The 57,671-nt window shown below is 70.5% G+C and carries 50 protein-coding genes (1 of these 50 running past the window's edge); 33 read left to right on the top strand and 17 right to left on the bottom strand.

What is annotated here, in order from left to right; genetic code table 11:
* The 5 genes in view from GUY60_RS01015 to GUY60_RS00995 are tightly spaced (at most 41 nt apart) and all read right to left on the bottom strand, a layout consistent with a single transcriptional unit that may run on beyond the window.
* A protein-coding gene (locus GUY60_RS01015; RefSeq protein ID WP_161692912.1) for a thiolase C-terminal domain-containing protein crosses the window boundary here: on the bottom strand, positions 1-1,003 show its 5' portion. It extends 161 nt beyond the left edge of the window; the window shows 1,003 of its 1,164 coding nt (coding positions 1-1,003); its start codon is at positions 1,001-1,003; its stop codon lies beyond the left edge, outside the window.
* Complete coding sequence (locus tag GUY60_RS01010; protein WP_161692911.1) at positions 1,000-1,428, bottom strand: hotdog family protein; 429 nt, start codon at positions 1,426-1,428, stop codon at positions 1,000-1,002. The genes GUY60_RS01015 and GUY60_RS01010 overlap by 4 nt, the downstream gene beginning before the upstream one ends.
* A 41-nt stretch (positions 1,429-1,469) precedes the next feature.
* Entirely contained in the window at positions 1,470-1,919 is a 450-nt protein-coding gene (locus tag GUY60_RS01005; protein WP_161692910.1) for an FAS1-like dehydratase domain-containing protein, read from the bottom strand.
* A 40-nt stretch (positions 1,920-1,959) separates the two neighbouring features.
* Positions 1,960-3,483, bottom strand: coding sequence for an acyl-CoA mutase large subunit family protein (locus GUY60_RS01000; RefSeq protein ID WP_187369900.1), 1,524 nt, complete (start codon positions 3,481-3,483; stop codon positions 1,960-1,962).
* A 3-nt stretch (positions 3,484-3,486) separates the two neighbouring features.
* Positions 3,487-5,046, bottom strand: coding sequence for a class I adenylate-forming enzyme family protein (locus tag GUY60_RS00995; RefSeq protein WP_161692909.1), 1,560 nt, complete (start codon positions 5,044-5,046; stop codon positions 3,487-3,489).
* 305 nt (positions 5,047-5,351) lie between these two features.
* Here GUY60_RS00995 and GUY60_RS00990 point away from each other — a divergent pair, with 305 nt between their 5' ends.
* Both GUY60_RS00990 and GUY60_RS00985 read left to right on the top strand, forming a co-directional pair.
* Positions 5,352-6,701, top strand: coding sequence for an MFS transporter (locus tag GUY60_RS00990; RefSeq protein WP_161692908.1), 1,350 nt, complete (start codon positions 5,352-5,354; stop codon positions 6,699-6,701).
* An 85-nt stretch (positions 6,702-6,786) separates the two neighbouring features.
* Positions 6,787-7,713 (top strand): alpha/beta fold hydrolase, encoded by a 927-nt coding sequence (locus GUY60_RS00985; RefSeq protein WP_161692907.1) that lies wholly within the window; start codon positions 6,787-6,789, stop codon positions 7,711-7,713.
* Between the two features lie 125 nt (positions 7,714-7,838).
* Here GUY60_RS00985 and mftG read toward each other — a convergent pair whose 3' ends face one another.
* Entirely contained in the window at positions 7,839-9,365 is a 1,527-nt protein-coding gene (gene mftG, locus GUY60_RS00980) for a mycofactocin dehydrogenase MftG (protein ID WP_312866143.1), read from the bottom strand.
* A gap of 103 nt (positions 9,366-9,468) precedes the next feature.
* A complete protein-coding gene (gene mftF, locus GUY60_RS00975; protein WP_223178641.1) occupies positions 9,469-10,926 on the bottom strand; it encodes a mycofactocin biosynthesis glycosyltransferase MftF in 1,458 nt (485 codons plus the stop codon).
* A gap of 239 nt (positions 10,927-11,165) precedes the next feature.
* Here mftF and mftA point away from each other — a divergent pair, with 239 nt between their 5' ends.
* The 5 genes from mftA (at position 11,166) to mftE (ending at position 14,934) form a co-directional block, all read left to right on the top strand.
* Positions 11,166-11,330, top strand: coding sequence for a mycofactocin precursor MftA (mftA, locus tag GUY60_RS00970; RefSeq protein WP_161692905.1), 165 nt, complete (start codon positions 11,166-11,168; stop codon positions 11,328-11,330).
* Positions 11,331-11,341: 11 nt separating this feature from the next.
* Positions 11,342-11,722 carry a mycofactocin biosynthesis chaperone MftB gene (gene mftB / locus GUY60_RS00965; RefSeq protein WP_161692904.1) on the top strand — a complete coding sequence of 127 codons (381 nt, stop codon included), beginning with the start codon at positions 11,342-11,344 and terminating at the stop codon, positions 11,720-11,722.
* A complete protein-coding gene (gene mftC, locus GUY60_RS00960) occupies positions 11,719-12,939 on the top strand; it encodes a mycofactocin radical SAM maturase (RefSeq protein ID WP_161692903.1) in 1,221 nt (406 codons plus the stop codon). Before mftB ends, mftC begins: the two co-directional genes overlap by 4 nt.
* Positions 12,940-13,006: 67 nt before the next feature.
* Positions 13,007-14,200 carry a pre-mycofactocin synthase MftD gene (gene mftD, locus GUY60_RS00955; RefSeq protein ID WP_161692902.1) on the top strand — a complete coding sequence of 398 codons (1,194 nt, stop codon included), beginning with the start codon at positions 13,007-13,009 and terminating at the stop codon, positions 14,198-14,200.
* Positions 14,200-14,934 carry a mycofactocin biosynthesis peptidyl-dipeptidase MftE gene (gene mftE / locus GUY60_RS00950; RefSeq protein ID WP_161692901.1) on the top strand — a complete coding sequence of 245 codons (735 nt, stop codon included), beginning with the start codon at positions 14,200-14,202 and terminating at the stop codon, positions 14,932-14,934. The genes mftD and mftE overlap by 1 nt, the downstream gene beginning before the upstream one ends.
* Positions 14,935-14,955: 21 nt before the next feature.
* On the opposite strand, the gene GUY60_RS00945 is transcribed toward mftE, so the two are convergent.
* Positions 14,956-16,134, bottom strand: coding sequence for an NAD(P)/FAD-dependent oxidoreductase (locus GUY60_RS00945; RefSeq protein ID WP_161692900.1), 1,179 nt, complete (start codon positions 16,132-16,134; stop codon positions 14,956-14,958).
* Between the two features lie 4 nt (positions 16,135-16,138).
* Positions 16,139-16,342, bottom strand: a complete 204-nt coding sequence (locus tag GUY60_RS00940) for a ferredoxin (RefSeq protein WP_161692899.1) — start codon at positions 16,340-16,342, stop codon at positions 16,139-16,141.
* 403 nt (positions 16,343-16,745) lie between these two features.
* Here GUY60_RS00940 and GUY60_RS00935 point away from each other — a divergent pair, with 403 nt between their 5' ends.
* From GUY60_RS00935 to GUY60_RS00905, 7 genes are all read left to right on the top strand, one after another.
* Positions 16,746-18,083, top strand: a complete 1,338-nt coding sequence (locus GUY60_RS00935; RefSeq protein ID WP_312866142.1) for an MFS transporter — start codon at positions 16,746-16,748, stop codon at positions 18,081-18,083.
* 275 nt (positions 18,084-18,358) lie between these two features.
* Positions 18,359-18,820: an acyl-CoA thioesterase gene (locus GUY60_RS00930; protein ID WP_161692897.1), complete on the top strand. Its 462-nt coding sequence runs from the start codon at positions 18,359-18,361 to the stop codon at positions 18,818-18,820.
* Between the two features lie 159 nt (positions 18,821-18,979).
* On the top strand, positions 18,980-20,197 hold the full coding sequence (locus tag GUY60_RS00925) for an acetyl-CoA C-acetyltransferase (RefSeq protein ID WP_161692896.1): 1,218 nt from the start codon (positions 18,980-18,982) through the stop codon (positions 20,195-20,197).
* A complete protein-coding gene (locus tag GUY60_RS00920) occupies positions 20,194-20,949 on the top strand; it encodes an SDR family oxidoreductase (RefSeq protein ID WP_161692895.1) in 756 nt (251 codons plus the stop codon). The genes GUY60_RS00925 and GUY60_RS00920 overlap by 4 nt, the downstream gene beginning before the upstream one ends.
* 121 nt (positions 20,950-21,070) lie before the next feature.
* Positions 21,071-21,229, top strand: coding sequence for a hypothetical protein (locus tag GUY60_RS38680; RefSeq protein ID WP_161692894.1), 159 nt, complete (start codon positions 21,071-21,073; stop codon positions 21,227-21,229).
* An 88-nt stretch (positions 21,230-21,317) separates the two neighbouring features.
* Entirely contained in the window at positions 21,318-22,349 is a 1,032-nt protein-coding gene (locus GUY60_RS00910; RefSeq protein ID WP_161692893.1) for a phosphotransferase family protein, read from the top strand.
* Positions 22,349-23,626, top strand: coding sequence for an acyl-CoA dehydrogenase family protein (locus GUY60_RS00905; RefSeq protein ID WP_161692892.1), 1,278 nt, complete (start codon positions 22,349-22,351; stop codon positions 23,624-23,626). Before GUY60_RS00910 ends, GUY60_RS00905 begins: the two co-directional genes overlap by 1 nt.
* Positions 23,627-23,704: 78 nt before the next feature.
* On the opposite strand, the gene GUY60_RS00900 is transcribed toward GUY60_RS00905, so the two are convergent.
* Positions 23,705-25,501 (bottom strand): acyl-CoA dehydrogenase, encoded by a 1,797-nt coding sequence (locus tag GUY60_RS00900; RefSeq protein ID WP_161692927.1) that lies wholly within the window; start codon positions 25,499-25,501, stop codon positions 23,705-23,707.
* A gap of 226 nt (positions 25,502-25,727) precedes the next feature.
* Here GUY60_RS00900 and GUY60_RS00895 point away from each other — a divergent pair, with 226 nt between their 5' ends.
* A complete protein-coding gene (locus GUY60_RS00895) occupies positions 25,728-27,101 on the top strand; it encodes an NAD-dependent succinate-semialdehyde dehydrogenase (RefSeq protein ID WP_161692891.1) in 1,374 nt (457 codons plus the stop codon).
* A gap of 101 nt (positions 27,102-27,202) precedes the next feature.
* Here GUY60_RS00895 and GUY60_RS00890 read toward each other — a convergent pair whose 3' ends face one another.
* Complete coding sequence (locus tag GUY60_RS00890) at positions 27,203-28,360, bottom strand: acyl-CoA dehydrogenase family protein (protein WP_161692890.1); 1,158 nt, start codon at positions 28,358-28,360, stop codon at positions 27,203-27,205.
* Between the two features lie 271 nt (positions 28,361-28,631).
* Between GUY60_RS00890 and GUY60_RS00885 the strand changes: the two genes are divergently transcribed.
* From GUY60_RS00885 to GUY60_RS00865, 5 genes are all read left to right on the top strand, one after another.
* Complete coding sequence (locus GUY60_RS00885) at positions 28,632-29,885, top strand: cytochrome P450 (RefSeq protein WP_161692889.1); 1,254 nt, start codon at positions 28,632-28,634, stop codon at positions 29,883-29,885.
* Positions 29,886-29,998: 113 nt separating this feature from the next.
* A complete protein-coding gene (locus GUY60_RS00880; protein WP_161692888.1) occupies positions 29,999-30,895 on the top strand; it encodes an NAD(P)-dependent oxidoreductase in 897 nt (298 codons plus the stop codon).
* Positions 30,896-31,125: 230 nt separating this feature from the next.
* On the top strand, positions 31,126-31,767 hold the full coding sequence (locus GUY60_RS00875) for a response regulator transcription factor (RefSeq protein WP_312866141.1): 642 nt from the start codon (positions 31,126-31,128) through the stop codon (positions 31,765-31,767).
* A 96-nt stretch (positions 31,768-31,863) separates the two neighbouring features.
* Positions 31,864-33,198 carry a flavin monoamine oxidase family protein gene (locus tag GUY60_RS00870; protein ID WP_161692886.1) on the top strand — a complete coding sequence of 445 codons (1,335 nt, stop codon included), beginning with the start codon at positions 31,864-31,866 and terminating at the stop codon, positions 33,196-33,198.
* A gap of 40 nt (positions 33,199-33,238) precedes the next feature.
* Positions 33,239-34,543, top strand: a complete 1,305-nt coding sequence (locus GUY60_RS00865) for a flavin monoamine oxidase family protein (protein ID WP_161692885.1) — start codon at positions 33,239-33,241, stop codon at positions 34,541-34,543.
* Positions 34,544-34,642: 99 nt separating this feature from the next.
* On the opposite strand, the gene GUY60_RS00860 is transcribed toward GUY60_RS00865, so the two are convergent.
* Together GUY60_RS00860 and GUY60_RS00855 are read right to left on the bottom strand one after the other, a co-directional pair.
* Positions 34,643-35,926 carry an NAD(P)/FAD-dependent oxidoreductase gene (locus GUY60_RS00860; RefSeq protein WP_161692884.1) on the bottom strand — a complete coding sequence of 428 codons (1,284 nt, stop codon included), beginning with the start codon at positions 35,924-35,926 and terminating at the stop codon, positions 34,643-34,645.
* A gap of 78 nt (positions 35,927-36,004) precedes the next feature.
* Positions 36,005-37,579, bottom strand: a complete 1,575-nt coding sequence (locus GUY60_RS00855) for an AMP-binding protein (protein WP_161692883.1) — start codon at positions 37,577-37,579, stop codon at positions 36,005-36,007.
* Positions 37,580-37,824: 245 nt separating this feature from the next.
* On the opposite strand from GUY60_RS00855, the gene GUY60_RS00850 reads away from it, so the two are divergent.
* On the top strand, positions 37,825-39,051 hold the full coding sequence (locus GUY60_RS00850; RefSeq protein WP_161692882.1) for a saccharopine dehydrogenase family protein: 1,227 nt from the start codon (positions 37,825-37,827) through the stop codon (positions 39,049-39,051).
* A 2-nt stretch (positions 39,052-39,053) separates the two neighbouring features.
* Positions 39,054-39,821 carry an SDR family NAD(P)-dependent oxidoreductase gene (locus tag GUY60_RS00845; RefSeq protein ID WP_161692881.1) on the top strand — a complete coding sequence of 256 codons (768 nt, stop codon included), beginning with the start codon at positions 39,054-39,056 and terminating at the stop codon, positions 39,819-39,821.
* Between the two features lie 88 nt (positions 39,822-39,909).
* On the opposite strand, the gene GUY60_RS00840 is transcribed toward GUY60_RS00845, so the two are convergent.
* The gene (locus GUY60_RS00840) at positions 39,910-40,752 is read right to left on the bottom strand and encodes an NAD(P)H-binding protein (protein WP_161692880.1); all 843 of its coding nucleotides are present in this window, start codon (positions 40,750-40,752) and stop codon (positions 39,910-39,912) included.
* Between the two features lie 262 nt (positions 40,753-41,014).
* On the opposite strand from GUY60_RS00840, the gene GUY60_RS00835 reads away from it, so the two are divergent.
* The 5 genes from GUY60_RS00835 to GUY60_RS00815 all read left to right on the top strand — a co-directional run bounded on the left by GUY60_RS00835 (position 41,015) and on the right by GUY60_RS00815 (position 45,810).
* Positions 41,015-41,788: an SDR family NAD(P)-dependent oxidoreductase gene (locus GUY60_RS00835; RefSeq protein WP_161692879.1), complete on the top strand. Its 774-nt coding sequence runs from the start codon at positions 41,015-41,017 to the stop codon at positions 41,786-41,788.
* Between the two features lie 23 nt (positions 41,789-41,811).
* Positions 41,812-42,798, top strand: a complete 987-nt coding sequence (locus GUY60_RS00830) for an NAD(P)-binding domain-containing protein (RefSeq protein WP_161692878.1) — start codon at positions 41,812-41,814, stop codon at positions 42,796-42,798.
* 57 nt (positions 42,799-42,855) lie between these two features.
* Positions 42,856-44,043: a saccharopine dehydrogenase family protein gene (locus GUY60_RS00825; RefSeq protein WP_161692877.1), complete on the top strand. Its 1,188-nt coding sequence runs from the start codon at positions 42,856-42,858 to the stop codon at positions 44,041-44,043.
* Between the two features lie 200 nt (positions 44,044-44,243).
* Positions 44,244-44,645, top strand: a complete 402-nt coding sequence (locus GUY60_RS00820) for a RidA family protein (RefSeq protein ID WP_161692876.1) — start codon at positions 44,244-44,246, stop codon at positions 44,643-44,645.
* A gap of 40 nt (positions 44,646-44,685) precedes the next feature.
* Entirely contained in the window at positions 44,686-45,810 is a 1,125-nt protein-coding gene (locus tag GUY60_RS00815) for an NDMA-dependent alcohol dehydrogenase (protein WP_161692875.1), read from the top strand.
* A 91-nt stretch (positions 45,811-45,901) separates the two neighbouring features.
* On the opposite strand, the gene GUY60_RS00810 is transcribed toward GUY60_RS00815, so the two are convergent.
* Positions 45,902-46,663 carry an SDR family NAD(P)-dependent oxidoreductase gene (locus tag GUY60_RS00810; protein WP_223178639.1) on the bottom strand — a complete coding sequence of 254 codons (762 nt, stop codon included), beginning with the start codon at positions 46,661-46,663 and terminating at the stop codon, positions 45,902-45,904.
* Complete coding sequence (locus tag GUY60_RS00805) at positions 46,660-47,490, bottom strand: SDR family NAD(P)-dependent oxidoreductase (protein WP_161692874.1); 831 nt, start codon at positions 47,488-47,490, stop codon at positions 46,660-46,662. Before GUY60_RS00805 ends, GUY60_RS00810 begins: the two co-directional genes overlap by 4 nt.
* Positions 47,491-47,958: 468 nt before the next feature.
* Here GUY60_RS00805 and GUY60_RS00800 point away from each other — a divergent pair, with 468 nt between their 5' ends.
* The 4 genes from GUY60_RS00800 to surE all read left to right on the top strand — a co-directional run bounded on the left by GUY60_RS00800 (position 47,959) and on the right by surE (position 54,133).
* The gene (locus GUY60_RS00800) at positions 47,959-48,936 is read left to right on the top strand and encodes an alpha/beta hydrolase (protein ID WP_161692873.1); all 978 of its coding nucleotides are present in this window, start codon (positions 47,959-47,961) and stop codon (positions 48,934-48,936) included.
* Between the two features lie 3 nt (positions 48,937-48,939).
* A complete protein-coding gene (locus tag GUY60_RS00795) occupies positions 48,940-50,526 on the top strand; it encodes a flavin-containing monooxygenase (protein WP_161692872.1) in 1,587 nt (528 codons plus the stop codon).
* A gap of 165 nt (positions 50,527-50,691) precedes the next feature.
* A complete protein-coding gene (locus GUY60_RS00790) occupies positions 50,692-53,007 on the top strand; it encodes a LuxR C-terminal-related transcriptional regulator (RefSeq protein ID WP_161692871.1) in 2,316 nt (771 codons plus the stop codon).
* A 166-nt stretch (positions 53,008-53,173) separates the two neighbouring features.
* Complete coding sequence (gene surE / locus GUY60_RS00785; RefSeq protein WP_161692870.1) at positions 53,174-54,133, top strand: 5'/3'-nucleotidase SurE; 960 nt, start codon at positions 53,174-53,176, stop codon at positions 54,131-54,133.
* 108 nt (positions 54,134-54,241) lie between these two features.
* Here surE and GUY60_RS00780 read toward each other — a convergent pair whose 3' ends face one another.
* Positions 54,242-55,237 (bottom strand): esterase/lipase family protein, encoded by a 996-nt coding sequence (locus GUY60_RS00780; RefSeq protein WP_161692869.1) that lies wholly within the window; start codon positions 55,235-55,237, stop codon positions 54,242-54,244.
* A gap of 243 nt (positions 55,238-55,480) precedes the next feature.
* Here GUY60_RS00780 and GUY60_RS00775 point away from each other — a divergent pair, with 243 nt between their 5' ends.
* Both GUY60_RS00775 and GUY60_RS00770 read left to right on the top strand, forming a co-directional pair.
* Complete coding sequence (locus GUY60_RS00775; RefSeq protein ID WP_223178638.1) at positions 55,481-56,167, top strand: TetR/AcrR family transcriptional regulator; 687 nt, start codon at positions 55,481-55,483, stop codon at positions 56,165-56,167.
* A 221-nt stretch (positions 56,168-56,388) separates the two neighbouring features.
* On the top strand, positions 56,389-57,671 hold a 1,283-nt coding region (locus tag GUY60_RS00770), incomplete at its 3' end, for a GMC family oxidoreductase N-terminal domain-containing protein (protein ID WP_161692868.1).

Below are 57,671 nucleotides of genomic sequence, written 5' to 3'. Positions count from 1 at the left end.
GGTTCAGGCCGGACAGATGGCCCTCGGAGAGCAGCCCGCCGTGTGTGTTCACCGGCAGCGACCCGCCGAGCCGGATGGCGCCGGACGCGGCGAACTTCCCGCCGCCGCCCTCGGGGGCGAAGCCGGCGGCCTCCAGTTGGTGGATGACTTCGAAGGTGAAGCAGTCGTAGACCATGGCGGCGTCCATGTCCGCGGGCGCCAGGCCGGTGCGCTCCCAGACGGCGGCCGCGGCCGGGGCGAGGCCGATGGCCAGCAGGTCCGGACGGTTGGTCAGGTCGTCGGGGGTGCGCGGGCGGCCCTCGGCGACGCCCAGGACGCGCACCGGCGGCGGCCCGTCCGCCGCTGCCCGAGCGGAGACGATGACCGCGCAGGCGCCGTCCGTCTCCAGGCAGCAGTCGAAGAGGTGGTACGGGTCGGCGATCATCCGTCCGGCCAGGTACTGCTCCATGGTCAGCTCGCGGCCGTGCGTCATCGCGCGCGGGTTGAGCTGCGCGTGCGCACGGGCCGCGAGGGCCACCGCGCCGAGCTGCTCGCGGGTCAGTTCGTGCTCGTGCAGGTAGCGGCGGCAGATCATGGCGTAGCGCTGAGCCGCGGTGTTCCAGCCGTAGGGGTGTTCCAGTTGGGTGCGGAAGTGCTGGGCCGGGAGCTGCGAGGGCCGCTCGTGGATGCGGCCCCCGGAGCAGCCGTTGCGGGCGCGCAGGATCAGGACGTGCCGGGCGGCCCCGGATTCGACGGCGAGCCGGGCGTGGCCAAGGGCGGCCACCGAGCCGGCGCCGCCCATCGCGACGGTCACGCTGTACCGCAGGGCGTGCAGCCCGAGGTTGGCGGCGACGTCCTCGGAGCTCAGCGAGTGCGGGAAGCCGACGACTCCGTCGATCTCGCGCGCGTCGATGCCCGCGTCGCGCGCGGCGGCCAGTGCGGCCCGCATGCCCAGGTGGGTGGTGGTGCGGCCGCTCCTCTTGGAGTAGTCCGTCTCCCCCACGCCACTGATGACGGCGCTCACTGCTGCTCCCCGGCGGGCAGGACGACGGTGGCGCCGCCCTTCGCGGTGACTCCGTCCGGACCGGCGACCTGCAGCGCCAACTCGGCCTCGGTGCACCCGTCCGGCAGCATGCGCACGGCGGTGACCTCGCCGGAGACGGTGAGTTCCTCATCGACGTACGCGGTGCCGGTGTTCCGGAAGTGCACCCGGCGTACCCGGCCGTGCTCGCCCGCCCAAGAGGCGGCGAGGTCGGCGAGCCAGGCGCCCTGCAGCGAGCCCTGCACGACGAGGTCCCGGTGGCCCTCGGCTCGGGCCTGCTCGCGGTGGATGTGGATGCGGTGTGCGTTCCAGGCCGCGGCGCTGTAGATGAACAGCTGGGTGGCATCGGGCTGCCGGGCGACAGCGGGGAGCTGCGTGCCGACGGATATCGGGGACGTGGTGGTCATGGGGTGGGGCCTCACTTCATGCTGGGTCACTTCAAGCTGTGTCACTTCAAGATTTGGGTGGACGTCTCACGGATCACCGGGTCGCCGGCCGCGTCCACGTACTCGGTGCGCCAGGTGGCCAGGACGAACGGGCCGCGCCGCCCGTGCTTCTCCTCCAGCGACTCAAGGCGGCGTCGGCCACGCACCTGGTCACCCACGACCAGCGGGCGCACCAGCTCGACGTCGATCCCGCCGAACATCACCCGGCCCTCGCCGACGGGCGCGCGCCGGTCCTCCGTGAGCCCGTCGGCGCTCAGTTCCGCGACCGGCGCGATCGGGCGCACCAGCGCGGTGTACAGCAACGGCTGTGCGGTGTCGGGGTGTTCGGGGACCGCGTTGCCGAGCCCGGCCTCGTACTTGCGGATGTCCTTTTCGGTGACGGTGAAGGGCGGCATGTCGAACTCCCTTCCGACCCAGCCGCGCGCCTCGTCGGTCAACAGCGGTATGTCCACGGGGTTTTCCTCCTGTGTCCTTGCTCTGTCGGTGCGCGGCTCAGAAGTTCGACGACGGCTTCCAGGTGCCGAACTCCGTGCGCAGCACGTCGACGATCTCGCCGACGGTGGCGTAGGCGCGGACCGCCTCGATGGTGGCCGGCATGACGTTCTGGCCCGCTGCGGCGGCGTCGCGCAGGGCTCCAAGGCCCCGGCGCACGGCGGCGCCGTCGCGGCGCTCGCGCAGTTCACGCACCGAGCGGGCCTGGGCGGCCTCGGCCGCGGGGTCGATGCTGAAGACCTCCAGCGGCTCAGCCTCGCTGCGGAAGGTGTTGACGCCGACGACGGTGCGCTCGCCGCTGTCAATGGACTGCGCCAACTCATAGGCGGATTCGGAGAGTTCGGAGGCGAACCAGCCGGACTCGATGCAGCGCAGTGCGCCGCCGCGGTCCTCGATCCGGCGGCTCACCTCGTCGATTTCACGTTCCGCCTCGTCGGTGAGGGCCTCCACGGCGTAGGAGCCGCCGAAGGGGTCCAGAGTGGTGGTCAGGCCCGACTCGAAGGCGACGACCTGCTGGGTGCGCAGGGCGAGGGTGGCGGCTGCCTCGGTGGGGACGCCGAGCGCCTCGTCGTACGCGGAGACGTGCATGGTCTGTACCCCGGCCAGGGCGGCGGCGGTGGCCTCCAGGGAGGCGCGGACCACGTTGTTGAGCGGCTGTTGCGCGGTGAGCGAGGAGCCCGCGGTGAAGGCGAAGATCTTCAGCTGCTGGGAGCGGGCGTCCTCGGCGCCGTAGGTGTCGCGCATCAGCTTGGCCCACACCCGGCGCGCGGCGCGGAACTTGGCGACCTCGGGGAGGAAGTCCGTGGTGATGGCGAGGAAGGTCATCAGGGACGGGGCGATCTCATCGATGGTCACCCCTCGACCCAGGCACTCGTCCAGGTACGCACGGGCGTTGGCGAAGGTGTAGGCGATCTCCTGAGCGGCCGAGGCGCCGGATTCACGGATGTGGTAGCCGCTCATGGTCAGCGGCACCCAGCGCGGCACGTGACGGACGCAGTGCTCGATGACGTCGGCGGCGAGCCTGAGCGACGGCTCGGGCGGGAAGATCTGGGTGCCGCGGGCGATGAACTCCTTGAGGACGTCGTTCTGGATGGTCAGGCCGAAGGTGTCCGGGTCGACGCCCTGCTTCTCGGCCAGGACCAGGAACATCGCGGCCCAGACGTAGCCGATGGAGTTCGCGGTGGTGCGGACCTGGGTGACCTCACCGAGCGGGATGTCCCGCATGAGGATCTCGATGTCGGCGAGCGAGTCGATGGCCACGCCCACCCGGCCGACCTCGCCGGCCGCGCGCGGGTCGTCGGAGTCGATGCCCATCTGGGTCGGCAGGTCCATGGCGACGGAGAAACCGGTCACCCCGGCGTCCAGGAGCTTGCGGAAGCGGGCGTTGGACTCCTCGGGGGTGCCGAAACCGGCGTACTGGCCCATGATCCACGGCTGGGGATCGGAAGAGATACCGCGAGTGAAGGGGTACTGGCCCGCGCGTTCGGCACCGGCCGGTGCGTAGTCGGTACGCAGCTGCGGCACGACTCACACCCCGCTTCCGGGCCGGCCGGGACGCCCGGCCCGCTCAAGGCGTTCGCGCAGGACCCGCTTGGCGATCTTCCCGTTGGAGTTGACCGGGAACTCGTCGACGAGCAGCACCTGTTTGGGCTTCTTGTACGAGGCCAGGTGCGCGCGGCAGTGGTCCAGAACCGCCTGCTCGGTGAGGTCCGCCCCGGTCTGCCGCGTCGCCACGGCCACCACCCGCTGGCCCCAGTCGTCGTCGGAAAGGCCGAGCACCGCGACCTCGGCGACGCCGGGCACCTGGGCGACGACCTCCTCCACCTCACGCGGGTAGATGTTGTAGCCGCCCGAGATGATCATGTCGCCCTTGCGGTCGGCGAGCCAGAGGTAGCCGTCCTCGTCGAGGCGTCCGATGTCGCCGGTGTGCAGCCGGCCGTCGACCACCGACTTGGCCAGGTCGGCTCGGCCCGACGCGTTCCAGTAGGCGCTCATCACGTGGTCGCCGCGGGTGACCACCTCGCCGAGCTCGCCCGGCGCGACCGGCTGCCCGCTGTCGTCGACCACCGCGAGCTCGACGCCGAGCGCGGCACGACCCGCACTGCGCAGCAGCTCCGGGCTGCCGTCGAGGGCGCGCGCGTGGTCGGCCGCGTCAAGGAGCGTGACCGGCGGGATCGCCTCGACAAGGCCGTAGTACTGGACCAGATGGGGCGTCAACTTCTCGTAGGCCTGGCGCAGTTGCTCGGCGGGCATGGGGGCGCCCGCGTACCCGAGCATCTTCAGGCCGCTCAGCGCCTGCCGGTCGGCGCCCGGTGCGGCAAGGAGTCGGGCAACCATGGTGGGCACCATCGCGCTGTGCGTGCCGCCACGCTCGGCGACCGCCTCCAGGAAGTCCTGCGGGTCCCAGGAGGGCAGCACGATCTGGCGGGCTCCGGCGACCAGGAACGGCAGCAGGAACAGGCCGCTGGTGTGGGTGATCGGCCCGGCGTGCACATACGCGTCGACTGCGGCCGGCGGGCCGCCAAGGACGTCGTGCGTCATGTTCACCACGGACGCGAACCAGTTGCGGTGGGTGCGCTGCGCGCCCTTCGGGTGCCCGGTGGTGCCGCTGGAGTAGTGCAACCCGCAGAGCGAGTCCGGCACTACAGGAGGCAGCGGGGCGGATGAGGAACGGTCGATCAACTGCTCGTAGGGGGTGCCCGGACCGTCCCCGATCACCACGGTGTGCGGCAGGCCCGTGCGCAGGGACTCGGTCTGCTCCGTCCAGCGGGCGTCGTAGAGCAGCGCTCGGGCTCCGGAGTCCGCGGCTATGCGCTCCCAGTCGGCCACGTGCAGGCGATGGTTGAGCGCCACCCGGACCAGGCCGGCGGCGCGGATCGCCAGGTCCGTCTCCACGTACGTGTTGCTGTTGCCCTGCAGGTCGAGGACCCGGTCACCCGGTTCGAGACCCAGGGCGAGCAGCCCGTTCGCCAGCCTGAGCACCCGGTCACCGAGGTCGGCGAAGGTGAGCGTGCCCTGCGGTCCGTCGACAGCCGTCCGGTCCGCGAAGCGGCGGGCGGCTCGTGTCACCAGCGATCCAACATCCATGTGCGGTCATCCCTTGGTCACCTGCCACGGCGTGTGCGCCGACGTGGAACCCGCCATGCGAGGTCCGTGCACAGGGGTTTACAGACATTCTTCGTCCGAATAGCTTGAGCGCTCTCGGGACCAAGAGCAACCCCTCCTGGACGATTCACTCCACACAGCCTCCGCCGCCCATGGCACCCCATCGCGCACGGCCAGGCCGTTCGAACCAGTGCACCCGTCGACGGTGCGCGGCTGCCCCTCACCCCCTCCTCCTCGGGGACGGACGGCTGCCCCTTACCCCCCTTCTCGGGGCCGGAAGGACAGAGATGACGTCACACGAACTCACCACGCCCACCGCGCCACCCGCGGGCGAGCCCACGCATGCCGGCAAGCGCGCCTGGGGGATCACATTCACGATCGTCCTGCTCTACGTGGTCAACTACGCGGACAAGGCCGTACTCGGCATCGCCGCCCAGCCGCTGTCGGAGGAACTGGGCCTCACCCACTCCCAGATCGGCCTGATCGGCAGCGCCTTCTTCCTCACCTTCACCATCGGCGGCCTGCTCTCCGGGCCGCTGCACCGCCTGGTGTCCATGCGCTGGCTTCTTGTACTGCTCGCCGCGGCCTGGGCGGCCTGCATGCTGCCCACCGTGATCGCGGCGAGCTTCACCGTCCTGCTGGTCAGCCGGCTGCTCCTGGGACTCTTCGAAGGACCGACCCTCGCCCTGGTGCACACCGCCATCTACGCCTGGCACCCCAAGGAGAAGCGCGCACTGCCCAGCGCCTGCATCACCGGCAGCGCCGCCGTCGCCAAGATCCTCGCAGCCCCGGCGCTGGCGGCCATCGCCGCAACCTGGGGCTGGCGCACCGCCTTCCTCACCCTGGCCGGGGTCGGAGCCGCATGGGTCCTGCTGTGGCTGCCCGTCTGGCGGGAGGGGCCGTACGGCGCGGCCGCGACCTCCGGCAAGAGGCATGGCGACGCATCCCCCGAGGCCGAGGCGGCGGACGGCGGCACGGTCACCGCCGGGGAACCGGCGAAGGTGCCATGGCTCCGCATCTTCCGCACGCCCACCTTCCTGGCGAGCACGGCTGCCGTCTTCTCCGCGTACGGCCTCTCGGCCACCGTCCTCACCTGGCTGCCGTCCTACTTCGAACAGGGCCTCGGCTACAGCCAGTTGCAGGCGGGCAGCATGTTCGCCATCCCCAGCGTGGCCGGGCTCGTCTTCATCTTCGGCTCGACCTTCATCAGCGACCGCCTGATGTCCCGGGGCGCCAGCGGACGGGTGCTGCGCGGAGTCGTGCCCGGGGCAGCACTTCTCGTGACCTTCGTGAGCCTGGTCGTCCTGCCGCATCTCGGCACCCCGGCGCTCGCGGTGGCCACGGTGTCGCTCGGCTACGGCATCAGCACCATGACCTACCCGCTGTTCACCTCGGGAATCTCGCAGCTGTGCCCGCCGAGCCAACTCGCCGGAACCCTGGGCGTGTTCACCGCCATCATGTCGATCGGGGGCCTGATCTCCCCGTATCTCACCGGCGCCATCGTGGACGCGGCACAGACCACGGCCGACGGGTACGCCCTCTCCTTCCAGGTCTACGGGGCCGCCGCCGGCATCGCCGGTCTGCTCGCCCTGCTCGCCGTCAACCCCGAGCGGGACGCACGTCGCCTGCTGGGCTGACGGGCGAGCTCGGCACCACTCCGCCCACCAGACTGCGGAGTCGGCGCAAGGGCCTGCTCTCACCGATCGAGCCGAGAGGATCGCGATGACCGTCACCGACCCGCACCAGACCCAACAAGACAGCCGCGCAACGCCGTTCGCGCCTGCCTGGTTCACGTCGGCACTTGCCGCACCCGTCGACATCGCCACGGTCACTGTCGCCGGCGCGCACATCAGCTATCGGGCGTACGGCCCAAGCAGCCGACCGGGGGTCGTCCTCGTGCACGGCGGCGCCGCCCACGCGCGATGGTGGGACCACATCGCCCCGCTACTGGCGTCGGACCGGCGCATCGCCGCGATCGACCTGTCCGGGCATGGCGACAGCGACTGGCGAAGCGAGTACACCCTTGAGGTCTGGGCCGAGGAGGTGATGGCCGTCGCCGCCGATGCCGGGATCGACGGCCCTCCCGTCGTCGTGGGGCACAGCATGGGCGGCTTCGTGACCTGGACGGTGGCCGAACGGCACGGAGCGTCGCTGGCAGGCGCGATCACCATCGACTCCCCCGTCCACGACCTCACCCCCGAGCAGAAGGCCGCGCGGGAACGGAGGGCCTTCGGCCCTGCCAAGGTGTACCCCAGCAGGGAGGCGGCGATGGCGCGGTTCCGGCCGGTCCCGGCCCAGGACACGACCCTCCCCTACGTGCGCGAGCACCTCGCCGGAACGTCGATCCGACGGTCATCCACCGGCTGGAGCTGGAAGTTCGACCGGCGGATCTTCGCCAGCCCGCGGATGTCGAGGACCGTACTGAAACCGTTGGAGTGCCGAACAGCCCTGGTCCGCAGCGGGGACGGGTTGGTCCCCGCGTCGATGGGCGACATGATCCACAGCAGGCTGGGGTGTGCCACTCCCCTGATCGAGATCCCCGATGCGGGCCATCACGTCATGCTCGACCGGCCTTTGTGTCTGGTGACTGCCCTACGGGCCGTTCTCGCGGAGTGGGGCGACCGGGCCGATGGGCCAACCCGGACGTGATGGTTGCGCTGGTCCGCCGGGACGGGGATCACTGTCCGGATGTCGCGCTGTGTTCTGATCTCGGCAGACCCACAAGCCGATGGTCTTCAACTGCCCCAGGAGCCCGGGCTCTTGTCGGACGGCCGTCAGGTCAGTTCATGGCGCATGGCCTGGGCCACGAACTCTCCGATGAGCACGGCCGTCGCCGCCGGGCCGCGCAGCGGGGCCGTGGGCAGCACCGAGGTGTCCGCGACTCGGAGCGCGTGCACACCATGAACCCTCCCGTACTGGTCGACTGCCGTCTCCTTGGGTTCCCGACCCATGGGTGCGCTGCCGCACGTGTGGTGGGCGGTGCCGATGTTGTGACCGATCCACTCGTCCAGCGCTCGGTCGTTGTCCAGCACGTCCGGCCCGGGTTGGAGCAGCCCTCGGGAGATGTCCGCGAAGGGCGGCGTGACGGTCAACTCCGCGGTGGCGCGTACGACTTCGCGCAGACGTCGGCGGTCCTGGGGTTCGGCGAGGTAGCCGTACTGGATGCGTGGCGGTGACGCGGGATCGGCGGACTGGAGGGACAGCCGGCCGGACGGGACAGGTGACTGGACCGAGGCCAGGAAGGCCAGGGGCTCGCCGGGCACCGTCACGGCACCGCCGACGAGTCCGGCCATCGGCACCAGGGACTGCAGGATCTCCAGGTCGCCGGGGTGCGTCAGGTCCGACGAGGACATGTGCAGGCAGCCGCCGAGCCAGGACTCGACGGGTTCACCCAAGTCCTGTAACGGGGCCCATTCGAGGACGAGTTGGGGATGGTCACTGAAGCGGGCGCCCACGGCGGGAGCGTCCGTCACGACGGGGACTCCGAGCCGCTTCAAGTCCGCTCGCGGTCCGATGCCGGACAGCTGCAGCAGCTGCGGGGTCACGAAGGCACCGGCACAGAGGACGACCTCCCCGGCGGGCAGGACGTGCTGTCGTCCCTGACGTCGTACGACGACCCCGACGGCGCGCCCCTTGCGGATGACCACGCGGAGGACGCGGCAGTCGCCGACCACCGTGAGGTTGGGGCGGTGCAGAGCCGTCGACACATGGCTGAGGCCGGTGTTGAGCCGGATGCCGTCGACGACGTTGCACGGCACCGGGCCGAAGCCCGGCGGGGCCTGGTCGTTCTTGTCGGGTTCGAGGGGATGCCCGAGTTGCTTCGCCGCGGCACGGAAGGCCGCAGCGGCGGGATGGGCGAGCGATCCCCGGCGTACCTGCACCGGGCCGCTGCCGCCGTGCAGATCGGTCGCACCGTGGTCGAGGTCGGTCTCAAGACTGCGGAGGAGGGGTAGTACGCGGTCGTACGCCCAGGCCGGGTTGCCGGCCGCCGACCAGCGGTCGAAGTCCGCGCGCCGGGCGCGGACGAAGTAGCCGCCGTTGACGGTGGTCGAGCCGCCGAGGTATCTCCCGCGAACCACCGTGTAGGGCCGCTCGGGCGTCAGGTGCGCGGCGTAGCTCTGGACTGCGGGATGGCCGGGCCGCGCGCCCGGGACAAGGCGTGCGTCGAGCAACTCGGCCGGGAACTCCGCCGGATGGCTCGGAACCGGACCGGCTTCGAGGAGCAGCACGGTGCGCCCGGCGTCCTCACTCAGACGCGCCGCCAGCGTGGACCCCGCGGCCCCGGCTCCCACCACGATCACATCCGCTCCGTCGGGTCCGGCGGGTCCGGCGGGTCCGAGGGGCGGCCTCACGCGCATGGCCTCGGCCTTCGCATTCGTACCGACGGCCTCATCGCCTCGGCCTTCACCCTCGTACCGACGGCGGGCGCGTGATGCCGTCGGCGGAGCGCCACCACAGGGCCGGCCGGAGCGGCTCGGTGGTGCGGTGCCGGACACAGCCCTGCCAGACGCCGAGGCTGTACGCGACGTCGTCGGCGAGGCGGATCGCCGTCCAGGGCACGACCGGAGTGGTGGGACGGACTCGCCGGTACTCGATGAGCGGAGCGGTCACGGTGGCGGCGGCGAGAGGCAGCCTCAAGCGTGGCACAGCCAACGCCAACGGGAGGGCCACAGGCCACCACGCCCTGCTCAGGGTGCGGCCCAGATGTTCGCCCGCGCGCAGGGTGCCGTCCGCGCTCAGCCGGACCGCTGTGCGCCATGGAGTGTCGGACCAGGACGACAGTTTCCGGGCCAACAGCGCGGTCGTCCCGGCGGTGACCAGGGCGCCGGCGACGGGCCTCCGAGCCAGGGCGAGCGCCCACGCGGCGGCGCTCCAACCGGCCATCGACGCGGCCGGCAGAACTCCCGGGTGCCTGGCCGCGAGCGGCGCGGCCGATGTGCCGTACTGGACGCGCTGGGCCAGCCACTGGCGGGGGCGGGTCCGATGCTGGTGCGCCACAGCCACCGAAGGGTCGTAGCGGATGTGGTGACCGGCTGCCCCAAGGCGCCACACCAGATCGACGTCCTCCCCGACCCGCATGCTTGCGTCGAACCCCCCGCCCACCGCGGAGCGGCGCACGATCAACGCGGCACTGGGCACGTAGGGCACCGTCGAGCCGGGGCGGACGATCGCTTCCCCGGGGCCCATGTCGAGGGCTGAACAGTCCGCCTCGTACGTCGCGAGGAGTCCTGCTCCTGGCGTGGCAGGCTGCCCCGTTCCGGGCCTGTGCGCCACGATGCGCGGTGCCACCGCGGCCACTGCGGGGTCTGCGAAGTGCGGCAGCAGGGGCTCGACCCAGCCGGGGCGGGGCAGGCAGTCGGAGTCCACGAAAGCGACCAACTCCGTTGTCGCGTGGGCGAGTCCCGTGTTCCGCGCTGCCGCGGGGCCGCCGTTGGCGGGGCGGCGCACGAGCCGTGCCCCGGCCTGCCGGGCGATGTCCGCCACCGCGCCGGGATCGGCGGAGCCGTCGTCCACGACGATCACCTCCGGCCCGCCCCTCAAGCCGGTCAGGCAGCGTGCGAGCTGGTCGGCCCGGTCCCGGACCGGCACCACGAACGTCACCGACGGGCGCGGCGCGTGAGGTGGCGGCACCGGATGCATCATCCCGGCCTCGACCAGGCGTCGGGCCAGGAGCCCGGCCGCTCCCCGGTCCCCGACGGGCTTGCCGTCGAGCCAGGAACCGATGACCGGCACGGCGTTCGCCGTCAGCCGCACCAGTCGGTACGGCGTGCCGCCGAGAAGGGTTCGCCCGTCCCGCAGGACAGCCAGGCCGGGGTCCGGGCGCAGCCGAAAGGCCGCGGGAAGCGGTGGAACGTCGATCACCAGGTGTCCTCAGGCTGCTTCGCAGGGGCCCGACCCGACGAAGGCCGGCACGGTCGGCCGGAAGGCATCGCCGAAGGCGCGCCCGAGGCCGTCCGTCCAGCATTCACGCGGTCGTCCCGGTCGGTCGATCCCCCAGGTGGGCAGCAACCGCGGCGGCCAGGCCGTCATCCGGGGGCGGCGTCCTTAACGTCGCCCCTCGACGCGACGAACGCCGTGTCCGCATGACAAGGGGACCTCCCATGAGCAACGAGCCGCAGCCGCAGCCGCCCAAACCGACTGAAACCACCTCGACCGCCTGCGCGGGCCCTTCGCCCGCTGAGGACGACCGACTGGACGACCGACTGATCGAAGAGGACCTGCTCGTCGAGGAAGTCTCCATCGACGGCATGTGCGGCGTGTACTGAAAGGGCCCGCCATGACCCTGCGCACCCCTGTGGACGCCCCTCCTTTGGACGCCCCTGCCGTCGCCGCCGCCCGGCAGTTCGACCTGGACGCGGCCTGGACCTTACATTCCCAGGTCGCCGTTCGCCCCGAGCCCTTCGGCGCTTTGCTGTACCACTTCGGCACCCGGCGGCTGTCGTTCCTCAAGGACCGCAGACTGCTCACCGTCGTACAGGCACTGGCCGATCACCCGAGCGCCTCGGAAGCGTGCCTGGTGGCGGGCGTCACGCCCGCCGAACTGGGGCGCTACGAAGGCGCGTTGGCGAACCTGGCGAAGTCTCAGATGATCACTGAACGGTCCGACTGCCCAGCTCGACGTGGTGACACTCAGCGAGAGGAAGAGGGACCGGAATGACGCTGCCCAACCAGGCATCAGCAGGACCGGGCCGCTTGGTGGACCAATTCCAGTACGGCCTCGACGCACCGATCTGCCTGACCTGGGAGCTGACCTACGCCTGCAACCTGGCCTGTGTGCACTGCCTGTCCAGCTCCGGGCGGCGCGACCCGCGCGAGTTGACCACCGCCGAGTGCAAGGCGGTCATCGACGAACTGGAGCGCATGCAGGTCTTCTACGTGAACATCGGGGGCGGTGAGCCCACCGTACGGCCGGACTTCTGGGAGCTCGTCGACTACGCCACGGCCCATCGTGTGGGCGTGAAGTTCTCGACGAACGGCGTCCGGATCACCCCGGACGTCGCGCGACGCCTCGCGGCCAGTGACTATGTGGACGTCCAGCTCTCCCTTGACGGAGCGACCGCCGAGGTGAACGACGCCGTGCGCGGCGGCGGTTCGTACGACACCGTGCTGCGGGCCATGGAGAACCTCGCCGCGGCAGGGTTCGCCGGGTTCAAGATCTCGGTGGTGGCCACGCGCCAGAACATCGGGCAGCTGGACGAGTTCAAGGCCCTCGCCGACCGGTACGGGGCGCAGTTGCGGCTCACCCGGCTGCGGCCATCGGGCCGCGGCGCCGACGTGTGGGACGAGCTGCATCCCACTGCGGAGCAGCAACGGCAGCTGTACGACTGGCTGGTGGCCAACGGCGAGCAGGTGCTCACCGGCGACTCGTTCTTCCATCTCTCCGCGTACGGCGAGGCGCTCCCGGGCTTGAATCTGTGCGGCGCCGGGCGCGTGGTGTGCCTGATCGACCCGGTGGGCGAGGTGTACGCCTGCCCGTTCGCCATCCACGACTCCTTCTTGGCGGGCAACGTCCGCGACGAGGGCGGCTTCGCCAAGGTGTGGCGCGAGTCGGCACTCTTCCAGGAGTTGCGGCAGCCGCAGACAGGCGGCGTGTGCACGCGGTGCTCGGCCTTCGACGCCTGCCGGGGCGGATGCATGGCCGCCAAGTTCTTCACCGGCCTGCCGTTGGACGGGCCCGATCCGGAATGCGTCCGGGGCAACGCGGAGGCGCTGCTCTCCGGTGACCGCTCCGGTGCCCCGCGCCCCGGCCAGGACCACTCGCACCGGGGGCCGGTGCGCGGTCAGCCCGTACTCCTCGGCATGCCCGCTCGCCGGGAGGTCCGACCCGATCGCAGGTGTGACGAGAGCCCACTGGCCGGACTCAACTTCTGGTGATCCGGGGCCAGTTGGCGTCACGTCACTGAGACCGAGTCCGAGAGAGCCCGAGAAAGAAGGGGGCTTCATGCCCAACGTATGGTTCGAAACCGTCGCCGAGGCTCAGCGGCGGGCCAAGCGGCGCCTGCCCTCCTCGGTCTACGGCGCCCTGCTCGCCGGATCCGAGCGGGGCACGACGTACCGGGACAACATGGCCGCCTTCGCAGAGGCCGGCTTCGCACCGCACGTGGCGGATCTGCCGGCCAAGCGGGACCAGTCCACGACCGTCCTGGGGCAGTCGGTCTCCCTGCCGGTGGTCATCTCCCCGACGGGAGTGCAGGCCGTGCACCCCGAAGGGGAGGTGGCCGTGGCTCGCGCCGCGGCGAACCGGGGTACGGCGATGGGGCTGAGTTCCTTCGCCAGCAGGCCTGTCGAGGAGGTCGTCGCGGCCAATCCGCAGACGTTCTTCCAGATGTACTGGATGGGCAGCAAGGACTCCATGCTCGCTCAGATGCAGCGGGCCCGAGCGGCCGGTGCCAAAGGTCTGATCGTGACCCTGGACTGGTCGTTCTCGCACGGCCGCGACTGGGGCAGCCCCCGCATACCGGAGCGCCTCGACCTGAAGGCTCTGGCGCGCTTCGCCCCGGAGGGGATCGCCCACCCGCGCTGGCTGCTCGCCTTCGCGCGGGCACGGCGGCTGCCCGACCTCACCACCCCCAACGTCACCGCCGCCGGCGAGCAGGCCCCGACCTTCTTCGGCGCCTACGGCGAGTGGATGCAGACGCCTCCTCCCACCTGGGACGACATCCGGTGGATGGGTGAGCAGTGGGGCGGGCCTTTCCTGGTCAAGGGCATCATCCGCGTCGATGACGCCAAGCGCGCCGTGGACGCGGGCGCCCACGCCGTCTCGGTCTCCAACCACGGCGGCAACAACCTCGACAGCACCCCTGCGACGATTCGCGCCCTGCCCGCCGTCGCCGAGGCCGTGGGGGACCAGATCGAGGTGCTCCTGGACGGTGGAATCCGGCGAGGCGGCGACGTGGTCAAGGCCCTGGCACTCGGCGCCCGCGCGGTGCTGATCGGGCGGGCCTGTCTGTGGGGCCTTGCCGCGGAAGGCCAGGCGGGTGTGGAGAACGTGCTCGACATCCTGCGCGGCGGAATCGACTCTGCCCTTCTGGGACTTGGCCGCTCCTCCGTCCACGACCTCACGCCCGACGACGTGGTGCTCCCCCAGGGCTTCACCCGCTCCCTCGGCGCACCGCGGCGGGCACGGACCCCCTGATGTCCGAGCTGGCGTCGCTGACCTGGACCGATGTCGCCGACTCCGTACGACGAGGGGCCGTGCTCGCCGTACCGGTCGGCGCCACCGAGCAGCATGGGCCGCACCTGCCGATGTCCACGGACACCGACATCGCCGTCGCCCTGGCGAGGCGGCTGGCCGAGCAGGTGCCCGGTGTCGTCGTGGCTCCGGCCGTCGCGTTCGGTTCCAGCGGGGAGCATCAGGGGTTCCCCGGCACGCTCTCCATCGGCCAGGAGGCCGTCGAGCTGGTCCTGGTCGAGCTGGTGCGGTCGGCGGCGGTGACGTTCTCCCAGGCCGTCCTGGTATCCGCGCACGGCGGAAACGCGCAGCCGGTCGTCCGGGCCGTGCGCCGGCTACGGGCCGAGGGGCACAACGTCCTTGCCTGGGGCCCGCGTTGGGGCGGTGACGCGCATGCGGGCCGGACCGAGACGTCCGTCATGCTGGCCCTTGTCCCCCAACTGGTGCGTCTGGAGGCGGCGCAGGCCGGAAACACCGCGCCCGTTCGCACACTCCTCACGCGGCTGCGGGAGAAGGGGCTGTCCGCCGTCACCCGGAACGGCGTGCTCGGCGATCCCGGCGGCGCGAACGCGGACGAGGGCCTCCTTCTGCTGCGGCGGGCCGCGGTGGAGCTGGCAGACGCCGTCGTACGACAGCGCCGGCACGAGGCGTACGCAGAGGGGCGACAGTTCGCCGCGGAGTCCATGGACCGCGCGTAGCGGGGTCGGGGCCTGGATGTGTCACCCGGTCCCGGTCACGTCCCCCCACGCGACCTGTTCCACGATGGCCTTCTGGTAACGCGCAAGGAGGCGCGGCGCGTTGACGCAGAGCGCGCCACGAATCACTCCGTCCCGGCCGAACAGGGCCACCATCGAGGTGTCGCCGGTCTGCTCCACGTGCATCGTGTCGGCCCCGCCCGCGACGCCGACGAACCGCACCTTCGCGTCGAACTGATCGGACCAGAAGTACGGAACGGCCGCGAAGGCATCAGTGTCGCCGAGCAGGCTGAGCGCCGCCCGGCCGCCCTGCTCCACCGCGTTGCGCCACTGCTCGACCCGCATGGTCTGGCCGAACAACGGGTGGTGCCAGCGGGCTACATCACCGGCGGCCACGACCCCGGGGGCGGAGGCGCGCAGGGTCGGGTCGCAGACCACGCCGTCGGCGACGTGGACACCGCTGCCGTCGAGCCAACCCGTGGCAGGGACTGCGCCGATACCGGCGACGACCACGTCCGCGGCGAGGACCGTCCCGTCCACCAGCTGGATCTTGGTGCCCCTTGAGGTCACTTCGACCTGCTCCAGGGCACTGCCGCAGCGGAGATCGACCCCGTTGGCCAGGTGGTGATCCCTGAACCAGGCACCGGCCTCGCCGCCGAGGACCCGGGTGAGCGGGACCGGCGCCGCCTCGACCACGGAGACGTCAAGGCCCATCTCCCTAGCCGTGGCGGCCACTTCGAGGCCGATGAACCCGGCGCCGATGACCACGAGATGCCGCCCCGGCACGAGTTGTTCGTGCAGCGCCGCGGTGTCCGCGACGGACCGGATCACATGGACCGGCCCGACCTCTTCCGGCCCGCCAAGCGAGCGCGCGGTTCCGCCGGTCGCGATGACGAGTCCGTCGTACGGCAGCTCGCGCCCGCCTTCGAGGACCACCTGGCGGGCACGTGTGTCGAGGCCCACCGCAGCCGTGCCGAGGCACAACTCGACCGCCTGTGTGCCGTACCAACCAGGTTCCTTCAGCAACAGTCTGTCCAGCTCGGGGCCCGCCCGCAGTGCTTCCTTCGACAGCGGCGGCCGGTCGTAGGGCAACTGCGGTTCGGCGCCGACGAGTTGGATCTCGCCCTGGTAGCCGTTTCTCCGTAACCCTTCGATGACATGGACCGCCGCCAGTGAGGCGCCCACTATCACCACACGGTTCATCGCGTCAGCCGTTCCGCACGAGAATCACACTGGCCGGGCACGAGCGTGCAGCACGCTCGGCCTCCTCGGCCCGATCGGCCGAGGGACGCTCTTCGAGCAGGATCGCCTTACCGGTCTCGTCGTCGATGTCGAAGAGTTCCGGCGCCTCCATCATGCAGCAGGCGTAGCCCTTGCAGCCTTCGAGGTCGACGGTGATCTGCAGCGCCATGGCTTCTCCCTGCGGGTGCGATCCGTACGGATGACACGCCACTCTCGCCGCGCCGGGTCGGCGACGCCGGCCCACGGAACGGAAACATGCCCAGTTGGGGGGCATGGGCTGCCCCCGAGCCCCTGGCGCCCCCTTCCTGACACCCGAGCGGCGCCTCGCCCCAGGGGCGCCCACGGGCATCCCCCAACCGGGCGCGAACAGGCCGACCGCACCAGAGTGTGTCCTGAACTCGCCGTACGTTCGCCCGACTTCGGCCGGTTGCACTGACCGTGAAGGCGGCGAACGACCATGGGAGACAGACGTGACTGAACTGAACCAGCCAGCTGTCATATCGAGAGCGGAATCCACGAGAGCCGAGCCTCGACGTGGCGCACTGATCGGCGTCGCGGTGCTCCTGGCCACCGTGACGAATGCGGTCGCTTTCATGCTGCCGCCGCTACTGCCGCTGATGCAGACACAGTTCGGCGTCGGAGTGGCGGCCTCGGCCTGGGTCTTCACGGTCCTGACGCTGGGTGGCGGGGCCGGCTTCGTCCTTATTCCGCGTCTCGCGGACATGCTCAGCGATCGCGCCACCTCGCTGTTGTCCGGCGGGTTTCTGACGGTCGGCGCGCTCGTGCCCGCCATCGGCCACTCCTACGCGGCACTCCTGATCGGCTCTGCGCTGCTCGGGTTCGGCGGTGCCGCGCAACTGCTGCCGCTGAGCTTCCTGCGCAGGCACCTGACCGGCAGTGTGGTGGGCACCGCGGTCAGCGCGCTGATCATGGCTGCGGGGGCCGGGACCGTCCTGGGGATGGTCGGAGGCGGAGTGGTGGTCAAGACCCTCTCGCTCGCGAGCTTCTTCTACATCCTGGCCGCGGTCTTCGCGGTGACGACGGTGGCTCTGATCGTCATCATCCCTTCCTCCCGGCCAGAGTCGTCGGGGAGGATCGGCATTCCGGGAACCGTGGGACTGATCGCCTGGGTCACGGCCGGACTGCTCGCCTTGACCCAGGGCCTCAGCTGGGGCGTCGCAGGGATCGTGCTGCTCGCGGCGAGCGTCGTCGGGGCCGTCCTGTGGGGACTGATGGAGCGTCGGTCCTCCGCGGCGGTCTTCGACGTGAAGGTGCTGAAGAAGCCCCTCGTCTCAGCTGCGTGCTTCGCCGCCGGCATGGTCGGCGCCATCAATGCCGCGTACCTGATCCTGGTGACCTACTACGCCCAGACTCCCCCTGAGGTCGGCTACGGCCTCGGCATCGACGCTCTGGGCACCGGCGTGCTCACGCTGCCGTTCGCGCTGATGATGCTCATCGGCGGCAAGGCCTCCGAAGCGGCCGTTCAGCGACGGCCGGCCGCGGTCCTCGTGCTCGGGGGCGTCGTCTGCGCCCTCGGGCTGGGCTGGCTCGCGTACGCCCACCAGCAGCAGTGGCAGTACCTCGTGGGCTCCGCCTTCATCGGCCTGGGCAGCGGCCTTGGTTACAACGGCGCGTTCGTGGTGCCGCAGCTGGCCGTTCCGGAGGACAGGGCCGGGATGGCCGCAGGCATGGCGGGCACCATGATGGCCATCGGCTTCTCCGTCGGATCGGCCGTGGTCACCGCGATCCTCACCGGTGGCTCGGCCCACGGAACCGGCGTGCCGCAAGAGCACCTCTACACGATGGGGTACGTGGTCAGCGCCGGGTTCTCGTTGCTGATCCTGGTGGTCACGCTCGTCTCCCGGCTGCGCCACCGCGGCGCTGTCGCGGTTGGCCCTGCGGAGTCCTGAGGGGCCGGCCTGCTCTGCGAGGCTGAGGTTGAGGCTGCACCAGCGTGCCGCGTGTTCGGAAGGGCTGTTCACAGCTCGGCCCTTCCGAACACGCGGCACGTTGCCGCTGGGCCACAAGTGGCCCTTCCATAGGAGCAGTTGAGGCCAGGCCGCGACCGGCGACAGCCGGAATTCGCCGCACACCCCCAGTCGGGCATTCCTTCGCCCGAGGGCGCACGACGAGTCCCAGAGCCACCTACGTTCCGCGGAGGACACAGAGCCAGCGGAGGTGGAAAGTGCCGATACCCGGCAGTGCAACAGAGCGTCACGACGGTGCAGTCAGCGGCTCCGAAGTATGGCGGAGCGAATTCCGTCTGCGATTCAGCGATCTCGACGGCCTCGGCCATCTCACGGCATCGGCCTACCTCGCCCTGTTCGAGGAAACCCGCGCGGCCTGGATGCTCGGAACGCTCGACGTCGCCTATCCGACCTATGTGGTGGCGACCCAGCACATCGAGTACCTGCACGAGGTCACTCCGGAGCATGGGGCCGTCTCCGTCGACCTGGCCTTGAGCGAGATACGGACCACCAGTTTCCGTGTGGTGGAACACCTGCGGACAGCGGCCTCGCTCTCCGCGCGTTCGACGGCCACGCTCGTGATGTGGGACATGGACCGCCGCCGGCCTCGACCGATCACAGCGAACGAGCGCGCGGTGTTCGCGGCATACCTCGCTGAGCCGACCGGCCCGAAGGACTGAGCCAACGCGCCCTGCTCCTCGGCAAACACGGACCTGGACGCCTACGCGCCGCCCCTCCCCCAGCCGGGCAGGGGCCCTGCCTGAACCACGGAGGCCGCCCCTTCCCGCCCTATGGTCCACCGCAGCAAAAGCAAGCGCTTAGCCAATGAGGGAGTGCCCATGTCCGAGGCCGTAATCGTCGCCACCGCCCGCTCACCGATCGGCAGGGCCGGCAAGGGGTCGCTGAAAGACATGCGCCCCGACGACCTCGCCGTGCAGATGGTGCGGGCCGCGCTCGACAAGGTGCCCGCGCTCGACCCGGCCGACATCGACGACCTCGTCCTCGGGTGCGGCCAGCCCGCCGGTGAGTCCGGCTTCAACATGGGCCGCATCGTCGCCGTACTGGCGGGACTCGACGGGGTGCCGGGCACCACGGTCAACCGCTACTGCGCGTCCAGCCTGCAGAGCACCCGCATGGCGCTGCACGCCATCAAGGCGGGCGAGGGCGACGTGTTCCTCTCCGTCGGAGTGGAGACCGTCAGCCGGTACGGCAAGGGCAACGCGGACGGCCTGCCGGACACGCAGAACACTCTGTTCGACGAGGCCCAGACCCGTACCGAGAAGTTCACCGCGGGCGGCCAGACCTGGGCGGACCCGCGGACCTTCGGCGCCCTGCCGGACGCGTACATCACGATGGGCCAGACCGCCGAGAACGTCGCGCAGTTGAAGGGCGTGACGCGGGCCGACCAGGACGCGTTCGGCGTGCGCTCGCAGAACCGGGCCGAGCAGGCCATTACGGACGGTTTCTGGGCGCGCGACATCACGTCGGTGACGTTGCCTGACGGGACGGTGGTCAGCAAGGACGACGGCCCGCGTGCCGGCGTGACCCTGGAGGCCGTCTCCGCCCTCAAGCCGGTCTTCCGGTCCGACGGAACCGTGACCGCAGGCAATTGCTGCCCGCTGAACGACGGCGCGGCGGCGCTTGTGGTCATGTCGGACGTGAAGGCGCGGCAACTCGGCCTCACCCCGCTCGCGCGGATCGTCTCCACCGGAGTCTCCGGGCTCTCGCCGGAGATCATGGGCCTCGGCCCGGTCGAGGCGTCCCGGCAGGCCCTGCAGCGCGCCGGGCTCGGCATCGGCGACATCGACCTGGTCGAGATCAACGAGGCCTTCGCCGCCCAAGTCATCCCGTCGGCACGGGAGTTGGGCATCGACGAGGACCGCCTGAACGTCAACGGCGGCGCGATCGCCGTCGGCCACCCCTTCGGCATGACCGGCGCGCGCATCACGTCCACGCTGATCAACTCGCTGCAGTGGCACGACAAGCAGTTCGGCCTGGAGACCATGTGCGTCGGCGGCGGCCAGGGCATGGCGATGGTCCTGGAGCGGCTCTCATGACCAGGCGCTTCGAAGGCAGGACAGCCATCCTGACGGGCGCCAGCCGGGGCATCGGTCTCGCCGTCGCCCAGCGGCTGGTGGCCGAGGGCGGGAAGGTCGTCGTCACCGCCCGCGAACAGGGCGCACTCGACGAAGCGGTCGGGCAGCTCGGCGGGCCGGAACACGCTGTCGGTGTGGCCGGGCACGCGGCCGACGTCGACCACCAGGCCGAGGTCGTCAAGCGGGCGATCGAGGCGTTCGGCAGCGCCGACCTGCTGGTCAACAACACCGGCATCAACCCGGTGTACGGCCCGCTGATGGACCTTGACCTCGACGTCGCCCGCAAGGTCGTCGAGGTCAACTGCCTGGCCGCGCTGTCGTGGACCCAGCAGGTGCACCGGGCGTGGATGTCCGGGCACGGCGGCGCCGTCGTCAACATCTCCTCGGTCGCCGGGATCCGCCCTGCGCCCGGAATCGGCCTGTACGGCGCCAGCAAGGCGATGCTCACCCACATCACCGAGGAGCTCGCCGTCGAACTCGGCCCGGACATCCGGGTCAACGCGGTCGCCCCGGCGGTGGTGAAGACGAAGTTCGCCACGCAGCTCTACGAAGGCCGCGAGGACGAGGCCGCCGCGGCGTACCCGCTGAAGCGGCTCGGCGTGCCGTCCGACATCGGCAGCGTCGTCGCGTTCCTGCTGTCGGACGACGCCGCGTGGATGACGGGCCAACTCCTCGTCGTCGACGGCGGCGTGACCCTCACCGGAGGGTCCTGATGCCGGTGCGCAGACAGGGCGCATTGGTCTCCGGAGCCGGACACGGCATCGGCCCGGCGCTGCCCCCGACGGCAACGGCCGCCGCACCGGCCGACCCGACCCTTCCTACGACTGGAGCGAAATGATGACCTTCACCCGTACTGCCGTCGTCACCGGCGCCGCCCGAGGCATCGGTGCCGGCGTCGCCCGGCGGCTGGCGGAGCTGGGCGAGCCGACCGCACTCGTCAACAACGCCGGCATCATCCGGGAGCTCCACGTCGCCGGAGGGCCGCAGGCATGACGATCTTCCCGCTGCATGACTTGCAACCCGGCGTCAACTGCGGGTCGTACAAGGTGAGTTGCTCCTCGGGCGCGGTGGCCTGATGCCCATGACGGAAGACGGCCTGCCGGGCCTTGATCTGGCCCGGCTCGGTAAATGGCTGGCCGAGTCGGTACCGGAAGCCGGTGAAAACCTCTCCGCCCGAGTGCTCGCCGGCGGCAGGTCCAACCTCACCTACGAGGTCACGAACGGGGCCTCCACCTGGATCGTCCGCCGACCCCCGCTGGGGCACGTACTCGCGACCGCGCACGACATGGCCCGGGAGTTCCGCGTGATGTCGGCGTTGCAGGACACCGCGGTGCCGGTGCCGAGGACGTACGCCCTGTGCACGGACGACACGGTCCTCGGCGCCCCGTTCTACGTGATGGAGCGGGTCACGGGCACCCCGTACCGGAACGCCGTCGAGCTGGAGCCGCTCGGCCCGGAGCGCACCCGGGTGATCTCGACCGGCCTCGTGGACACCCTGGCCACCCTGCACGAGGTCGACGCGGCCGCGGTGGGACTCGCCGACTTCGGTCGGCCCGAGGGCTTCCTGACCCGCCAAGTAAGCCGCTGGAAAAGGCAGTTGGACGCGTCGTACTGCCGCGACCTGCCGGCGGCGGACGAGCTGCACGCCAAACTCGCCGCACACGTGCCGCCGCAGTCCGCGGCGGGCATAGCGCACGGGGACTACCGCCTCGACAACGTACTCGTCGACGAACAGGACCGGCCGGCCGCCGTCATCGACTGGGAGATGGCCACCCTGGGCGATCCTCTGACCGACCTGGCCCTGCTGGTTCTCTACCAGCGCATCGGCACACTGCTTGGCGGGAGCAGCGCGCTCTCCCCCGACGCCTCGTCGGCGCCGGGCTTCCTCACCGAGGACGAGATCCTCCAGCGGTACGCGTCACGCAGCGATCGCGATCTGTCCCGTTTCGGCTTCTACCTGGGCCTTGCCGCATACAAGTTGGCGGCAGTCGTCGAAGGCATCCACTACCGCCATCTGCACGGGCAGACCGTCGGCTCCGGCTTCGAGCACGTCGGTGAGACCGTCCACCCGCTGCTCGACACCGGGCTCGCCGCACTGAAGGAGCACCGCTGATGGACTTCGCCCTCGACACCAGGACCAGGGAACTGCAGGCCGACCTGCTCGACTTCATGGCCGGCCACGTCTACCCGGCGGAGCCGGTCTTCGCCGAGCAACTGGGACGACTCGCGAACCGTTGGGCGTGGGACTCGGTGCCGGTGCTCGCCGAGCTGCGGGCCGAGGCCCGGCGCCGCGGCCTGTGGAACCTCTTCTTGCCAGGGGAGCATGGGGCCGCGCTGACCAATCTGCAGTACGCGCCCCTCGCCGAGATCACCGGCCGCAGCATGCACTTGGCCCCGGCCGCCCTCAACTGTGCTGCCCCGGACACCGGGAACATGGAAGTGCTGTCGATGTTCGGCACGGAGGCGCAGCGCGAGAAGTGGCTGGAGCCGCTCCTTGACGGCGAGTTCCGCTCGTCGTTCGCGATGACCGAGCCCGACGTGGCCTCCTCGGACGCCACCAACATCTCGACCCGCATCGAACGCGACGATGGGGGTACCTCCCGCTCGAGCGGAGCCGAGAGTGGGGGAGCGTACGTCCTCAATGGCCGCAAGTGGTGGATCACCGGGGCCATGAACCCCGCCGCCCGCGTCTTCATCGTCATGGGCAAGACCGACCCCACCGCGGACCGGCACCGTCAGCAGTCGATGATCCTCGTCCCGCGCGACACCCCCGGCCTCACGATCGAGCGCGGCATGGAGGTCTTCGGCTACGACGATCACGAACACGGCGGCCACGCCGAACTGTCCTTCACCGACGTCCGAGTGCCCGCCGAGAACCTGATCGGCGGTGAGGGCGACGGCTTCGCCATCGCGCAGGCCAGGCTCGGTCCGGGCCGCATCCACCACTGCATGCGCGCGATCGGTGTCGCCGAGCGGGCCGTGGAGCTGATGTGCGCCCGCGCCGACGAGCGCGTCGCGTTCGGGCGACCGCTGGCCGACCAAGGCGTCGTCCGTGACTGGATCGCCGAGTCGCGCGTACGGATCGAGCAACTGCGTCTGCTCGTACTCAAGGCCGCCTGGCTGATGGACACGGTCGGCAACAAGGGTGCGCACACCGAGATCCAGGCCATCAAGATCGCCACCCCTGCCACCGTGCAGTGGATCCTGGACAAGGCCATCCAGGTGCACGGCGCCGGCGGACTCTCCCAGGACTTTCCGCTGGCCGGTGCGTACGCCGCGATCCGCACCCTGCGTTTCGCCGACGGGCCGGACGAGGTGCACAGAAACGCGCTGGCCCGAGCCGAACTACGGCACCAGAGACAACAGCGGCAGCCGCGCCCGGTCACGTGACCAGCACGCGCCACGTCTCACCGCCGAACGCCCTCGGCCGACACGCGTCCATGTCGGCCGAGGGCGTTGTTCCGTGGATCAGAACCACTCGGGCCGGCAGTCGGCCGTGGTCGAGTCGAGGCTGTCGAGCAGGTCGAACTGCGGCCCGGTGCGCGGGAGTTCCACGCGGAAGAAGTACCGGGCCGCCTGCCGCTTGCCCTCATGGAAGTCGTCCGTCGCATTCCCCAGCGCGAGGAACTGCTCAAGCCAGATCCAGGCAAGCACCACGTGACCGACGGCTTCCAGATAGACAGAAGCGTTGGCCAGCGCGGTGGCGGGGTCTCCGGTCGACCAGAGCTTGGCGGTGGTCCGCTCGACGCGGGTCGCGGCCTGTTCCAGGCGAGTGGCCAGCTCGGCGGCTTCGGCGCCGGCCTCCGTGGCCCGAGCGCAGGTTGTCGCGAGGGTCCCGAGGAGCGCCCTCAGCCCCGCGCCGCCGTTCATGACGACCTTGCGGCCGAGCAGGTCGAGGCCCTGGATGCCGTGTGTGCCCTCGTGGATGGGGTTGAGGCGGTTGTCCCGGTAGAACTGCTCGACGTTGTACTCCTGGGTGTAGCCATAGCCCCCGTGCACCTGGATGGCGAGGTCGTTGGCGGCCAGACACCACTGCGACGGCCAGCTCTTGGCGATGGGCGTCAGGACGTCCAGGAGGAGACGGGCGCGGGCACGTTCGGGCTCGTGCTCGGCGGTGTTCTCCTCGTCGAGCAGGCGGCTGCAGTACAGGATGAGGGCGAGTGCGCCCTCGACATAACTCTTCTGCGCCAGCAACATCCGCCGTACGTCGGCATGTTCGATGATGGGGACCTGCGGCGCGTTCGCGTCCTTACCGCTCAGCGGTCGCCCCTGGGGGCGGTTGCGGGCGTAGTCGAGGGCGTGCAGATAACCGGTGTAGCCGAGTGCCGTGGCACCCTGGCCGACACCGATGCGGGCCTCGTTCATCATGTGGAACATGTACGTGAGTCCCTGGTGGGCCTCGCCCACCAGGTAGCCGACCGAACCCGGGGCGCCGCCCGGGGTGTACTTGCCCTCGCCGAAGTTGAGCAGCGTGTTGGTGGTGCCGCGGTAGCCCATCTTGTGGTTGAGGCCGGCCAGTACGACGTCGTTGCGCGCGCCCGGAGTGCCGTCCGGCTCGACCAGGTACTTGGGCACGATGAACAGCGAGATGCCCCTGACGCCCGGCGGACCACCGGGAATCTTGGCCAGCACGAGATGGACGATGTTCTCGCTCAGTTCGTGATCGCCGCCGGAGATCCACATCTTGGTGCCGGTGAGGCGGTAGGAACCGTCACCCTGCGGCTGCGCCCGGGTCGTGATGTCGGCCAACGACGATCCCGCCTGGGGCTCGGAGAGGCACATCGTCCCGAAGAAGCGGCCCTCGACCATGGGTCGCGCAAAGGTGTCGATCTGCTCCTTACTGCCGTGCGCCTGAAGCAGGTTGGCGTTGCCGATGGTGAGCAGCGGGTACGCGGTGGTGCCGATGTTGGCGGCCTGGAAGAAGGCGATGCAGGCGTTGGCCACCACGTGGGGCAGCTGCTGGCCGCCGATCTCACAGCCCATGGCGGCGCCGGTCAGGCCGGACTCGGCGAAGACCCGCAGGGCATCCTTGACCTCGGGAATGACGTGCACCCGCTCGCCGTCGAAGTGAGGCTCCTCGGCGTCGTTCTTCTTGTTGTGCGTGGCGAAGTGCCGGGTCGCGATGGCCTCGCTGAGGTCGAGGACCGCGTCGAACGTGTCCCGGTCGTGGTCGGCGTATCGAGGGCGGCGTGTCAGAGCGGAGACGCCCAACCAGTCGTGGAGCAGGAAGTCGAGATCGCGGCGCGAGAGCAGCAGGGAGTCCATGGTCATGGCGGGAGCATGCAGGCGTGCGGTGCCGGAGACCTCGCAGGTGCGAAGGACGTGCCCGGTTGGGTGATGCCGGAGGGGGAACGCCGAAGCAGGACAGCCGGGTTCACCCGGCCCCTCCCCCGGGTGGGGGCGTTTCCGTCGCCACGACCGGCCTTTCCCACCCTGGGCGGCAGGGTCCTCAAGGCCGTGTCCTGTCATCCGTCATGCCGTGGAGGCTGCCGTGAGTACGTACGCCGTCGTCGATCCCAGCACGGGGCAAACCCTCGAAGAGCATGCGTCCCTGTCGGACTCCGCACTGCGGGAGACGCTCGATCGTGCCGCCGACGCGCAACATGAGTGGGGTCGAGCCTCCTCCGTCACGGACCGCGCCGCGCTCCTGAGCCGGGTCGCTGAGCTCTATACCGAGCGTCGCCAGGAACTCGCCCGGATCATCAGCCGCGAGATGGGCAAGCCGGTCACCCAAGGACTCGGCGAAGTGGACTTCTGCGCGGCGATCTACCAGTACTACGCGGAGAACGCCGAGACCCTGCTCGCGGACGAGCCGGTCGATCTGGTCTGGGGCGAAGGCACGGCGGTGGTGCGCCGCGCGCCCCTCGGGACCCTCCTGGGGATCATGCCGTGGAACTACCCGTACTACCAGGTCGCGCGGTTCGCGGCGCCCAACCTGCTGATCGGGAACACGATTCTGCTCAAGCACGCGGCCCAGTGCCCTCAGTCCGCTGCGGCCATCGAGCAGATCTTCCTCGACGCGGGCTGCCCCGCAGGCGTCTACACGAACCTCTACGCCACGTACAGCCAGGTCGACCAGGTCATCGAGGACCCCCGTGTGAGGGGCGTGTCGGTGACCGGCTCGGAGCGGGTCGGGTCCCTGGTCGCGGCGGCCGCGGGGCGTCAACTCAAGAAGGTCGTGCTCGAACTCGGCGGCTCGGACCCATTCATCCTGCTGAGCACGGACGACCTCGACGCGACCGTGCAGGCCGCCCTTGCCGCACGGTTCCACGAGAACGCCGGCCAAATCTGCTGCGGCGCCAAGCGTTTCATCGTGATCGACGACCTCTACGACGCCTTCCTGGAGAAGCTGACCGCGGCTCTCGCGGAGACGAAGCCCGGCGACCCCGCCGCGGAGGAGACGCTCCTCGGTCCGGTGTCCTCGACGACCGCGGCCGAGCACCTGGAGGACCAGCTGAAGCGGGCTGTCGCGGAGGGCGCCACCGTCGCGCTCGGCGGCAAGCGGGACGGCGCCTTCTTCGAGCCGACCGTCCTCGTCGACATCAGCCCGGAGAACGAGGCCGCCAAGGAGGAGTTCTTCGGCCCGTTCGCCCACGTCTACCGCGTGTCGTCCGAGGACGAGGCGATCACAGTCGCCAACGACACTCCGTACGGCCTCGGTTCGTACGTCTTCACCACCGACCCGGAACAAGCACAGCGCGTCGCGGACCAGGTCGAGGCAGGCATGGTCTACGTCAACGTGGTGGGCGCGGAGGAGCCGGGGCTGCCGTTCGGCGGGGTCAAGCATTCCGGCTTCGGCCGGGAACTCGGCCGGTTCGGTGTCGACGAATTCGTGAACCGGAAGCTGATCCGCGTCGCCGGCTGAGCGCGGCTCCGACCAAGGCGCGCAAGCCTCTCAGCACTGACCCACTGGCCCGGCGCACCGTCAACGGTGCGCCGGGCCAGTGCAGTTCGGGCGCTGCCGGCTCAAACGCCCATGTCCTTCGCGATGATCATCTTCATGACCTCTGATGTGCCGCCGTAGATGCGGTTGACGCGGTTGTCGGCGTACAGGCGGGCGATCGGATACTCGTTGATGTAGCCGTATCCACCGTGGAGTTGCAGACAGCGGTCGATGACCCGGTGCGCCACCTCGGTGCAGAACAGCTTGGCACTCGCGGCCTCGGCGGCCGTCAGCTCGCCCCTGTCCAGGGACTCCAGGGCGCGGTCGGTGACAGCCTCGGCGGCGTCCACCTCGGCCTTGCAGGCGGCCAGCTCGAATCCGGTGTTCTGGAAGTCGGCCACGCGCTTGCCGAAGACAGTGCGCTGCTCGACGTACTCCTGCGTGAAACGCACCGCCGCCGCGGCCTGCGCGTAGGCGTTGTGGGCGATGCCCCAGCGCTCGGAGGCCAGGTTGCGGCCGAGGTAGCCGAAGGCCCTGTTCTCTTCTCCGAGCAGGTCCTCGGCGGGCACCTTGACATCGGCGAACGCCAACTCGGCCGTGTCGGAGGTCTTCAGGCCGAGCTTGTCCAGCTTGCGGCCCACCGAGTAGCCCTCGGACTTGGTGTCGACGGCGAACAGCGAGAGGCCGAAGCGGCGGTCGTCCTCGCGCGGTGCGGAGGTGCGGGCGCAGACAATCACGCGGTCGGCGTGCACACCGCCGGTGATGAAGGTCTTGGCGCCGTTGAGGACGTAGTGCGTGCCGTCCTCGGAGAGCTTGGCGGTGGTCTTCATGCCCGCGAGGTCGGAGCCGGTGCCCGGCTCGGTCATCGCGAGGGCCCACATCTCCTCGCCGGAGACGAACTTCGGCAGGTAGCGCTTCTTCTGCTCGTCGGTGGCCAGCATCTTGATGTACGGCAGGGACAGCAGCACGTGCGCTCCCGTGCAGCCGAACAGGACGCCTGCGCGCTCGGCCTCCTCAGAGAGCACGGCCAGGAACTTGTGCGTGTGCACGCCCGCGCCGCCGAACTCCTCGGGCACGCTCATACCGAAGACGCCCAGCTCACCGAGCTTGTAGTAGAAGTCGCGCGGCACTTGGCCGGCCGCGTACCAGTCGTCGTGGACCGGGAGCACCTCGGCCTTGATGAAAGAACGAAGGGTCTGGCGGAAGGTCTCGTGGTCCTCGTCGAACACGGTGCGGCGCATGGGTCATTCCTTCTGCAGAAGTGGTCAGGCGGGCAGCAAACCCGCACCTGCGGATCGGTCGGCCTGACCGCGCCTGATCCACGCCCGGTTGGGGGACGGGCTGGTCAGCCGCCGTTGTGCCTGGCGAGCTCGAGCACTCGGCACCGGCTCAGGCTCAGGCAGCGGCGCGTCCCCCAAGTGGGCTGTGTTCTCGGCTGAAGCGGTCGCGGCCGCTCTCCCCGCTGCTTACTTCAAGGGCTTCCGTTGTCCCAGCGGCCACTTGGAGAAGCTGATGCCCTCGCCCGACCGTCCTGACGACGGCCCGACCGTCGCCGACATGGAACTGTGGAAACAGGGACCGCCGCACGCGCGCTTCCACGAGCTGCGCTCGAAGTGCCCCGTGCACTGGTCCCCCGGGATCGCCGGTATGCCGGACGAACCCGGCTTCTGGTCACTCACCCGGGCCGAGGAGCTCGAGAAGGTCAGCCGGGACTGGAAGACCTTCTCGTCGCACCTCGGCGGAGCGGTCGACATCACCTTCGGGGACCTGCCGCCCGAGCTCCAGGAGCTCGGCAAGCTGGACATGATCAACCTGGACCCGCCCAAGCACGACCGTCTCAAGGCGCTGTTCCTCGAAGGGTTCACGCAGACGCGGATCGCCGCCCAGGAGGCGTGGATCCGCGAGGTCGTCACCACCGTCCTCGACCGGCTCGACGGCCGGGAGACCTGTGACCTCGTGGCCGACGTGTCGAAGCCGGTCGTCTCCCGGGTGATCCACGGGTACCTGGGCATTCCGGAGGAGGACGACGCCAAGTGGGCCGAGTACATGGGGCGTTACATCGGCCGGGACGATCCGGACCTCAACCCCGGCGGCCTCGCGCAGTGGGCCGACGAGTTCATCCCCATGCTGATGGAGGAGTGCATGGCGCTGATCGAACCGCGCCGTGCCAACCCGACGGACGACCTGATCAGCATCCTCGTACACGCCGAGATCGACGGCGAGCGGCTGACCGACGACGACATAGTGATGGGCATCCTGCTCCTCTTCGCGGCCGGCAACGACAGCACCATGGCCACGTACGTCAGCGCGATGAAGGCGCTGATGGACCACCCCGACCAGCGTCGACAAGTCCTCGACGACATGACGCTGGTGCCCAGCGTGGTCGAGGAAGCCCTGCGGATGTTCCCCGCGTTCTCCCTCATGCGGCGCACCGCCACCCGTGACGTCGAGCTCGGCGGCCGGCTGATCAAGGAGAACGACAAGGTCGTCCTCTGGTACCCGGCGGCGAACCGGGACGAGACGCGGTACGAGCATCCGGACCGTTTCGACGTCACGCGCAACCCCGAGCACTTCGCGTTCGGGGCAGGCGGCCGCCACTTCTGCCTCGGCAACGCCCTGGCCCGCCTGGAGCTGCGTCTGATGGTCGAGTTGACCCTGGAGCGGTACCCGCAGATGGAGATCGTGGGCGACGCCCCGTTCGCGGAGGTCTTCTTCATCAACCAGCTCAAGGCGCTGCCGGTCCGGCTCGGCCCCCGCGCCTCCTGACGGCCCCGCTCGGCACCGCTCGGCACCGCTCGGCACCGCTCGGCACCGCTCGGCACCAGAAACCCGGCGGCCATCACCCGTCCCGCCGCCCACAGCGGAAACGGAGCAGGAACTTGTCCGACAACAAAGCCGGTTCCAAGAGCTACGACATCGCAGTCATCGGCTGCGGCCTGATGGGTTCCGCGCTGGCGCGCGCCTTCGCGAGCAAAGGGTTCTCGGTCGCCGCCTGGAACCGGACTCCCGAGCGCGCGGAAGCCCTCGCCGGTGACGGAATCACCGCACTGCGGTCCATCGACGACGCGGTGCGCTCCTCACGTCTCGCCGTCGCCTGCACATCGACGTACGACGCGATGCTGGCGTCGCTCGACGCGGTCACGGACTGGTGGGGAGTCACCCTGGTCAACGTCGGCAGCGGCTCACCGGAGGGGGCTGCGAAGGCGGAACACTGGGTGAACGCACGAGGCGCCAACTACCTGGACGGCGCCGTCCTGTGTTACCCCCAACAGATCGGCACACCCGACGGGTTCATCCTCTTCTCCGGCTCGCCGAGTGTCTGGGAGGCCAACAGGCCGGCGCTCATGGCACTGGGCGACGCGTCCTGCCATGTGTCCGACCGGGTCGGGGGTGCGAACGTGCTCGACGCCGCCATCGTCGCCTCGTTCTACGTCTCCGCGCTGAGCGCCTACGTGGAAGCCGCGACCTACGCCCGGAGTCAGGGCGTGTCCGCCGAGGCACTGCGCATGGTGTCCATCTCCGCCCTCGACACCCTCCGCCAGACCACGGAGGAAGCCGCGGCGGCGATCGACTCCGGCAACCACGACACCGACCAGGCCACTCTGGAGGTCTACGCCGAGGGCGCCCGCACCGCGCTTGCCTCCATCCAGGCCGCCGGCCACCGGAGCAGGCTCCTCGAGGCTGCGGTCGAGAACCTGACGGCTGCCGAGGCCGCCGGACTCGGCAGCCTCGGCTTCTACGCCCAGACCAAGATCGTGTCCACGGAGGGCATCTGACGGGCGGCCCCGCGCAGACCACCAACACCTGTAGTTCAGCCCGCTCGGAACGGCGCGACGCGGTGCGGCCAGACATGGCCGCACCGCGTCTTCTGTCTTCGCCCACGCGTGACCCCGCTCACAAAAGCAGGTACCCGGCAGGTAGTTCTCCGGGTACCCCGGGCGGCGGCCGACCAGCACTCTCAGAGGCATAAGCGCTTGTGAAACGGAGCCGTCTCCTAGGAGGAACGATGGGCGAAGTTCTCATGGCTGTGCGGCCGGCGTCCGAGGACCGATGCCGGATGCAGCGAGTCCTCTGCGTGGACGAGAACGAGCTGGTTCAGGCCGGGTTGCGATCGATCCTGTCGGACGAGCCATGGGTGGCGTCGTGCCTCGTGGCACCGTCGATGGAAGTGGCTTGGCAGGTGGCTCGACGCCATCGTCCACAGCTGGTCCTCGTGAGCACCTCACTCGGTGGCCGCTCGGGACTCGAACTGTGTACGACCTTCAAGAAGCACATGTCCCACGTACGAGTCGTGCTGATGTCGGGCGAGGGGCGCCTGTCCGCGGCTCAGGCCCTCCACCACGGGGCGGACGCCTCACTCTCGAAGCACATGCCGCGAGCGGCCATCGCCGCCGTACTGCGGCGAGTCGCCGAGGGCGGCCGGGTCTTCCCGAAGGACGCGGGGCCGCCGGCTGTTCAACTGTCCCCGCGCGAGCTGGACATCCTGCAGCACGTGGCTTCGGGGCTGAGCAACCCCGAGGTCGCGGCGACGTTGAACCTCTCCCGGCACACCGTCAAACAGCACACGAGCGCGGTCTACCGCAAGCTCGGCGTGCGCAACCGTGCTCAGGCGGCCAGCCGCGCCCAGGAGCTCGGACTCCTCCCCTGACCGCAGCCGACTCTGCCGCGTCCGTGCATCCCCCACCCGTCCGTGACTGACCGCGCGCAGCCTCCGTGTTCCGGTCCGCCCGCTGATCCTGAGGCCATGGAATTGATCACCCGAACTCCCACGTCCACGGTGGTCGTCGGCGCCGGCCTGGCCGGCTTGACCGCCGCTCGACGCCTGGTCGACGCAGGCAGCGAGGTCACCGTCCTCGAGGCACGCGACCGACTGGGCGGGCGGGCCCACAGCGTCACCGACAGCTTCGCCGAGGGCCAGCACGGCGACCTCGGAGCAGAGCTCGTCCTCCGCCACTACGACTCCTTGATCAGGACCTGCGGCGAGCTCGGCGTCGAACTGTCCGATCCGGTCTTCTTCGAACGACCGGACACGAAGCCGGACGAGACATCCCTGGAGGGCTTCCTCGACGAGGGACGCATCATCGTCGACGGCGAACTCCTCACCGGGGAGGCGTTCCGGGAGGTCGACACCGAGATCCGCAAGGCACTCAGGAACGCACCGCTCGCCCGGCACGAGATCTTCGAGCAGTGGACAAGGCGCGCACGGTTGTCCCCGCGGGCCCGCGGGGCGCTGTCCGGCGTGCTGCGGATGGCCGTGCAGTACGACCCGTTCCAGACCGACGGCCAGCACCTGGTCGAGGGGCGGTTGGGGGCCGTCCGCCGCATCGTGGGCGGGAGCCGGCGCCTCGTGGAGGCACTGGCCCGCGGGATCGACATCCGCCTCGACACGCCTGTTCTCGCCGTACGCCAGTCCGGCGGCCGCGTCACGGTGGAGACCGAGTCGGGCGAGACGATATCGGCGGACCGCGTCATCGTCGCGGTGCCACCGTTCGTCGTACCGACGCTCGGCTTCGACCCGCCGCTCCCCGCAACCCGGATCGGCGCGCTCACCTCACTGCAGCGCGCTTCCGGCGGCAAGGTGATCGCGCAGTACGCCGAGGGCGATGCCGTACGAGCGGCCCTCACCCGCGGCGTCTTCTCCGACGGGCCGATCAACATCGCGTGGGTCGGCAACCCGTACGTGACCCAGGGGCCCGCGGTGGTCAGCGGCTTTCTCTGCGGCGCCGACCGGCAGTTCCTCGAGAGTGACGACGCGGCCGTCGCCGGACTCGACGCCGTCGTCGAGACAGCCGTCGGGTCACCCGTCACCCGTATCGCGGCCACGCGCAAGGACTGGACGCCGGACCGCTTCGCACTGGCCATGGGCACCACGCTCCCCGCCGCCCAACGCGGCAGCCTCGCGGCTCAGTTCGCCTTCCCGGACCGCCGGGTGCACTTCGCCGGGGACTACACCGTCGGCCGACTCTCCGGAACCATGGAGGCGGCCGTCCGGTCCGGCGAGCGCGCCGCCGACGAGGTGCTGCGACGGCCCGGCCGTATGCAACTGGCGGAGATCGACTCGACGTTGGTGCGCGGATGAACCGCGTCGCCGAGACCCCGAACCCGAGGATGGCCACCCCATGAGCACGATCGTGATCGGCGCCGGCCTGGCCGGGCTCGCCGCGGCCCGAAGGCTGCAGGCCTCCGGCGAGGAGGTGACCGTCCTCGAAGCGCAGCCGCACGTCGGAGGCAGAACCCGCACCGTCCGCGGGCGGTTCCTGCACGACCAACCGGCCGATCTGGGCGCCTCGTTCATCGACCTGGGGCAGGATCTCATCCTTCAGGTCTGCGCCGAGCTCGGCGTGCGGCTGACGCCACGGACGGAGCTGTTCCCCCGCGATCCGGACGGGCGGGCGACCGCCGCCTCGCCCCTGCGCAACCCTGTGGTGCTCGGCGGTCGGCTGCTCGACCCGGCCGAACGCGACCGGATCGCCGACGAGGTCCGCACCGCGCTCGACGCGTCACCGCCCCTGCCGACCGAGACGCTGCCGGCGTGGGCAGCCCGCGCCCGCCTCTCGCCCGTCGCCCGTCGGGCGTTCCTCGCGCAGACCGGAGCGAACCCCGTCGAGGAGCCCTGGGCCACGCAGATGGCCCACGTCGAGCCGCTGCACATCGGCACGGCGTGCTGGATGCTCGCCGACGGTTCCGACTCACTCGCTCTCGCGCTGGCCCGCGGCCTGGACGTCCGCCTGGAGCAGCCGGTCCGTCTGGTGCGACGCGACGGACACCGCATGACCGTCGAGACCGACAGCGACTCCTTCACGGTGGACGAGGTGATCGTCGCGACACCCGTCAAGCCGACCCTGCGCATCGGATTCGATCCGGTCCTTCCGGAGTGGAAGGTGGGCGCCCTCACGGCGACGCCGATGTCGCAGGGCGGCAAGGTGGTCGCCCAGTACGCGCGGGGACGCGAGATCAAGGAACGCCTCGGGCTCGCCGCCATGAGCGACGGTCCGATCGGTTTCCTCTGGGCCCGCCCGGTCGGGCCCGAGGACACGGTCGTCGTGCTCGGCCTCGTTCCCGACCGCGCCGACGGCGTTCTCCATGACGAGGACCGAGCCCTGAAGGCCCTGGACGACATGGTGCGCACGGTCACGGGCGTGGAGCCGCAGCGCCTCGCGGGCATCGTCCAGGACTGGCCCGGTGAGCAGTACGCCGGCGGCGTCGTCTCGTCGCTCGACGGTGACTTTCCACGCCTCGTCTCCCTGCTCGGAGCCGCGGTCGGCCCGGTGCACTTCGCCGGCGAGCACACGGCGGAGCTGTGGGCTACGAGCATGGACGGCGCGCTCCGCTCCGGTTTCCGCGTCGCCGACGAGGTGTTGCAGCGCCGTCGTACGAGGGAGGGTCGGCTTTCGCGTACCCGTCGGCTGTCGCGCACCCGATAGCAAGCACACGACGAGTGAGCAGCCCCCGGCCGGTCGGCCGGGGGCTGCTCACTGTCCTACGATGGCCCAACTCTCCGTTCTGGCACGGCTGTTGATGCCTCAGCGGTGCACGCTGCCGAGGCGGTCGGTGAGTCGGTCCGCGAGCCATCCGAGGCGCAGGGTCACCGGGTTCGCGACGCCGGGAGCGAAGCGCTGGGAGTCTCGCCAGACGGCGGAGAGGTCGTCGTGCATCCCCTTGCCCGCCACATGGTCGGCGAGCAGGGTGCCCAGGTACGGCGCCTGCGGCAGCCCGTGCCCGTTGCAGGCCAGCGAGTAGGAGATACGAGGAGTCGCCTGTCCCACGACCGCCATGTTCGACGGAGTGAGCCCGATCCACCCACCCCAGGCCCGCGCCGGGGCAATGGCCGCCAACGTGGGGAACCGCTCGCGGAAGCCCCGCACCAGGTCGTCGACCACCCGCTGGTCGGGCACCCGGTCGGCGCGCGCCCGCCGTGACGTCTGGAGTCTGCGGGAGGTGAAGACGACGGTCCCGCGGTTCGTCGGCCGGAAGCTCTGCATCACGAAGTGATTCGTCGTGATGGGAGTACGGCTGGTCCACCCGGCGGCGTCGAGCATGTCGGGCGGGACCGGCTCGGTCTCGACAGCCGTGACCCACACCGGGGTGCTGAGGCGCCGGGGCGAGACGTCGAGGCCGTTGGTGAACGCATTGGTCGTGAGGATCGCATGGCTTGCCCGGATGCGGCCGTCGGCCAGTTCGACCGTCACCGAGCCGCCGGAGTCGGCGACGCCCAGGACCGGACTCTGCTCGTACGTCCGTACAGCCGACGCGCGGACCACCTCGCGAACGCCGAGCGAGAGCTCACCAGGGTTCAGGATCCCGCCGACCTTGATGTGCAGCCCGCCGGGGAAGGCCGGCGGGATCCCGAGTTCCCGGGCATCAGCCACGACCGCCCGCTTGCCTGTCTTGACGTTCGCCGCCATGCGCCGGAAGGCAGCGGCCGTCGGCGCCGCCGCGACGTTGCCGGTCTTCCGATAGCCGCACTCGATGGCGTGACTCTCGATCAACTCCTCTGTGAAACTCACCGCGTTGTTCGCGAATCGATACAGGCCCCGGGCCCGGTCCGCGTAGAAGTGCTTCAGTATCCGGGGGTCGCTGCCGAGGGTCGGCGTGAGGTATCCGGCGTTGCGCGCGCTGGCTCCCCAGCCGCAGATGTCGGCCTCGACGAGGACGACATCCCGTCCGAGATCGGCGAGCCTCAGCGCGGCCGCCATCCCGCCGAGTCCGCCGCCGATCACCACCACGTCGCAGGAGACGTCGCCCGCGACACCCGGTTCGCAGGTCGTCGGCCGGTCCACCCACCCGCTGCCCGGCAGGTAGGTCATCGCTACGGTGCTCCGGCTGTGCATCCGAGTGCCCACCGGTTTCCTCTGGTCCTGGCTCATCCGATCGTCCCGCCCTGGTCAGCGCCGGCCGAGGGCAACGTTGCCGTCCCAGGCGGCGGCGGTGATGCCGCGCTTGCGGACCTTGCCCTTCTCGACCCGCTCCGAGGGCGTCTTGGGCAGGCTCTCGACGAACTCCACGTAGCGGGGCACGGCGAAGGCCGGCAGGTCGTCGGCGATGAACTCGATCAGCTCCTGCGGCTCGACGCCCTGGCCGGGCCTGGTGACCACGAGGACGGCGACGTCCTCCTCACCGACCTCGGACGGCACGCCGATGGCGGCGGCCTCCAGAACCTGCGGGTGCGCGACCACGGCCTGCTCGACCTCCCACGCCGACACGTTCTCGCCGCGACGACGGATCGAGTCCTTCTTACGGCCGACGTACTCGAGGTAGCCGTCCGCATGCTCACGCACCAGGTCGCCCGTGTGGAACCACAGGTTGCGCCAGGCCTCGACGGTCGCCTCCGGCTTGGTCCAGTACCCCTGCGTCATCACCGCGTGCTCGTGCGGCCGGTAGACCAGCTCGCCGATCTCTCCCGTGCTCACCGGGGCGTCGTGGTCGTCGACGACCCGGACGTCCAACTGCGGTACGGGCTTGCCGATCCGGCCGGGAACCGTACTCCCGACCGGCGCCGAGGCGATGAGCAGGCACTCGGTCATGCCGTAGGCCTCGATGATGTCGATACCGAAGCGCTGCTCGACGTCGCGCAGGATCTCCCCCGGCGTGGACGAGCACATCGCGAGCCGGGCCGGGATGTCCTTGTCGTCGGGCCGCGGGGGCTGCTTGTGCAGCATCCAGAGCATGGTGCCGATCGTGCCGAACACGGTCGCACCGTGCTCGCGGATCTCGTCCCAGAACCGCGAGGCGCTGAACCGCTGCCCCAGCGCCGCCGTACCCCTTACGTGCCAGGTCGTCGCCAGGAAGCCGCGGGCGTCTATGTGGAAAAGCGGCTGGGCGCAGTAGACGACCTCGTCGTCACCCAGCCGCATGATGTCGGCGGAGTGGGCTCCCTGAGCGGGGTAGTAGCGCTGCGGCAGCATGACGCCCTTGGAGGGCCCTGTGGTCCCGGACGTGTACATGATCGTCGCGGTGGCGTCCGCAGGCGGGGCCGCGAGGGTCTCGTCGGAGTCCCTGCCGAGGGCCATCAACTCCTCGAAGGTGAGGTGCTTGGCCCGGTCACCGAACGGTCGACCGCTGTGCTCGCCGATGCAGACCACGTACTCCGGGTCGGACGAGACCGCCTCGGCGAGGAGTGTCAGGTACTCCTCGGTGCCGATGAGCACCCGCGGGCCGGCGTCGGACACGAAGTACTCGAGCAGCCGCCCACGCGCCTCGGCGTTGAACGGCACGTCGATCGCACCGGCCGCGTTGGTGCCCAACCAGGCCCACACGGTCTCGGGCCGGTTGCCGCACATGATGCCGACACGCTCGCCCGGCTGGATGCCGAGGGCCCGGATCCCTCGCCCCGCCGTCTCGACGTGGTCGAGCGTCTGCCGGCGGGTGAACGACTGACCGGAAACACGTAGGAACTCGTGGTCGGGGCGCTCGGCGGCCGCGACACGGAGGGTGGCGAGAAGGCTGTCCTGAAACGTCATGCGCGCATCGTGCCGACTCCCTTCCGGCCGATCGGACGCGCCCACACGAACACACCCACCTGGGGGACACCCCCACCGGCCTGCGGTTCTGGGGCCACGGGCGCCCCTCCGCCGGCGGACTCCCCCACCCGGGCACGGTTGGCCGATGCCGACCGACGGTCGACGATGCCTTGACCAGGATGCGGACTCTCCGGCCGACGCCTCTTCAGATGAAGCCGACGCCTCATCAGATAAAGGAGAATCCCATGTCCCCCATGTCCACCGACAAGTCCGCTTCTCCGCGTACGGCGGTGATCGTCGGCGGTGCCGGCGCGATGGGGCGGTGGGGGGTTCGCGCGATCGCCCGCCTCGGCTCCGTCGAGCGTCTGCTCATCGCCGACATCGACATCGCCCGCGCGAAGCAGGTCGCGGCCGAGGTCGGCGGGCCGTGCACGGCCGTCGAACTCGATGCCACCGACACCGCCGCGATGCGGACCTTGTTCGCCGAGTGCGACGTGGTCCTCAACACGATGGGCCCGTTCTCGCTGTTCGCCCGGCCGATCCTGGAGGCCGCGATCGACAGTGACTGCCACTACCTCGACATCGACGACGACTGGGAGTCGACGGTGGAGGCGTTCGACCTCCACGCGCGTGCCCGGGAGCGGGGCCTCACGGTGGTCAAGGGCATCGGCGGCAGTCCGGGCTTCTCCAACCTGAGCGCCCTGGTCGCCGCGCGGCGTCTCGACGAGGTCGACACGCTGCTCACCGGCTGGTCCATGGGCGGAGCGGTCCTGGAGGAGGAGCCCGACTACCCGTCCGCCGGCGGTGCCGGAGCCGCCGTCGAGCACTGGCTGATCCAGATCAGCGGCACGATCCGCGCCTGGCGCGAAGGCGGCGTACGGGACCTCGCCCCTCTGCAGCCCGTCGAGTTCGACTACCCGGGCCTCGGGCGGGTGCGTGGCTTCACCGTCGGCCACCCTGAGGCGCTGACGCTGCCGCGCCACCTGCCGGGGCTTACCACGTCCCTGAACATCACCTCGGGGCCGGACTGGCTTTTCGACCACGCGCGTTCCGTGGCGGCGGACTTCGACGCCGGAGCGATCAACCTGGCCGAGGGCGCACAGCAGTTGGAGAACCCGCCGCGGCCCGCCGAGCGGGCGCCGCGCGACCCGCTCGGCCAGGTGTGGACGGTCGCGGTCGGCACACGGAACGGACGTCGCACCGCCGTCTCCGTCCAGCCGACGGCGATGCCTCCGGGCAGGATGGGCGGTGGTACCGGCGTCGCGCTCGCCGTCGGCCTCGAGTTGCTCTGCCGCGGCCGGATCAAGGAGTCGGGGGTCCACTCACCCGAGGCTGTGATCGACCCGGAAGACTTCTTCCCGCTGTACGCCGAGTTCGTCGAGCCCGCGACTGCCGGCGACGACCTGCTGCTCGTCCAGGAGATCGACGACCCGGCCCCTGTCTCGCTGCCTGCGCTGACGGACGAGGCCTGACGGTGGCTGCGTTCCAGACGGACGACTTCGACCTGACCGGTCGCCGAGCGCTGGTGACCGGCGCCAGCCGCGGCATCGGTCGCGCTGTGGCCGTCGCCCTCGCACGCCGGGGTGCCGACGTCCTTGCGGTGGCGCGCTCCACGGCCGGCCTTGACGAGACCGCCGCCGCGGCGGCCGGAGCGTCCGGCTCGATCCACGTACGCGCTGTGGATCTACGCCATCCCGACCACATCCGGGCGACGGTCGATCACGCCGTCGACGTGCTTGGCGGCCTCGACGTTCTGGTCAACAACGCGGCCTCCGGCCACTGGTCGCTCATCGAGGACACCGACCTGGCCACGTACCAGCAGGTCCTGGAGCTGAACCTGCAGTCGTGCTGGCTGCTCTGCCAGGCCGCATCGGGGGTGCTCGGCGACGGTGCCAGCGTCATCAACGTCGCGTCGATGCTCGGGACGGTCGGCTCCCGGAACGAGACGGCGTACGTCGCCGCCAAGCACGCCTTGGTCGGCCTGACCCGCGCACTGGCGGTGGAGTGGGGCCGTCGCGGTGTGCGGGTCAACGCTCTGGGGCCGGGGTACGTCGAGACGGCGATGACCATCGAGGGCCTCGTCGAAGAGGGCTACAGCGCGTGGGTCCGGCGCAACACGCCACTCGGCCGCTGGGCCCAGCCGGAGGAGATGACCGGACCTGTGGTCTTCCTCGCCTCGCCCGCGTCGGGCTTCATGACCGGCCAGGTCCTCGTGGTGGACGGCGGCTGGACCGCTCGCTGAGCGCTTGCGCCCGTGGGTCGACGTACGTCGCGAGTCGCGGTGTACGTCGACCTCCGCCTTGAACTGACAGAAGGCGCCGCTGACTTGGTCACGACGGCACGGGCCGGGCCCAGAAGTCCGCGTTCTCGTCGACGTACTCCTGCACGGTGCGCGGCTCGCGGCGCAGAAGTCGGCGCAGGTCGTCGTGGATCGGCGCGCAGACACCGGCGGCGGCGTCCGCCTCGAGGTCGGCGAGATACCTGACCCATGCTTGCGGAGCTCCGGAGGCGCGCAGCCGGGCGAGCGACTCGGTCAGGGTCGGGGACACGTGGCGGATCGGACGGCCCGATGCCGCTGAGATGCGGGACGCAAGCTCGGAGAGGGGCACCGACTCGCGGCCCGTGAGAGTCAGCGCGCCGAGCCCGGAGCCGGCGTTGAGTGCGGCCGCGGCGATCTCGGCGACATCGCGTGCGTCGACCAGCGAGAAGCGGGCGTCGCCGCTGGGCAGGACGATCTCTCCGGTCCTACGTACCTGCTCACCCCAGGCGCCGCCGGGACCCCAGTTCTGCAGGAACCAGGACGGACGCAGGATCGTCCAGTCCCACCGTCCGCCCTGGACGATGAGCTCCACCGCGCGCTCCGGGTCGTCGGCGGGCTTGCCCTCGCGCCCCATCTCGGAGAGCAGCACCACGTGCCGGAGGTCCCCGGCCTGCTCCAGGAGCGCGGTGATCGGCGCCACCGGGTCGACCGGCGGCTTGACCAGGTACACGGCCCGCGCCCCTGCCAGTGCGGGCGCCCAGGTGGATCGGTCGTGCCAGTCGAACGGGACCGCGTGGGACGCGGCCGGCCGACGTACCCCTACGCGATGGGGCACATCGGCCGCGTGCAGTGCATCGGTGACGTGTCGGCCGGTCTTTCCCGTCGCCCCGAGGACCAGGATCCGGTCAGCCATGCATCCACCCTTCGCCGGTCGACAACCCCTGGCCCCCTCGTCCGGAGTGCGTCCGGAGTGTCGTACGTGTCGGACCAGGCAGCCGCCCGGTCTCCACACCCTCGCGAACCCCGCCTTCCGATGGCACCCGGGGAACTACCTGTTTCGGCTACCTGCGCCCTGGGGGCTGCGCGCATGGGCAGGCACGCCAACACCCCCCATCTGGGCATCCTTTGCTCCCGGGCACCGCCGAACGCCCGCCACGTTCCGCAACCTGCGACGCATGAACACCACACCAGCGCCCAGCGCCCTCTTCGACCTCACCGGCAAGCGCGTCCTCGTGACCGGCGCCAGCCGCGGCATCGGCCAGGCCCTTGCGGTCGGCTTCGCGCAGCAGGGGGCGAACGTCATCGGCGCCGCCCGGACCGAGGAAGGCCTCAAGGAGACCGCCGCCCTCGTCGAAGGCTCGGCCGGCAGCTTCGAGCCCCACGTCGTCGACCTCCGCGCGCCCGCCGACATCGAGTCCTGCGTCCGACAGGTCGCAGAAAGGCTCGGCGGCATCGACGTCCTCGTCAACAACGCCGCGGACGACCACGAGTCCTCCATCGAGGACACCAGCCTGGAGACCTTCCAGCGTGTCGTACAGCTCAACCTCCAGTCCTGCTGGGTGCTCACCCGCGCCGCGGCGCCGTACCTCAAGGAGGGCGGCGGCAAGATCATCAACATCGCGTCGGTCCTCGGTCTGGTCGCGATCCGCGACAACAGCGCCTACGTCGCCGCGAAGCACGGCCTCGTCGGCCTGACCCGGGCCATCGCCCTGGAGTGGGCACGCAAGGGCGTCCAGATCAACGCGATCTGCCCCGGCTACGTCGAGACCGCGATGCTGCCCCAGCTGGCCGACGAAGGCGTCCCGCAGTACATCCGCCGCCAGGTCCCGATGGGCCGCTGGTCCCAGCCGGAGGAGTTCGTCGGTCCCGCGACCTTCCTGGCGTCGGCGGCCTCCGACTACATGACCGGCCAGGTGCTGGTCATCGACGGCGGCATGACCGCGCAGTGACCGCCGCAGACACGCAGGGCGCAGTGACCGCCGCAGACACGCAGGGCGCAGTGACCGCCGCAGAGACGAAGGGCGTACAGACGAGGAGTGACGCCGTGGCCGAGGTCGCCGTGGTCGGTGCCGGGCTGATGGGGGCCGCGCTGGCCCGGGCTCTCGCCGACGCGGGGCATCACGTCCGGATCTGGAACCGCACCCCCGAGCGGGCTCAGAAACTCGCCGCCGAACGGCTCCGCCCCGTCCGCACCATCCAAGAGGCGGTCTCCTCCGCCGACCTCGTGATCGCCTGCACCGCGTCGTACGACACCACCCGCGCGGCGCTCGCCCCCGTCACCGACTGGGGCGAAGCCGCGCTGGTCAACCTGGGGACGGGTACGCCGGAGGAGACCGAGGCGATGGCGGAGTGGGCCGGGGAGCGGCAACTCCCGTACCTCGACGGCTCCTTGCTCTGCTTCCCCGACTTCGTCGGATCCCCCGACACGCTCATCCTGTACGCCGGCGAGCCGGGCGTCTGGGAGCGCCACCAGTCCGTCCTGCGGGCGTTGGGGGGAGGCTCACGGTTCCTCTCCGAACAGGTGCGTGCCGCCTGCGTCGTTGAGACGGCGGTCATCGGCTCGTTCTATGTGACCGCCGTCGGCGCGTACGTCGAGGCCGCCACCTACGCGCAGTCGCAAGGGGTGTCGGCCGAGATGATGCGCGACGCCACCCGGCTCGTGCTGCGAACCCTGGGCAGATCGACCAAGGAAGCCGCCGCGGCCATCGAGAGCGGCGAGCACGCGACCGACCAGGCCACGCTGGCGACTTACGCGAACGGGGCCCGGCACTGTCTCTCCGCGCTCCGGGCCGACGGCCACCAGGCCAGGCTGCTCGCCGCTGCGGTCGAGAACCTCGAAGCCGCCCGAGCAGCCGGTCTGGGCGAACTGGGCATCTACGCCCAGACCGGCATCGTGCACGGCCCCGCGGATCCGCCCCATGCCCCCGAGCACCCGGAGTCCCCCGGGGCAGCACCGTGACCAGCGTGCACACCGTGCCCCGCCAGGCTCTCCAACCCTTCTCACAAGGATGCAGCCATGACAGACACCCCGTCCACCGCCACAGCCCCAACCGGTTCCGCACGCATCCTCGTGATCGGCGGCGCCGGGGAGATGGGCGCCTACGCCTGCCGGGCACTCGCCAAGGCGGACGAGGTCGCGCAGGTGTTCATCGCCGACCGTGACCTGCGGCGAGCCACCGAACTCGCCCACGAGCTCGGTCCCAGGGCCGTGCCGCTCGCCCTGGACATCGCCGACGCCGAGGCGCTGGCATCGTCCCTCGCCGACGTCGACATCGTGCTCAACACCGCAGGCCCCTTCTACCGGTTCGGCCGCGAGGTGCTCAGCGCGGCCATCGCCACCCGCACCCACTACCTCGACATCTGCGACGACTGGGAACCGACCCTCGAGATGCTCGAACTCGACGACTCCGCCCGCGCGGCCGGCGTCACCGCGGTGATCGGCATGGGGGCCAGCCCGGGGACCAGCAACCTGCTCGCCCTCCTGACGATGAACCAACTGGACACCGTGGAACGGGTCTTCACGGCCTGGCGTGCGGGCGCCCTCCCCTACCCGGCCGAGGGTGCGGAGCCCCAGACCAACGCCGCCCTCGAGCACTGGGTGCACAACTGCACCGAGCCGATCAAGATCTGGCGGGACGGCGGCCTGGTCGACGCGCTCGCGCTCGAGGAACTCACCGTGAGCTACCCCGGTCGCGGCGAGGGCGCGGTCTGGGTGTGCGGTCACCCCGAGCCGCTCACGCTGCCGCGGGTGCGCCCCGAGGTACGCGAATCCCTCAACCTCATGGTCTCCCGCCGCGGCCTCATGGAGGGCATGCAGCGCGTCGCCGCCCGCGTCCGCAGCGGTGAACTCGACGTCCGCAGCGCCTCGAAGCAGATCCTTCTCGAGCCCGGCACCGGCGGCGCCGCGGCAGGTCCGGCGCCGACCCTCCCCAACCTGTTCGCCGTCGCCGAGGGCACCAAGGACGGCAGGCGCCTGCGCGTCGGCGCACAGCCGATCGTCCTGCCGAACGCCAACATGGGCGAGATGACCGGCTATCCGCTCGCGGTGGCCACGCTCATGATGGCCCGCGGCCAGGTCGACCGTCCGGGCGTCCAGGGGCCGGAGGGCACCATCGACCCGGAGGCCTACTTCCAGGAGCTCTCGCTCCTCGTCGAGGACCGGCCGGACGGCCCGGTGGTCGAGCTCGTCGACGAAGAGTTCTGACCCACCTCGCCGGGACACGTCCCTCCCCAACGACGATGCTCCCGAACGACGATGAGCTCGCCCCCTCGGGCGGGCTCATCGTCGTTCTCGCCCAACGCGCGGGCCGGACCGTTCAAGGCCCGGCCGGCCCCATCCCCCAGGCGGGTGCGGGTGGGACGACGGCAGGCAGTAACAGGCCCTCGGGCCCCGATAGTTCACGCATGACGATAGAGAAGATCAACCCGGACACCATCGCTCCCCCGCACGGCCACGCCCAGGTCGTCGTCGCCACGGGCAGCAAGCTCGTCTTCGCTTCCGGCCAGGTCGGCATCGACAAGGACGAGAAGCTCGTCGGCGACGACTACCGCTCGCAGGGGCACCGTGCGGCGCTCAACGCCTACGCGGCGATCAGCGCGTCCGGGGCGACGCCCGCCGACATCGTCCGCTTGACGGTGTACGTCGTCGACCCGGCCCAGAAGAACCTCGAGGAGCTGTACGCCGGTCTCGGCGCCGCCGCCAAGGAGGCCGGCGCCAAGACGACCGCCATGTCGCTGATCGGCATCACCGGCCTCTCGATGCCGGGTGCCTTCGTCGAGATCGAGGCGACCGCGATCATCGCCTGAAGCCGACCTCGCCCCAGCCAGAGCCAGGAGACCAACAGGCATGAAGACCAAGGCTGCCGTACTGCACGGCTACAACGAGGAATGGAAGATCGAGGAAGTCGATCTCGGCGACCCCGTCGCCGGCGAGGTCCAGGTGCGCCTGGTGAGCTCCGGTCTGTGCCACTCGGACCACCACGTGCGCACCGGGCAGGACGGATCCCCCACGCCGATCATCGGCGGGCACGAGGGCGCCGGCGTCGTCACGAAGGTGGGACCGGGCGTCACCCGCCTCGCCGAGGGCGACCACGTCGTGACGGCGTTCATCCCCGCCTGCGGTGTCTGCGGCCCGTGCTCCCGCGGCCTGCAGAACCTCTGTGACGAGGGGGCGCACCTGTTCGACGGCGTGGCGATCGCGGACCAGACCCACCGGGTCACGCTCGACGGTGTCGGCGTCACCCAGATGTGCCTCCTGGGCACCTTCTCGCCGTACATCACCGTCCATGAGGCGTCCCTGGTCAAGATCGAGAAGGACATACCGCTGCAGCTCGCCGCGCTGCTCGGCTGCGGCGTCGCCACCGGATGGGGCTCGGCGGTCGAGATCGGCGGAACGAAGGCCGGCGATACGGTCGTCGTGGTCGGCATCGGCGGCGTCGGCATCAACGCGGTGCAGGGCGCCCGTGCCGCCGGAGCACGGCACGTGGTGGCGGTCGACCCGGTCCCGTTCAAGCGTGAGATGGCCGAGAAGCTCGGCGCGACCCACACCTTCGACTCCGTCGAGGCGGCGCAGCCGGTCGTCGAGCAGATCACCTGGGGCAAGCTCGCCGACACCGTCGTCCTCACCCAAGGCGTCATGAAGGGCGCGTACGTCCAGCCCGCGATGGCGATGACCGGCAAGGGCGGCCAGGTGGTCGTCACCGGCCTCGGCCCCGCCACCGACGAGACCGTGACGCTGAGCCTCTTCGAGCTCACCCTGCTGCAGAAGCGGCTCCAGGGCGCGATCTTCGGCGGCTCCGGTCCGCGCAGCCAAGTCCCCCGACTGCTCCACGAGTTCCGCGCCGGCCGCCTCAACCTGGCCGACCTCGTCACGCGCACGTACCGGCTCGAGGAGATCAACCAGGCCTACGACGACATGCTCGAGGGGCGCAACATCCGCGGCATGGTCGTCTACGACGAGAGCGACTACTGACCACCGCGCTTCAGGAGCAACGAGTGGGGCCGCTGGGGAGAACCCCGGCGGCCCCACTTCTCTTCGTAACGTCTTCGTACGACAACTCCGGCTACTGCGCGGTGTAGCCGCCGTCCACGAGATACGTCGCGCCGGTGACGAAGCTCGCGTCGTCACTGGCCAGGAAGGCCGCGACCGCCGCCACCTCCTCCGGCTCGCCGAGCCGGCCCAGCGGGTGGCGGGCGGGCAGGCCGGGGTCGGCCTCGATGTCGGCCTGGACCATGGGTGTGTTGACGAAGCCCGGGCAGACCGCGTTCACGCGGATTCCGGCCGCGGCGTGTTCGAGCGCGAGGGACCTGGTGAGCCCGTCGACGCCATGCTTGCTGACCACGTACGACGTGGCGCCGATCGTCGAGACCCTGCCCAGCATCGACGACGTGTTGACGATCGCCCCACCGGCGCCCTCGGCCATCAACGCGACGGCGGACCGGGCCATCAGGAAGGCCCCGTCGAGGTTGACCTGCAGCACGCGGCGCCAGTCGTCGTACGACGTCGCGGCGCCGAAGCTCTCGACGGCGATGCCGGCGTTGTTGAAGAGTCCGTCCAGGCGGCCGTAGCGGGCGCGCACCATGGCGTGGAGCGCGGTGACGGCGGCCTCGTCCGTGACCGACGCCCGATGGAAGGTGACGTCGTGCCCCTGACCGCGGAGCTCGGCCTCGGCCTTCTCGCCACCGTCCTCGTCGACGTCGACGAGGACCACGCGTGCGCCCTCGCCCGCGAATCTGCGCACTCCGGCGAGGCCGATTCCGGACGCGCCGCCGGTCACCACGACCACCTTGCCGTCGAACCGCCGCATCAGCGTCTCCCGCGTCATCGCTTCCCCCCGACCGGAGCGTCCTGCTTGCGCTCACCGGCCCGCCGGGCGGCCAGGGCCATCCGGATACCGGCCCTCGGAAGCAGGCCGGTGAACCTCGAAACCAGGCCGCCGGCCCACGGCACCGCCCCTACCACCCGGCGGGTGCCGAGCAGCCCGAGGCCTGCCCGGGCGACCTCGTCCGCGCTGAGCTGCCTGCGGTTGGCGAACAGGATCGCGGCGCCCTGGTCCGTCGCGCGCGCGGAGACCATCTCGGTGTCGACGACGTCCGGGCAGAGCACGTGGGCCCGGACCGGCAGCCCTGCATGGTCGAGGTCGCCCTGCAGCGCGGTCGTGAAGGCCAGGACGGCGGCCTTGGTCGCGGCGTACACGGCGAGGCCGGGCACCGGGCCGAAGGCGGCCATGGACGCGACGTTGAGGATGCTGCCGCCACCGTCGCGCATGGCCTCGACCGCGGCCCGGGACCCGGCCATGACGCCGAGCACGTTCACGTCCACGGCCGACCGGAACTCGTCGGCCTCGTGCCTCCACGCATCGCCGGCGACGAGTACACCGGCGTTGTTGACCCAGACCCGCACGGACCCGAGTCCGGCAGCCCGCTCGGCGACGGCCCGGTGGCCCTCGGGATCGCGTACGTCGTGCCTGATGCCCTCGCAGCCTCGCCCGAGGTCCGCTGCCGCGGAACGCGCGGCCGCCTCGTCGATGTCGGTGATCAGCACCCGGTGGCCGCGCGCGGCGAGGCCCCGGGCGATCGAGCGTCCGATCCCGCGTCCGGCGCCGGTGACCACCGCCACCGAGCCGCCGGACGATACGTCAGTCCCGCTCACAGCTCTCCCCTCGCTCCCGGCAGCACCTGCGGGTCGGGAATGGCGTACGCCTCGGCACTCATGCCGTCACTTCCTTCGCTTGATGTGCGCGATCCGCTGATGTGCGTGATCCGCTCGATTCGGTTGCCCGAGGGCCCATTGCGCAGTGCTCGTCGGCCGAGCCGGCCGCCCCTTCGCCCGCCCGACCGCCGGCAGTCGGTGTGCAGCGCCGTACGGGTCGAGAAAGAGCCGCCCCTCGACGGCGAGCGGAAAGAGGGGGCGGAACGTGTACGACGGCGAGCTGGAGCCTAGGCCCGGACAGGGCACGCATCGCATCCCCCAGGCGGGCACGGTTCGCCGGACCAGTGGTGACGCCGGGCGAGTGTCGGCCGAGGCTCCGAGCAGTCGGCGCAAGAGTGCGCCGACGGGCGCCATCGCGTCCCCGACTCCCCCGGCCTTGCGTCACACGACGCGAGAGGAAAAGGTGCCATGCCCCTCGAGCCGACATCCGAGGCGTTCCTCGCCGACCTCGCCGCGGCCGGAGGTCCCCCGCTGCACGAGTCGACGCCGTCGATCGCGCGCATCGGCGACCTGGTCGCAGCGGGGATGACCGGCCGCGGACCGGCTGTCTCCTCGGTCAGGAACCTCGAACTCCGCGGCCAGGGCGGCTCGTTCCGCGTTCGCGTGCTCACGCCCGAGGCCGACCCGCAGGCCGTCGTCGTCCACTTCCACGGCGGCGGCTGGGTCCTGGGCGACATCGACCTGCAGTACGACTACGTCGGGCGCGAGCTGGCCAACCTGACCCGCTCGACGGTCGTGCTCGTGAACTACCGCAAGGCACCCGAGCACCCGTTCCCCACCGCGGTCGAGGACAGCTACACCGCCCTCACCTGGGTGGCCGAGCACAAGGCCGAACTCGCCCCGGCCGACGCTCCGTTGATCGTCGCCGGTGACAGCGCCGGCGGCAACATCGCCGCCGTCATGACGCAGTGGGCGCGGGACAAGGACGGCCCGGCGATCGATCTCCAGGTGCTCGTCTACCCGGCCACCGACTGCGACCTCGACCGGCCGTCGTACCTGGCCCCCGAGAACCAACTCCTCGTCGACCGCGAGGCGATGCGCTGGTTCTGGGAGCACTACCTCCCCGACGAGTCGGCGCGCACCCACCCGGACGCCTCACCCCTGCGCGCCACGACGCTCGCCGGACTTCCGCCCGCGCTCGTGTACGTCGCCGAGTACGACCCGTTGCACGACGAGGGCGTGGCCTACGCGGACGCGCTTGCCGAGGCCGGCGTGGCGGTCGAGCTCAGCGAGGCGGCGGGCGAGATGCACGGCTTCTTCCAGATGGCCAACATCCTGCCCGGGTACGACGACGGCATCCGCCTCGTCGCGCGGCACATCGACGACTTCATCTCCTCGGCCGACATCTCATCGGCCGAGATTTCCCTGCCCGGAAAGCGAGTTTGAGCGATGCCCGATCACGACGTCATCGTCATCGGCGCCGGATTCGCCGGCCTCTACCAGTTGCACCGACTGCGTGAGTCCGGCTTCGACGTCCGCGTCATAGAGGCCGGGGACGACGTCGGCGGAACCTGGTACTGGAACCGATACCCCGGTGCCCGCTGCGACATCGAATCGATCGAGTACTCCTACTCCTTCGACGAGGACCTCCAACAGGAGTGGGTCTGGACCGAGCGGTTCGCCGCCCAGCCCGAGCTGCTTCGCTACCTCCACCACGTGGCCGACCGGTTCGACCTGCGCAAGGACATCGTCCTCGGCACCCGCGTGCTGCGGCTCGAGTGGGACGAGCCCGCGACGCAGTGGACCGTGCACACGGACGACGGCGCGACATGCACCTCGCGCTTCGTCATCGCCGCGACCGGGAACCTCTCGATGCCCGCGGAGCCCGGGTTCGCGGGGCTCGAGGACTTCGACGGCGAGCTGTACCGGACATCGAACTGGCCGCACGAGGGCGTCGACCTCACCGGCAGACGCGTCGGCGTCGTCGGCACGGGATCGTCGGGCCTCCAGACCGTCACGGCCGTCGCGCCGGTCGTGGGCGAGCTGACCGTCTTCCAGCGCACTCCGTGCTTCTCCGCGCCCGCGCACAACCGGCCGATCGCCGAGGAGCTAGCGGAGGCGAAGACCCGCTACCGGGAGATCCGCGAGGCCGCCCGCACAGCCCCGGACGGGTACGACTGCCGCGTGGGCACCGGCCTCCTGGTCGAGACCCAACCGGCCGAGGTGGAGAAGGAGTTGGACCGCCGCTGGGGCGAGGGCGGGCTCTGTCTCGGCTGGGCGTACGCGGACGTGATGACCGACCTCCGGGCCAACGAGGCCGTGGCCGAATACTTCCGCAATCGGATCCGTACGATCGTCAAGGACCCGGCGGTGGCGGAGAAGCTCTGCCCGACGACGTATCCGATCTTCAGCAAGCGGATGTGCGTCGACACCGGCTACTACGAGGTCTACAACCGGGACAACGTCTCCCTGGTCGACCTGACCGAGGAGCCGATCGAGCGGATCACCCCGAGCGGGATCGTCGCGGGAGGCCGGGAACACACGCTCGACGTCATCGTCCTCGCCACCGGATTCGACGCGATGACCGGTGCGCTGAACGCGATCGAGATCCAGAGCGGCGACCGCACCCTGCGGGAGGCCTGGGCGGACGGTCCGCGCACCTACCTCGGCCTGATGTCGGCCGGCTTCCCCAATCTGTTCACCGTCACCGGCCCGCAGAGCCCGTCGGTGCTGTCCAACATGGTGACCTCGATCGAACAGCACGTCGGCTGGATCTCCCGGGCCCTCGAACATCTCCGGGAACAGGGGCTGACCCGCATGGAGGCCGCGCCCGAGAACGAGGACGCCTGGGTGACCACCACGAACGACCTCGCGAACCTGACGCTCTTCCCGCAGGCCGCGTCGTGGTACATGGGCGCGAACGTCCCCGGCAAGGAGCGCGTCTTCATGCCCTTCGTCGGCGGCGTCGGGCTGTACAAGCAGATCGCGGACGGGGTCGAGGCCGGGTGCTACCACGGCTTCCGGTTCGGTGACTGACCCCACGTCCAGCCTGACCGTTGTTGGAAGTGGCTGAGCCGGGGCAAACCCTCGGCGAAGTCAGCCGCTGCCATTTCGCGCAGAGCCTGCATCACACTGTGCTCCTCGTGCAGGCGCAGTTAAGATCGGGACGCCTCCCCCTCCAGTCGCCTCCTGAGGGATCTCATGGCTTCTCCGTCGGCAAGGTCGACGACGAACATGCTGCCCGCCGACCTCACCACCTTCGTGGGTCGACGGCACGACGTGACCGCCGTGCGGCAGCTGTTCTCCGTATCGCGCCTTGTGACGCTGACCGGCATCGGCGGAGTCGGCAAGACCCGGCTCGGCCTGCAGGCGGCCAACGAAATGCGTCGTGCCTTCCCGGACGGCGTGTTTCTCGTCGAGCTCGCGTCGCTCACCGATCCGAACCTGCTGCCGCAGGCGGTGATCGATGCCGTCGGCATCCGCGAGCAGCCGGCACGGGAACCGGTCGCGGTCATCGGCGAGCACCTGCGCGAGCGCCAGGCGCTCCTCATCTTCGACAACTGCGAGCACCTCGTCGAGGCAGCCGGTGACCTGGCTGCCGAGATCCTGCGCAGCGCCCCGAACGTCAAGATCATGGCGACCAGCCAGCATGTGCTGCGCATTGCCGGCGAACACATCTATCCCGTGCCGCCGCTGCTCGCCCCCGACCCCGGCGACGCGCTGCAGCCGGGTGCCGCAGGGCACTATCCGTCCGTCGCACTGTTCGCGGACCGGGCCGCCGCAGCCGTTCCCGGATTCGCGATCACGCCGGACAACGAGGCCGCTGTCGTTCGGCTCTGTCACCGTCTTGAAGGCATTCCGCTGGCCATCGAGCTGGCCTCGGTGCGGCTACGCGTGTTCACCGTCGAGGAGTTGGCCGCCCGGCTCGACGACCGCTTCCAGATGCTGCGCGAGGGCAACAGAAACCTGCCGCGTCGGCATCGCACACTGCGCGCGCTGATCGACTGGAGCTACGACCTGTGCACCCCGACCGAGCAACTCCTGTGGGCTCGGGCGACCGTGTTCGCCGACGGGTTCAGTGCCGAGGCGCTCCAGGAGATCTGTGCCGACGAGACACTGCCGGGGGACGAGGTCCTCGACACCGTGGCGCGCCTGGTCGACAAGTCCGTACTGCTCCGTGAGGAGGAGGGCGGGCACGTCCGGTTCCGCATGCGCGACACGCTCCGGGACTACGGCCGTGCCCGCCTGGCCGACTGGGGCGACGAAGCCGTGACGGCTCGCCAACACCGCGACTGGTACGCGAAGCTGATCGAGACCGCCGGCAGGGAGTGGGCCGGCCCCCGCCAGGCGAAGTGGGCCGCCAGGCTGCAGATGGAGCACGCGAACCTGCGCACCGCCCTTGAGTACTGCATGTCCACGCCGGGCGAGGCGCGGGTCGGACTGCAGATGGCCGCGGTGCCCTGGTTCTGGGGGGCGATGGACCACCTCACCGAGGCCCGGCTGTGGCTCGACCGCGGCTTGGCCCAGCAGACGCCGAAGCGGGAACGTGCTTGGGCGCTGGCGACCGCTGCCTACATCGCCGCCTTCCAGGGTGATCTCGGGCGGATGCGCACGTGTGCCGAGGAGGCTCACGGCCTCGCGCTCGAGATCGGCGACCTGCGCGCACTGGCTTTCGCCAAGCACGTCCTCGGGTTCGTCGTGTCGCTGGTCGAACCCGACTCCCCCGACGCGATCACGCTCCTCACCGAAGCGCTCGCCCAGTACGACGCCGACGGCTCCATCTCCCAGCAGTACACCGACAGCCTGCTGGTCGAGCTGGCCTCGGTGTACCTGCTCATGCATGAGCACGAGCGGGCCGCTGAACTCACCGATCTCCTCTATCGGCGCTGCCGGGCGTCCGGCGAGCGTTGGAACCTGTCCTACGCACATTGGCTCCGCGGTCTGCTTGCGCTCGCCGAGGACGACCCCGACCGCGCCGATCGCGAGCTGTCGGAGGCGCTTCGCATCAAGCGTGCCTTTCACGACACCCTGGGTTTTGGCCTCACGCTCGAGGTCATCGCCTGGAGCGCCGCGCTGCGCGGCGAGGGCGAACGGGCGGGCGTGCTCCTCGGCGGCGTCGACCAGATCTGGCGCACCCTCGGCGCCCGCCAGCTGCGCGGCTTGCGGCCACGCTATGAGGCCATGGCCCGAGTCACCCTCGGCGACGCCCGGTTCGAGGCGGCGCTGGAGCGGGGTAGCCGGCTGAGTGTCGAGGAGGTGCTCGCGGTCGGCCTCCGAGAGCCCGCTACCCAGGCGTCGGTCGAGGCGGCCGGCGCTCCCGTACGGCTGACGCGGCGCGAGAGCGAGGTCGCGGAGCTGGTTGCCGCCGGCATGTCCAACAAGGAGATCGCCGCCAAGCTGGTGATCTCACTGCGTACCGCCGAGGGTCATGTCGAGCGGGCCCTGTCGAAGCTCGGCTTCAAGACCCGTGCCCAGATCGCCAGTTGGGTGACCGAGCAGCAGGCGAAGCACGACTGACGAGCTCCGTCGAGACGCGCTCCGGGAGGGCTTCGGCGGAGCGTGGACCAGGTAGCCCATCCGGGCCCCTTCCTGCACCGGAACCAAGCCCTGCGAGTCCCCGAACCTACGTTGTGCCGGGCCGGGCCGTACTGGAGGTGGCCCACCAGCGACAGACGGGACAACCATGAATCGAAGAACAGCCGTTGCGGTCGCGGTCGGCGTGCTCGCCGCCACCGCCGGCACGCCCGGGGCCGTGGCCGAGTCGTCCACGGGAGCCGTTGCCACCGCCGGGCAACAAGCGGGATGCAGCCGCCCGCTCGACATCCTGCTGAGCAACGACGACGGGTACGCCGCACCGGGCATCAACGCCGTCTACAAGGCGCTCAAGAGCGCGGGCCACCACGTGAAGATGGTCGCGCCGATGACCAACCAGACCGGTAGGGGTGGCGCGCTGGCGTACGGCGGCGCGCTCGAAGTGACCCAGCCCGTCGCGGGTGATCCCGACATCCATGCCGTGTCCGGCACCCCGGCGGACTCGGTGGCCTTCGGCCTCCAGGTCCTTTACGCCCACGACGCTCCGGACCTGGTCGTCTCCGGCAGCAACTCCGGTACGAACCTTTCGCGCACGGTCAACCACTCGGGCACCGTCGGCGCGGCAGTCACCGCCGTGGACCGGGGCATCCCGGCGATCGCCGTCAGCACGGCCCACCCCGCCGAGTTCGACCCGAAGTGGGACGGCACCGGAGGGGAGGACTTCGTCGGCACCGCAAAGCTCGTACGCACGCTGGTCGATACCGTCAAGGACACCGCGGACAGCTGCGAGCAGCTCATGCCTCCCACGCTCGGCCTCAACGTCAACTACCCCGCCCGCCCGCTCGAGGGCGTCCGCGCGGCGACCCTCGCCGTTCACGAGTCGATCCTCACGACGTACGAGAAGGCCGGACCGGGTGAGTACAAGGTCGGCTACAACCTGGACCCGATGCACGAAGCAACGGCGGATCAAACCTCCCGGACCACCGTCGACTACGAGCTGGTCGCCCGCGGCTACGCGTCGGTCACGCCGCTGGACGGGTCGCCGGCCCTGGAGACACCCGCACAGAGCCATCAGGCGTTCGTCGACAGGCTGGTCGAGAAGCTGAACTGAGCGCACCCCGCTCACGCGCCCAATCCGCCACCACTCGAGTCGGGTGACGTACGAGCAGCACAGGCCCGCGGCGGTTCGACGCGGGCCTGACGCTCGCCGAGCGGCTGGTCAACTTCCGTACGCTGCCGCGTAGTCGGGCAGCGGCGGCTCGGCGCTCACCTTGTCACCGCCGATCAACAGCCCGTCGACCAGAGCCGCGGCGATCTCGGCCACCTCGGTCGCGCTGGGCGGCACCGCACGCGGCATCAACGGGTTGAGACACAGCGACAGCTTGTCGTCGAGACGCGACGGCACTGCGGGCCCCGGGTGCTTGAGCGCGTCGAGAGCCAGGGCGTAGCCGACCGAGTCGCCGAGGATCGTGACGTGGTCGGCGACCCGTACCGGACACACGTCCTGCAGCGCCATGTTGGCCGCGCCGGGCAGCGTGCTCGCCCTGGGCTGCGGGAACACCACCTCGTCGAGGACCGTGGTGTAGACAGAGGTCACCGGGGTGTTCGTGGGCATCGGCGCCTTCTGCATGGCGCGCATGAAGTGCGAGTCCAGGCTGGCGCGCCAGGCCGCCTTGGTGCACCAGTTCGTGGCGCACAGCGTGTTGCCGAGCCCGGTGCCCTGCATGGCCCCGCCCAACGAGACGACGTCCTCGGCATGCGCGGCCACGTCGGGCCAGAACTTCGCGGCCCAGGTCACGAGCGAGCCGCCCTCACTGTGCCCGATCAGGGCGATCTTGCGCCCCGAGCGCTCGTACGCGTACCGGGCCGCGTACACCACGTACTCGGCCGAGATCACCGGGTCGATGAGCCCGCGACTGGGCAGGGCGACAGTGCAGACTCCGTACCCCTCGTCGGGCAGGGCGCGCTGGTAGTTCCAGTCCCAATAGCCCTCGGGCTGACCGCCGATGCCGTGGACCAGGAGCACAGCCTGCTTGCCGGACGACGGGGTGACGGACGGATCGCAGGACACCGCGTCGCGCAGCGCGGACTCCGGCTGGGTGAGCGGCGGCCCCTCGCCGGCGGTGTCCGCCTGGGCGGGCGGGGCGAGGGATCCGGCGAGCACGGCGCCGAGGGTCGCGACGACGGTCGCGACCCGTCTGATGGTTTTGATCACGTTATGGCTCACTTCGTCGTGGGCTGCGGCGCGCATCACCGTAAGACTGACCGACCGTACAGTCAACGCTTGCGTCACAAAGAAATTGACCGTGCGTACGGTCATGCGCAGGCCGTGAGGTCGCCTCCGGGTGACCCACCGTCGACCGAGCCGACAGCCTTGGCCGTACGGACGGCCAAGACCGCGCGATAGCCTGGGCGACCCCCGGAACGGGTGTACGGGCGGATCGAAGAGGAGCGGAACGTGGCCACGAAGCGCAGGGGCATCCCGGCTGCGGGCAAGTCGGTGCAGATCCTGGAGTCCTTCACCCGGCGGGTGGCCGAATCCGGCTACGACGGCACGAACTTCGGGGACATCGCCGAGGAGCTCGGCATCTCCAAGGGCACGATCGTGCACCACTACGGCACCAAGGACCGGCTGCTCGCCGTGCTCCACGAGTCGTACATGCAGCGCCGCCTCGCCGAGGCCCGCCGCATCCTCGAGTGCCTGTCCGCCCCTGCCGATCAACTGGCCGGTCTGCTCTACGCGTTCGTGCGCTACCAGGTGCACGACCGGCACGCCACCGTCGCCTTCCAGCGCGAGAGCGTCCGCCTGGCCGGGCAGGAGATGCACGCCGAGGGCGACCGGCTGCGCGATGAGTACTTGGAGCTCGTCCGCGGCGTCATGCGGGACGGAGCCGCGTCCGGCGTGTTCCGCGAGACGGACGTACCGATGCAGAGTTTGCTGCTGTTCGGCTCGGCGCAGTGGGCCTGGACGTGGTTCGACCCCGAGGGCGAGAAGAGCGTCGACGAGATCGGCTCCGCCTTCGTGGACTTGGTCCTCGGCAGCCTGCTGACCCGCCGCACGGCACTCGCCCGGCTCAGCGATCCCGACGGCAAGGTCGCCGAGACGGTCCGCACCTGCCTCGCGGAGGCGGCGGCCGCCTCCTGACGGTTCAGCCTTCTGGAGACCCCCGCCAGGAACCCCTCGACGCGCCCGAGCGGTCCGCGACCACGCCGCGAACCGGCCGTCGTCCACGCACTCCCCTGCCAGCGCGCGCCGCCGACCCCTTGACGAGAGTTTCGGACGAACAGAGACTGTTATTCACTCGACACTGACCGTTCGTACGGTCCGCGTCTGGGACCGACGGGCGCCACGAGCAAGGGATGGGCATGGGATCTCGTACCGGGCAAGAGCGCGAAGGCGGCTTCGACTACGACTGGGTCGTGATCGGTTCCGGCTTCGGCGGCAGCGTGGCCGCCCTGCGGCTCGCCGAGCGCGGATACCGGGTCTGCGTCCTGGAGGCCGGGCGCCGCTACCCCACCTCCGAACTCCCCGCCTCCACCTGGGACTTGCGCCGCTACTTCTGGATGCCCCGGCTCGGTCTGCGCGGCATCCTGCGGGTCAGCGCCTTCCGTGACGTGTCGATCATCAGCAGCTCCGGGGTCGGCGGCGGCAGCCTCGTCTACGCCCAGACCCTGTACCGGCGCGGCGAGACGTTCCGCGAGCACCTCGACATGGCGGTGGGCGAACACGTCGATCTGGACCGCTGCTACGCCATCGCAGAGCGGATGCTCGGCGTCGTCGACACCCCCGTCTCCTCCCCGCGCGACGCCATGGCCCGCGCTGTCGCCGACGACCTCCGCCTGCCGCCCGACCGCTTCCACGCCACCCGCATCGGCGTGTTCCGCGGCAAGGCGGGCGTCACCGTCCCCGACCCGTACGTCGACGGCGAGGGCCCCGAGCGCACCGGCTGCACCGACTGCGGGCGCTGCATGGTCGGCTGCCGCGTCGGCGCCAAGAACACCCTCGACAAGAACTACCTGTGGCTCGCCGAACGGCGCGGCGCACGCATCGAACCCGACCGCGAGGTCACCGACATCACCCCGCTCGGCGCCGCCGACGGCTCGGACGGTTACGCGATCACCGCCCGCCGCCCCGGCTCCACCGTGCGCCGCGGCACGCGCGTGCTGCGCGCCCGCGGTGTGGTCGTCGCGGCGGGCGCGGTGGGCACGGCCCGACTGCTCGCCACCTGCCGCCACCGTGGATCGCTGCCCGCCCTGAGCGAGCGACTCGGCCACGACGTGCGCACCAACGCCGAGTCGATCTGCGCGATCACCGCCCGCGACCCGAACACCGACCTCAGCAAGGGCGTCGCCATCTCCGGCAGCCTGCAGGCCACCGACGACATGCATCTGGAGCCGGTCGGCTACGGCGGCGCCGCCGACTCCATGGGGCTCCTCTTCGTCCCGCTCAGCGGCGACGGCACCCGGCTGACCCGACCCCTTGGCCTGCTCAAGGAGATGCTGCGCCATCCCGTGGACCTGCTGCGCTCCGCCAACCCCCGTGGCTGGTCGAGGCGTTCGATGCTCATCGGTGGCATGTGGACGCAGGACGGCGCGCTCGGGTTCGTCGCCCGACGGCGCCTCCTCGGCCGCGGCGTACGGCTGACCAC

This window comes from Streptomyces boluensis (assembly GCF_009908195.1).
GTDB lineage: Bacteria > Actinomycetota > Actinomycetes > Streptomycetales > Streptomycetaceae > Streptomyces > Streptomyces boluensis.
Note: the sequence above shows the minus strand (reverse complement) of the source record. Positions and strands in the feature narration are given on the sequence as shown.

Coding starts and splice junctions, on each gene's coding strand:
- GUY60_RS00795 (WP_161692872.1), top strand. CDS start 48,940: ATGCCCGATCACGACGTCATCGTCATCGGCGCCGGATTCGCCGGCCTC.
- GUY60_RS00900 (WP_161692927.1), bottom strand. CDS start 25,501: ATGGACTCCCTGCTGCTCTCGCGCCGCGATCTCGACTTCCTGCTCCAC.
- GUY60_RS00990 (WP_161692908.1), top strand. CDS start 5,352: ATGACGTCACACGAACTCACCACGCCCACCGCGCCACCCGCGGGCGAG.
- GUY60_RS00890 (WP_161692890.1), bottom strand. CDS start 28,360: ATGCGCCGCACCGTGTTCGACGAGGACCACGAGACCTTCCGCCAGACC.
- GUY60_RS00905 (WP_161692892.1), top strand. CDS start 22,349: ATGGACTTCGCCCTCGACACCAGGACCAGGGAACTGCAGGCCGACCTG.
- GUY60_RS00875 (WP_312866141.1), top strand. CDS start 31,126: ATGGGCGAAGTTCTCATGGCTGTGCGGCCGGCGTCCGAGGACCGATGC.
- GUY60_RS00920 (WP_161692895.1), top strand. CDS start 20,194: ATGACCAGGCGCTTCGAAGGCAGGACAGCCATCCTGACGGGCGCCAGC.
- GUY60_RS00855 (WP_161692883.1), bottom strand. CDS start 37,579: ATGACGTTTCAGGACAGCCTTCTCGCCACCCTCCGTGTCGCGGCCGCC.
- mftE (WP_161692901.1), top strand. CDS start 14,200: ATGTCCGAGCTGGCGTCGCTGACCTGGACCGATGTCGCCGACTCCGTA.
- GUY60_RS00995 (WP_161692909.1), bottom strand. CDS start 5,046: ATGGATGTTGGATCGCTGGTGACACGAGCCGCCCGCCGCTTCGCGGAC.
- mftB (WP_161692904.1), top strand. CDS start 11,342: ATGACCCTGCGCACCCCTGTGGACGCCCCTCCTTTGGACGCCCCTGCC.
- GUY60_RS00815 (WP_161692875.1), top strand. CDS start 44,686: ATGAAGACCAAGGCTGCCGTACTGCACGGCTACAACGAGGAATGGAAG.
- GUY60_RS00850 (WP_161692882.1), top strand. CDS start 37,825: ATGTCCCCCATGTCCACCGACAAGTCCGCTTCTCCGCGTACGGCGGTG.
- GUY60_RS00945 (WP_161692900.1), bottom strand. CDS start 16,134: ATGAACCGTGTGGTGATAGTGGGCGCCTCACTGGCGGCGGTCCATGTC.
- GUY60_RS00835 (WP_161692879.1), top strand. CDS start 41,015: ATGAACACCACACCAGCGCCCAGCGCCCTCTTCGACCTCACCGGCAAG.
- mftC (WP_161692903.1), top strand. CDS start 11,719: ATGACGCTGCCCAACCAGGCATCAGCAGGACCGGGCCGCTTGGTGGAC.
- mftA (WP_161692905.1), top strand. CDS start 11,166: ATGAGCAACGAGCCGCAGCCGCAGCCGCCCAAACCGACTGAAACCACC.
- GUY60_RS00840 (WP_161692880.1), bottom strand. CDS start 40,752: ATGGCTGACCGGATCCTGGTCCTCGGGGCGACGGGAAAGACCGGCCGA.
- GUY60_RS38680 (WP_161692894.1), top strand. CDS start 21,071: ATGATGACCTTCACCCGTACTGCCGTCGTCACCGGCGCCGCCCGAGGC.
- GUY60_RS00885 (WP_161692889.1), top strand. CDS start 28,632: ATGCCCTCGCCCGACCGTCCTGACGACGGCCCGACCGTCGCCGACATG.
- GUY60_RS00825 (WP_161692877.1), top strand. CDS start 42,856: ATGACAGACACCCCGTCCACCGCCACAGCCCCAACCGGTTCCGCACGC.
- mftD (WP_161692902.1), top strand. CDS start 13,007: ATGCCCAACGTATGGTTCGAAACCGTCGCCGAGGCTCAGCGGCGGGCC.
- GUY60_RS00925 (WP_161692896.1), top strand. CDS start 18,980: ATGTCCGAGGCCGTAATCGTCGCCACCGCCCGCTCACCGATCGGCAGG.
- GUY60_RS01010 (WP_161692911.1), bottom strand. CDS start 1,428: ATGACCACCACGTCCCCGATATCCGTCGGCACGCAGCTCCCCGCTGTC.
- GUY60_RS00870 (WP_161692886.1), top strand. CDS start 31,864: ATGGAATTGATCACCCGAACTCCCACGTCCACGGTGGTCGTCGGCGCC.
- GUY60_RS00800 (WP_161692873.1), top strand. CDS start 47,959: ATGCCCCTCGAGCCGACATCCGAGGCGTTCCTCGCCGACCTCGCCGCG.
- GUY60_RS00820 (WP_161692876.1), top strand. CDS start 44,244: ATGACGATAGAGAAGATCAACCCGGACACCATCGCTCCCCCGCACGGC.
- GUY60_RS00985 (WP_161692907.1), top strand. CDS start 6,787: ATGACCGTCACCGACCCGCACCAGACCCAACAAGACAGCCGCGCAACG.
- surE (WP_161692870.1), top strand. CDS start 53,174: ATGAATCGAAGAACAGCCGTTGCGGTCGCGGTCGGCGTGCTCGCCGCC.
- GUY60_RS00865 (WP_161692885.1), top strand. CDS start 33,239: ATGAGCACGATCGTGATCGGCGCCGGCCTGGCCGGGCTCGCCGCGGCC.
- GUY60_RS00810 (WP_223178639.1), bottom strand. CDS start 46,663: ATGACGCGGGAGACGCTGATGCGGCGGTTCGACGGCAAGGTGGTCGTG.
- GUY60_RS00790 (WP_161692871.1), top strand. CDS start 50,692: ATGGCTTCTCCGTCGGCAAGGTCGACGACGAACATGCTGCCCGCCGAC.
- GUY60_RS00940 (WP_161692899.1), bottom strand. CDS start 16,342: ATGGCGCTGCAGATCACCGTCGACCTCGAAGGCTGCAAGGGCTACGCC.
- GUY60_RS00910 (WP_161692893.1), top strand. CDS start 21,318: ATGACGGAAGACGGCCTGCCGGGCCTTGATCTGGCCCGGCTCGGTAAA.
- GUY60_RS00860 (WP_161692884.1), bottom strand. CDS start 35,926: ATGACCTACCTGCCGGGCAGCGGGTGGGTGGACCGGCCGACGACCTGC.